59 protein-coding genes, 1 pseudogene and 2 riboswitches (1 of these 62 cut by a window edge) are annotated in these 57,496 nt (G+C 47.6%); of the genes and pseudogenes, 14 read left to right on the top strand and 46 right to left on the bottom strand.

All coding sequences use genetic code 11. From position 1 onward, the window contains the following. Positions 1-210 carry the 3' portion of a class I SAM-dependent methyltransferase gene (locus B4F99_RS10705; RefSeq protein WP_255344364.1) on the top strand. Its footprint begins 387 nt before the window's first position, so only the last 210 of its 597 coding nucleotides appear in the window; the start codon falls outside the window, past its left edge; its stop codon occupies positions 208-210. 50 nt (positions 211-260) lie between these two features. On the opposite strand, the gene B4F99_RS10700 is transcribed toward B4F99_RS10705, so the two are convergent. The 3 genes from B4F99_RS10700 to metK all read right to left on the bottom strand — a co-directional run bounded on the left by B4F99_RS10700 (position 261) and on the right by metK (position 2,878). Then, positions 261-965 carry a serine aminopeptidase domain-containing protein gene (locus tag B4F99_RS10700; protein ID WP_035406117.1) on the bottom strand — a complete coding sequence of 235 codons (705 nt, stop codon included), beginning with the start codon at positions 963-965 and terminating at the stop codon, positions 261-263. 78 nt (positions 966-1,043) lie between these two features. Next, entirely contained in the window at positions 1,044-1,532 is a 489-nt protein-coding gene (locus B4F99_RS10695; RefSeq protein WP_290757722.1) for a GNAT family N-acetyltransferase, read from the bottom strand. Between the two features lie 137 nt (positions 1,533-1,669). Beyond that, the gene (gene metK, locus B4F99_RS10690) at positions 1,670-2,878 is read right to left on the bottom strand and encodes a methionine adenosyltransferase (protein WP_023469108.1); all 1,209 of its coding nucleotides are present in this window, start codon (positions 2,876-2,878) and stop codon (positions 1,670-1,672) included. A gap of 128 nt (positions 2,879-3,006) precedes the next feature. Then, a riboswitch (SAM riboswitch) is annotated at positions 3,007-3,133 on the bottom strand. 234 nt (positions 3,134-3,367) lie between these two features. Between metK and pckA the strand changes: the two genes are divergently transcribed. After that, positions 3,368-4,936: a phosphoenolpyruvate carboxykinase (ATP) gene (gene pckA, locus B4F99_RS10685; protein ID WP_214852712.1), complete on the top strand. Its 1,569-nt coding sequence runs from the start codon at positions 3,368-3,370 to the stop codon at positions 4,934-4,936. A 26-nt stretch (positions 4,937-4,962) separates the two neighbouring features. Here the strand turns inward: pckA and B4F99_RS10680 are convergent, their stop codons facing one another. The 9 genes from B4F99_RS10680 to B4F99_RS10640 form a co-directional block, all read right to left on the bottom strand. Beyond that, positions 4,963-6,216 carry an EAL and HDOD domain-containing protein gene (locus tag B4F99_RS10680; protein ID WP_214852709.1) on the bottom strand — a complete coding sequence of 418 codons (1,254 nt, stop codon included), beginning with the start codon at positions 6,214-6,216 and terminating at the stop codon, positions 4,963-4,965. 166 nt (positions 6,217-6,382) lie between these two features. Then, complete coding sequence (locus B4F99_RS10675) at positions 6,383-7,147, bottom strand: alpha/beta hydrolase family protein (RefSeq protein WP_214852706.1); 765 nt, start codon at positions 7,145-7,147, stop codon at positions 6,383-6,385. Further along, on the bottom strand, positions 7,119-7,592 hold the full coding sequence (ytkD, locus tag B4F99_RS10670) for an RNA deprotection pyrophosphohydrolase (RefSeq protein ID WP_035406108.1): 474 nt from the start codon (positions 7,590-7,592) through the stop codon (positions 7,119-7,121). Before ytkD ends, B4F99_RS10675 begins: the two co-directional genes overlap by 29 nt. A 172-nt stretch (positions 7,593-7,764) precedes the next feature. Beyond that, positions 7,765-9,114, bottom strand: coding sequence for a glucose-6-phosphate isomerase (locus B4F99_RS10665; protein ID WP_035406105.1), 1,350 nt, complete (start codon positions 9,112-9,114; stop codon positions 7,765-7,767). 113 nt (positions 9,115-9,227) lie between these two features. Then, positions 9,228-10,394 carry an iron-containing alcohol dehydrogenase gene (locus B4F99_RS10660; RefSeq protein WP_035406102.1) on the bottom strand — a complete coding sequence of 389 codons (1,167 nt, stop codon included), beginning with the start codon at positions 10,392-10,394 and terminating at the stop codon, positions 9,228-9,230. A 135-nt stretch (positions 10,395-10,529) separates the two neighbouring features. After that, on the bottom strand, positions 10,530-10,922 hold the full coding sequence (yugI, locus tag B4F99_RS10655; RefSeq protein ID WP_012371159.1) for a S1 domain-containing post-transcriptional regulator GSP13: 393 nt from the start codon (positions 10,920-10,922) through the stop codon (positions 10,530-10,532). A gap of 922 nt (positions 10,923-11,844) precedes the next feature. Beyond that, positions 11,845-12,888 carry a ribonucleotide-diphosphate reductase subunit beta gene (locus tag B4F99_RS10650; protein WP_290757713.1) on the bottom strand — a complete coding sequence of 348 codons (1,044 nt, stop codon included), beginning with the start codon at positions 12,886-12,888 and terminating at the stop codon, positions 11,845-11,847. Beyond that, positions 12,857-13,345, bottom strand: a complete 489-nt coding sequence (locus B4F99_RS10645) for a flavodoxin domain-containing protein (RefSeq protein ID WP_035406096.1) — start codon at positions 13,343-13,345, stop codon at positions 12,857-12,859. The genes B4F99_RS10650 and B4F99_RS10645 overlap by 32 nt, the downstream gene beginning before the upstream one ends. Before the next feature lie 18 nt (positions 13,346-13,363). Further along, a complete protein-coding gene (locus B4F99_RS10640) occupies positions 13,364-15,631 on the bottom strand; it encodes a ribonucleoside-diphosphate reductase subunit alpha (protein ID WP_290757710.1) in 2,268 nt (755 codons plus the stop codon). 461 nt (positions 15,632-16,092) lie between these two features. Between B4F99_RS10640 and B4F99_RS10635 the strand changes: the two genes are divergently transcribed. Genes B4F99_RS10635 through B4F99_RS10620 form a run of 4 tightly spaced genes read left to right on the top strand, consistent with a single transcriptional unit; the run spans position 16,093 to position 18,873 of the window. After that, the gene (locus tag B4F99_RS10635; RefSeq protein WP_035406091.1) at positions 16,093-16,332 is read left to right on the top strand and encodes a NifU N-terminal domain-containing protein; all 240 of its coding nucleotides are present in this window, start codon (positions 16,093-16,095) and stop codon (positions 16,330-16,332) included. A gap of 57 nt (positions 16,333-16,389) precedes the next feature. Beyond that, positions 16,390-17,184: a glycosyltransferase family 2 protein gene (locus B4F99_RS10630; RefSeq protein ID WP_214852701.1), complete on the top strand. Its 795-nt coding sequence runs from the start codon at positions 16,390-16,392 to the stop codon at positions 17,182-17,184. Positions 17,185-17,188: 4 nt separating this feature from the next. Beyond that, positions 17,189-17,686 carry an Lrp/AsnC family transcriptional regulator gene (locus B4F99_RS10625; RefSeq protein WP_035406085.1) on the top strand — a complete coding sequence of 166 codons (498 nt, stop codon included), beginning with the start codon at positions 17,189-17,191 and terminating at the stop codon, positions 17,684-17,686. Then, complete coding sequence (locus B4F99_RS10620; protein ID WP_035406082.1) at positions 17,683-18,873, top strand: aminotransferase; 1,191 nt, start codon at positions 17,683-17,685, stop codon at positions 18,871-18,873. The genes B4F99_RS10625 and B4F99_RS10620 overlap by 4 nt, the downstream gene beginning before the upstream one ends. A 39-nt stretch (positions 18,874-18,912) precedes the next feature. Here the strand turns inward: B4F99_RS10620 and B4F99_RS10615 are convergent, their stop codons facing one another. Next, the gene (locus tag B4F99_RS10615) at positions 18,913-19,800 is read right to left on the bottom strand and encodes a MazG nucleotide pyrophosphohydrolase domain-containing protein (protein WP_290757703.1); all 888 of its coding nucleotides are present in this window, start codon (positions 19,798-19,800) and stop codon (positions 18,913-18,915) included. After that, positions 19,766-19,951: a hypothetical protein gene (locus B4F99_RS10610; RefSeq protein ID WP_035406076.1), complete on the bottom strand. Its 186-nt coding sequence runs from the start codon at positions 19,949-19,951 to the stop codon at positions 19,766-19,768. Before B4F99_RS10610 ends, B4F99_RS10615 begins: the two co-directional genes overlap by 35 nt. A gap of 89 nt (positions 19,952-20,040) precedes the next feature. Between B4F99_RS10610 and ytvI the strand changes: the two genes are divergently transcribed. Then, on the top strand, positions 20,041-21,165 hold the full coding sequence (gene ytvI / locus B4F99_RS10605) for a sporulation integral membrane protein YtvI (protein WP_290757697.1): 1,125 nt from the start codon (positions 20,041-20,043) through the stop codon (positions 21,163-21,165). Here the strand turns inward: ytvI and B4F99_RS10600 are convergent. Genes B4F99_RS10600 through B4F99_RS10590 form a run of 3 tightly spaced genes read right to left on the bottom strand, consistent with a single transcriptional unit; the run spans position 21,145 to position 23,373 of the window. Then, positions 21,145-21,813 carry a DUF429 domain-containing protein gene (locus tag B4F99_RS10600; RefSeq protein WP_290757694.1) on the bottom strand — a complete coding sequence of 223 codons (669 nt, stop codon included), beginning with the start codon at positions 21,811-21,813 and terminating at the stop codon, positions 21,145-21,147. The two genes, ytvI and B4F99_RS10600, sit on opposite strands and share 21 nt — an antisense overlap. Further along, positions 21,794-21,964 (bottom strand): hypothetical protein, encoded by a 171-nt coding sequence (locus B4F99_RS10595; protein ID WP_156358998.1) that lies wholly within the window; start codon positions 21,962-21,964, stop codon positions 21,794-21,796. The genes B4F99_RS10600 and B4F99_RS10595 overlap by 20 nt, the downstream gene beginning before the upstream one ends. After that, positions 21,961-23,373: a leucyl aminopeptidase gene (locus tag B4F99_RS10590; RefSeq protein ID WP_214852682.1), complete on the bottom strand. Its 1,413-nt coding sequence runs from the start codon at positions 23,371-23,373 to the stop codon at positions 21,961-21,963. The genes B4F99_RS10595 and B4F99_RS10590 overlap by 4 nt, the downstream gene beginning before the upstream one ends. Positions 23,374-23,725: 352 nt before the next feature. Here B4F99_RS10590 and ptsP point away from each other — a divergent pair, with 352 nt between their 5' ends. Then, positions 23,726-25,450, top strand: a complete 1,725-nt coding sequence (gene ptsP, locus B4F99_RS10585; protein ID WP_290757690.1) for a phosphoenolpyruvate--protein phosphotransferase — start codon at positions 23,726-23,728, stop codon at positions 25,448-25,450. A gap of 107 nt (positions 25,451-25,557) precedes the next feature. Here the strand turns inward: ptsP and B4F99_RS10580 are convergent, their stop codons facing one another. From B4F99_RS10580 to B4F99_RS10555, 6 genes are all read right to left on the bottom strand, one after another. After that, positions 25,558-27,075 (bottom strand): MDR family MFS transporter, encoded by a 1,518-nt coding sequence (locus B4F99_RS10580; RefSeq protein WP_290757687.1) that lies wholly within the window; start codon positions 27,073-27,075, stop codon positions 25,558-25,560. Positions 27,076-27,228: 153 nt separating this feature from the next. Then, a complete protein-coding gene (gene ptsG, locus B4F99_RS10575) occupies positions 27,229-29,340 on the bottom strand; it encodes a glucose-specific PTS transporter subunit IIBC (RefSeq protein ID WP_290757684.1) in 2,112 nt (703 codons plus the stop codon). A 129-nt stretch (positions 29,341-29,469) separates the two neighbouring features. After that, the gene (gene ptsG, locus B4F99_RS10570; RefSeq protein WP_214852671.1) at positions 29,470-30,993 is read right to left on the bottom strand and encodes a glucose-specific PTS transporter subunit IIBC; all 1,524 of its coding nucleotides are present in this window, start codon (positions 30,991-30,993) and stop codon (positions 29,470-29,472) included. A 217-nt stretch (positions 30,994-31,210) separates the two neighbouring features. Beyond that, positions 31,211-32,068 (bottom strand): glucose PTS transporter transcription antiterminator GlcT, encoded by an 858-nt coding sequence (glcT, locus tag B4F99_RS10565; protein WP_214852669.1) that lies wholly within the window; start codon positions 32,066-32,068, stop codon positions 31,211-31,213. Positions 32,069-32,169: 101 nt separating this feature from the next. Continuing rightward, positions 32,170-32,487: a YuiB family protein gene (locus B4F99_RS10560; protein ID WP_290757677.1), complete on the bottom strand. Its 318-nt coding sequence runs from the start codon at positions 32,485-32,487 to the stop codon at positions 32,170-32,172. A gap of 81 nt (positions 32,488-32,568) precedes the next feature. Continuing rightward, positions 32,569-33,780: an NAD(P)/FAD-dependent oxidoreductase gene (locus B4F99_RS10555; RefSeq protein WP_023469134.1), complete on the bottom strand. Its 1,212-nt coding sequence runs from the start codon at positions 33,778-33,780 to the stop codon at positions 32,569-32,571. 243 nt (positions 33,781-34,023) lie between these two features. Between B4F99_RS10555 and B4F99_RS10550 the strand changes: the two genes are divergently transcribed. Next, entirely contained in the window at positions 34,024-35,022 is a 999-nt protein-coding gene (locus tag B4F99_RS10550; RefSeq protein WP_035406045.1) for an NAD(P)/FAD-dependent oxidoreductase, read from the top strand. A 241-nt stretch (positions 35,023-35,263) separates the two neighbouring features. On the opposite strand, the gene B4F99_RS10545 is transcribed toward B4F99_RS10550, so the two are convergent. The 4 genes from B4F99_RS10545 to B4F99_RS10530 form a co-directional block, all read right to left on the bottom strand. Continuing rightward, positions 35,264-35,755: a GNAT family N-acetyltransferase gene (locus B4F99_RS10545; RefSeq protein ID WP_290757672.1), complete on the bottom strand. Its 492-nt coding sequence runs from the start codon at positions 35,753-35,755 to the stop codon at positions 35,264-35,266. Further along, positions 35,752-36,255, bottom strand: coding sequence for a GNAT family N-acetyltransferase (locus B4F99_RS10540; protein ID WP_214852664.1), 504 nt, complete (start codon positions 36,253-36,255; stop codon positions 35,752-35,754). The genes B4F99_RS10545 and B4F99_RS10540 overlap by 4 nt, the downstream gene beginning before the upstream one ends. Next, complete coding sequence (locus B4F99_RS10535) at positions 36,252-37,118, bottom strand: NAD-dependent epimerase/dehydratase family protein (RefSeq protein WP_290757667.1); 867 nt, start codon at positions 37,116-37,118, stop codon at positions 36,252-36,254. The genes B4F99_RS10540 and B4F99_RS10535 overlap by 4 nt, the downstream gene beginning before the upstream one ends. Before the next feature lie 118 nt (positions 37,119-37,236). Then, a complete protein-coding gene (locus B4F99_RS10530; RefSeq protein WP_029342414.1) occupies positions 37,237-37,587 on the bottom strand; it encodes a HesB/IscA family protein in 351 nt (116 codons plus the stop codon). Between the two features lie 111 nt (positions 37,588-37,698). Continuing rightward, positions 37,699-37,841, top strand: a riboswitch (FMN riboswitch). A 155-nt stretch (positions 37,842-37,996) separates the two neighbouring features. On the opposite strand from B4F99_RS10530, the gene B4F99_RS10525 reads away from it, so the two are divergent. Next, positions 37,997-38,563, top strand: a complete 567-nt coding sequence (locus B4F99_RS10525) for an ECF transporter S component (protein WP_029342415.1) — start codon at positions 37,997-37,999, stop codon at positions 38,561-38,563. Between the two features lie 76 nt (positions 38,564-38,639). Here B4F99_RS10525 and B4F99_RS10520 read toward each other — a convergent pair whose 3' ends face one another. Then, entirely contained in the window at positions 38,640-38,873 is a 234-nt protein-coding gene (locus B4F99_RS10520) for a YuzB family protein (RefSeq protein ID WP_023469141.1), read from the bottom strand. Positions 38,874-38,965: 92 nt separating this feature from the next. Between B4F99_RS10520 and B4F99_RS10515 the strand changes: the two genes are divergently transcribed. Continuing rightward, positions 38,966-40,018: an NAD(P)/FAD-dependent oxidoreductase gene (locus B4F99_RS10515; protein WP_290757664.1), complete on the top strand. Its 1,053-nt coding sequence runs from the start codon at positions 38,966-38,968 to the stop codon at positions 40,016-40,018. Positions 40,019-40,059: 41 nt separating this feature from the next. Here the strand turns inward: B4F99_RS10515 and B4F99_RS10510 are convergent, their stop codons facing one another. After that, complete coding sequence (locus B4F99_RS10510; protein WP_035406035.1) at positions 40,060-40,356, bottom strand: DUF1462 family protein; 297 nt, start codon at positions 40,354-40,356, stop codon at positions 40,060-40,062. Positions 40,357-40,466: 110 nt separating this feature from the next. Between B4F99_RS10510 and B4F99_RS10505 the strand changes: the two genes are divergently transcribed. Beyond that, the gene (locus B4F99_RS10505; RefSeq protein WP_012371190.1) at positions 40,467-40,694 is read left to right on the top strand and encodes a NifU family protein; all 228 of its coding nucleotides are present in this window, start codon (positions 40,467-40,469) and stop codon (positions 40,692-40,694) included. 42 nt (positions 40,695-40,736) lie between these two features. Here the strand turns inward: B4F99_RS10505 and B4F99_RS10500 are convergent, their stop codons facing one another. Beyond that, the gene (locus B4F99_RS10500; RefSeq protein WP_290757661.1) at positions 40,737-41,501 is read right to left on the bottom strand and encodes a TIGR01457 family HAD-type hydrolase; all 765 of its coding nucleotides are present in this window, start codon (positions 41,499-41,501) and stop codon (positions 40,737-40,739) included. A gap of 6 nt (positions 41,502-41,507) precedes the next feature. Next, positions 41,508-41,951: a DUF86 domain-containing protein gene (locus B4F99_RS10495; RefSeq protein WP_023469145.1), complete on the bottom strand. Its 444-nt coding sequence runs from the start codon at positions 41,949-41,951 to the stop codon at positions 41,508-41,510. A gap of 151 nt (positions 41,952-42,102) precedes the next feature. Between B4F99_RS10495 and glpX the strand changes: the two genes are divergently transcribed. Together glpX and B4F99_RS10485 are read left to right on the top strand one after the other, a co-directional pair. After that, entirely contained in the window at positions 42,103-43,083 is a 981-nt protein-coding gene (glpX, locus tag B4F99_RS10490) for a class II fructose-bisphosphatase (RefSeq protein WP_290757658.1), read from the top strand. A gap of 35 nt (positions 43,084-43,118) precedes the next feature. Further along, positions 43,119-43,394 (top strand): DUF3055 domain-containing protein, encoded by a 276-nt coding sequence (locus B4F99_RS10485; RefSeq protein ID WP_023469147.1) that lies wholly within the window; start codon positions 43,119-43,121, stop codon positions 43,392-43,394. A 33-nt stretch (positions 43,395-43,427) separates the two neighbouring features. On the opposite strand, the gene B4F99_RS10480 is transcribed toward B4F99_RS10485, so the two are convergent. The 15 genes and pseudogenes from B4F99_RS10480 to B4F99_RS10410 all read right to left on the bottom strand — a co-directional run bounded on the left by B4F99_RS10480 (position 43,428) and on the right by B4F99_RS10410 (position 57,459). Then, entirely contained in the window at positions 43,428-43,874 is a 447-nt protein-coding gene (locus B4F99_RS10480) for a general stress protein (protein ID WP_214727844.1), read from the bottom strand. A gap of 85 nt (positions 43,875-43,959) precedes the next feature. Further along, positions 43,960-44,337 (bottom strand): YutD family protein, encoded by a 378-nt coding sequence (locus B4F99_RS10475; RefSeq protein ID WP_290757653.1) that lies wholly within the window; start codon positions 44,335-44,337, stop codon positions 43,960-43,962. A 95-nt stretch (positions 44,338-44,432) separates the two neighbouring features. After that, on the bottom strand, positions 44,433-45,332 hold the full coding sequence (gene lipA / locus B4F99_RS10470; protein ID WP_023469150.1) for a lipoyl synthase: 900 nt from the start codon (positions 45,330-45,332) through the stop codon (positions 44,433-44,435). A 62-nt stretch (positions 45,333-45,394) separates the two neighbouring features. Continuing rightward, positions 45,395-46,696 carry a bifunctional metallophosphatase/5'-nucleotidase gene (locus B4F99_RS10465; protein ID WP_290757650.1) on the bottom strand — a complete coding sequence of 434 codons (1,302 nt, stop codon included), beginning with the start codon at positions 46,694-46,696 and terminating at the stop codon, positions 45,395-45,397. Between the two features lie 21 nt (positions 46,697-46,717). Continuing rightward, complete coding sequence (locus B4F99_RS10460; protein ID WP_290757647.1) at positions 46,718-47,560, bottom strand: DUF72 domain-containing protein; 843 nt, start codon at positions 47,558-47,560, stop codon at positions 46,718-46,720. Between the two features lie 77 nt (positions 47,561-47,637). Further along, positions 47,638-48,192: a dihydrofolate reductase family protein gene (locus B4F99_RS10455; protein ID WP_214852615.1), complete on the bottom strand. Its 555-nt coding sequence runs from the start codon at positions 48,190-48,192 to the stop codon at positions 47,638-47,640. A gap of 86 nt (positions 48,193-48,278) precedes the next feature. Then, on the bottom strand, positions 48,279-49,676 hold the full coding sequence (sufB, locus tag B4F99_RS10450; RefSeq protein WP_023469154.1) for a Fe-S cluster assembly protein SufB: 1,398 nt from the start codon (positions 49,674-49,676) through the stop codon (positions 48,279-48,281). A 36-nt stretch (positions 49,677-49,712) separates the two neighbouring features. Continuing rightward, positions 49,713-50,147, bottom strand: coding sequence for a Fe-S cluster assembly sulfur transfer protein SufU (gene sufU, locus B4F99_RS10445; protein ID WP_035406013.1), 435 nt, complete (start codon positions 50,145-50,147; stop codon positions 49,713-49,715). Continuing rightward, positions 50,137-51,360 (bottom strand): cysteine desulfurase, encoded by a 1,224-nt coding sequence (locus B4F99_RS10440; RefSeq protein WP_290757642.1) that lies wholly within the window; start codon positions 51,358-51,360, stop codon positions 50,137-50,139. The genes sufU and B4F99_RS10440 overlap by 11 nt, the downstream gene beginning before the upstream one ends. A gap of 1 nt (position 51,361) precedes the next feature. Continuing rightward, positions 51,362-52,641, bottom strand: a pseudogene (gene sufD, locus B4F99_RS10435) (Fe-S cluster assembly protein SufD). An 18-nt stretch (positions 52,642-52,659) separates the two neighbouring features. Continuing rightward, a complete protein-coding gene (gene sufC, locus B4F99_RS10430) occupies positions 52,660-53,445 on the bottom strand; it encodes a Fe-S cluster assembly ATPase SufC (RefSeq protein ID WP_023469158.1) in 786 nt (261 codons plus the stop codon). A gap of 133 nt (positions 53,446-53,578) precedes the next feature. Continuing rightward, positions 53,579-54,829: an MDR family MFS transporter gene (locus B4F99_RS10425; protein WP_290757639.1), complete on the bottom strand. Its 1,251-nt coding sequence runs from the start codon at positions 54,827-54,829 to the stop codon at positions 53,579-53,581. Between the two features lie 79 nt (positions 54,830-54,908). Next, entirely contained in the window at positions 54,909-55,742 is an 834-nt protein-coding gene (locus tag B4F99_RS10420; protein ID WP_290757636.1) for a MetQ/NlpA family ABC transporter substrate-binding protein, read from the bottom strand. Positions 55,743-55,774: 32 nt separating this feature from the next. After that, positions 55,775-56,440 (bottom strand): methionine ABC transporter permease, encoded by a 666-nt coding sequence (locus B4F99_RS10415; RefSeq protein ID WP_214727833.1) that lies wholly within the window; start codon positions 56,438-56,440, stop codon positions 55,775-55,777. Next, the gene (locus B4F99_RS10410; protein ID WP_290757630.1) at positions 56,437-57,459 is read right to left on the bottom strand and encodes a methionine ABC transporter ATP-binding protein; all 1,023 of its coding nucleotides are present in this window, start codon (positions 57,457-57,459) and stop codon (positions 56,437-56,439) included. The genes B4F99_RS10415 and B4F99_RS10410 overlap by 4 nt, the downstream gene beginning before the upstream one ends. Between the last annotated feature and the right edge of the window lie 37 nt (positions 57,460-57,496).

Here is a 57,496-nt window from a genome sequence, read left to right as displayed (position 1 = left end):
CTCGACGCTCTCCTCCCGGTACTTGCACCTGGTGGTCTTGTCGTCCTTGTCGTCTATCACGGTCATCTTGAAGGAAAACGGGAACGCGATGCTGTCCTAGATTACGTCACAGCCCTTGATCAGCAAGGTTATGCCGTTCTTCAGTACCGCTTCTTGAATCAACAGAATCATCCACCGTTCATCATCGCGATCGAGAAAAAAGTGCGCTGACAGTAGAAATAAAGAAGTGATGGCTTCCGCTATGGAAACCATCACTTTTTTCATTCTTCGACTAATTTAAAAAACAACAATAATTTTTCCGCAAACCGTGTATTCAACCGTTCAAAGCTGAAATGCGGGAAACCGTGTAGACGTTGTAAGTAAATCTGATCGCCACCCATTTTCCGACATACTTCGAGTGTCAGTTTGACGTCTGCGAACTGATCGTCTGGTGCATAAAAACAAGCCAAGTTCACACGAGGCAGTTTTTTTCGTTCCTCGTCATGTACGACGATCTCTTCTTCGATTTCCCGGTACTGCGCATACGTCAGTTCACCGATGCGAACGGTATCTTCCGTACTTTGACCAAACGGCAACGTACCGAGTGGCGCATCGGGACGGAAACGATCAAACGCACTCGCGAAGACTTGTTTGACACCTCCGAGTTGTTTCGACGGATGCCAATCAAACAATGGTGAAACGAATGCAAGACTTGCGACTGGTAGTTCATATTCTTGCAATAGACGATTGACGACGAGTGCGCCCATGCTACAGGCGATGATATGAATCGGTAGCTTTCGTTTTCCTGCTTCGCGTAATGCTTCTTTTAACAGTTGACCGTGCTCTTCAAACGAAATGCGACGTGGTGCGTCGACGAGTAACACTTCATACTCTCTTTCGAGTACTCGAATCAAAGCTTCACTCGGACGGGCACGCAGTTGTAACGGATAGACTAATACGATGATTCCTGTTGGTTGTTCAACCACAAACTCACCTCTTCACTTCATAATTCCTTTTCACGATACCTTATTTCAAACGCAAACGAAACCGTCCCGAGACGGATTTCACGAGGCAACATGGCGAAGACGAACGACTGATTCCGCTTGCCCAAACACTTCTTCCGTCATCTCACTAAGTTCTTCAAATCCAAATGAGGTCAGGAATTGACGCGCTTTATAGTTACGTGCTTCCACGTAGACTTCGAGTGGGACGGCTCCTTGTCGTTCGAGTTCACGAATCAGACGTCTTCCGATTCCGTTTTGCTGATATTCCGGCAGGACGTAAAGCCGAATGATCTCCCATGTTCCTTCGACATCAACAGCATGAATGAAACCGACGATTTCCTCGTCGATGATTCCGACATAAAAATACTCTCCCCGTGCTTCTTCCGCTGTCAGGATCGCACGAACGACTTCTTCTTGCGGATACGCCTCCTGCACGAAATGCGCTTTCGAACTTTCGGAATAGATTTCTTCATACGTATCCAACCAAGATGTGATAGCAATGTCATGAATACGTCCTGCATCAGCTGGAATAGCTTCGCGTATTTCCATAATCGGAACCCCCCTTTATACTCATACAAATCGACTCATGTACTTTTACCCTTTTCTAGAAAAAACATTCGTTTCCTGCAAAGTTCCGCGGAAACAAAAAAGCCCGAAAACCCAAGTAGGATTTCCGGACTTTTTGATTATGCGAAACGTTTTGCTTGTTCTTCAAGAACTGCTGCTTTATCTGTTTGCTCCCATGGAAGCTCAACATCTGTACGACCGAAGTGACCGTATGCAGCTGTTTGACGATAGATCGGACGACGGAGATCAAGCATGTTGATGATTCCAGCCGGACGAAGATCGAAGTTTTCAGCAACCAATTCGACGAGTTGTGCTTCAGGAAGTTTTCCTGTGCCGAATGTATCAACCGCGATTGATACTGGGTGTGCGACACCGATTGCGTAAGCGAGTTGAACTTCTGCTTTGTCTGCAAGACCTGCAGCAACGAGGTTCTTCGCGACGTAACGTGCTGCGTATGCAGCTGAACGGTCGACTTTTGTTGGATCTTTACCTGAGAATGCTCCACCGCCGTGGCGTGCGTATCCACCATACGTATCAACGATGATCTTACGACCAGTCAATCCAGCATCTCCTTGTGGTCCGCCAATGACGAAACGACCAGTTGGGTTGATGAAGAATTTCGTTGCTGCGTCGATGTATTCAGCCGGGATGACTGGTGTGATGACGTGTTCTTTTAAATCAGCTTGGATTTGCTCAAGCGTAACTTCTTCCGCATGTTGTGTCGAGATGACGATCGTATCGACACGAACCGGCTCGTTGTTCTCGTTGTATTCGACCGTGACTTGTGTTTTTCCGTCCGGACGAAGGTAGTCGAGTTGACCGTTTTTACGCACTTCTGCCAAACGGCGTGCGAGACGGTGCGAAAGCGAAATTGGAAGTGGCATGAGTTCTGGTGTTTCTTTCGTTGCGTAACCGAACATAAGACCTTGGTCTCCTGCACCGATTGCATCGATTTCTGCATCAGACATGCTACCTTCACGTGCTTCAAGCGCTTGGTCGACACCAAGAGCGATATCTGCTGATTGCTCATCGATCGATGTCAATACAGCACATGTATCCGCATCGAAACCGTATTTCGCGCGTGTGTAGCCGATTTCACGAATCGTTTCACGAACGACTTTTGGAATGTCGACGTAAGTGGATGTCGTGATCTCACCTGCAACGAGAACGAGACCTGTTGTAACAGAAGTTTCTGCCGCAACACGTGCGTTTGGATCCGCTGCAAGAATCGCATCGAGGATTGAATCCGAAATTTGGTCACAGATTTTATCTGGATGACCTTCAGTGACTGACTCCGACGTGAATAGTCGGCGATTAAGGTTTGTCATGTATGACCCTCCCAAAAAAGAATTTGACGGTGTACTCATTTCCCCTAGTTGAGTGGGACGGTAAAATGAAAAAAACCTTTCCAAGTCCAAAAAATGGTCAGGGAAAGGTTGTGCGTTCTTCCTTTACCCTCTTATCGTTCGAAGTGTTTACTTCGCTTCAGGAGAGCACCTTTTCCCTCATTAATATATGAATTAATGTAGGACGGTTGCCGGGTTTCTTCGGGCCTTGTTCCCTCCACCTGCTCAGAATAAGAGTATCCGTTACGAATTACATGATATAAAGTTGTACCTACTCTGTCAAGCAAGGTTTCAAATTCTAGTCGAAACTTTTTAAAAGAGATGTTAAACTATTAATGCTGAAAGCGTTTCCAGATAAATAGAAATCAGCACCAGAAAATGATTGCGCTCTCTTTAGTATGTCATATATAATAAATGTGTCATACTAAATTCAGTGAGCCAAAACCAACGTAGGGGAAAGGTGGGGTCAGGATGCCGATGACGGTCCTGAATATCGAAGAACTACTCAAGAAAGAGCATGTGTTCAAACAACTATCTGTTGCTGAACTTGTCGAACATGCGATTCGAAACGAAGAAGGTGTCCTTACTGAGAACGGCGCACTATCTGTAGAAACGGGGAAATTTACAGGTCGTTCACCAAAAGATAAGTTCATCGTCCGTGATTCTTCCTGCGAGTCTCACATTGATTGGGGTCATGTTAACCAACCGATGGATGGAGACAAATTTGAACAATTGTTACAAAAGGTTCTTCGTTACATGAACGAAGCCGATCAGCTCTACTACACAGAAGCTGCTGCTGGGGCAGATACGCACTTCACCCTTCCGGTTCGTGTGCTCACACAATACGCTTGGCATAACCTGTTTGCCAAACAACTCTTTTTACGCGAGTATCCTGAAGTGGCTGCCTTCGAACCGTTCACGGTCGTCTACGCGCCACATTTCAAAGCAGATCCTACCGTTGACGGAACGAATTCCGAGACATTCATCGCCATGTCGTTTGAACACCGGATCGTCTTGATCGGCGGAACCGAATATGCGGGCGAAATCAAAAAATCGATTTTTTCCGTCATGAACTACCTCTTACCACAAGAAAATGTCCTTTCGATGCACTGTTCAGCAAACGTCGGACACGAAGGCGACGTCGCCTTGTTCTTCGGTCTATCCGGTACTGGTAAGACCACCCTGTCAGCAGACGATAGCCGTCAATTGATCGGTGACGATGAGCATGGTTGGTCGCATGACGGCGTCTTCAACATTGAAGGTGGATGTTATGCGAAGACGGTCAATCTGTCACGCGAAAAAGAACCGCAAATTTTTGATGCGATCCGTTTCGGAACTGTCCTTGAAAACGTCGTGCTCGATGAATCTCGTCATCCTGATTACGATGACACATCGTTGACTGAAAATACACGTGCTGCTTATCCGATCACAGCGATCGATAACATCGCTGTCCCATCACGGGCTGGTCATCCGAAGACGATTGTCTTCTTGACGGCTGATGCGTATGGCGTCTTGCCTCCGATCAGTAAGTTGACGAAAGAACAAGCGATGTATCATTTCCTATCAGGTTATACATCAAAACTTGCTGGAACAGAGCGTGGTATCACGGAACCGGAAGCAACGTTCTCGACATGCTTCGGTTCACCATTTCTTCCACTGATACCTGAAAAGTATGCGACGATGCTCGGAGAACTGATTGATCGTCACGGTGTGACCGTTTATCTCGTCAACACAGGCTGGACAGGCGGTGCTTACGGGACAGGTAGTCGAATGAAGCTATCGTATACACGGACGATGGTCAACGCTGCCGTCAACGGAACACTTGCAACGATTCCAACAGAAGAGCACCCAATCTTCGGACTTCATATGCCACTTGAAGTTCCTGGTGTTCCAAGTGAATTACTCAATCCGGTACGCGTCTGGTCAAATCCTGACGAATACAACACACAAGCGCGTTCGCTTGCTGAGAAATTCCAACATAATTTCCTTCGTTTCGAAAGTGCGACGGATGCGATCAAGTCAGCAGGTCCATGTCTATAAAAAAAAGAGCCTCAGGGCTCTTTTTTTTATAGAATGGCATCTGTCTCTTCTTGAAGATGCATCTCTTTTTGCATAAGCCACTCCTGACTTTCCGTCAGTAACGCATATGCTCGCGGAAGTGATACACCTAACCGTTGACTGAGCAATTCGAACTGTTCGAAATCACCGCGATCTGCGCTGATCGCAAGCACTAGACAATCCCGGAACGGATGGTCTTTTCCTTGGAGGACAATCTTCAAGGATTCCTCGATTGGCAATTGATCGATGATGTCGTCAATATCAACGGACAATAACGCATCGATATGCGATAACAAGCCGATCATATAGGCACTCTCTTGTTGCAGCGTCCTTGTTTCTGTTGCAAACAACTCACAGAGCTTTGCGCAATGTAAGGAAGATCGCAGCAACTCATTCGACCATTCATAAGGACTTGCGAGCTTCATTTCACGTAAGACAATCAACGAAATCCAGCTTTTAAGTTGAGCAAAGCCAAGTAGTGAGATCGCTTGACGAACGGAACTAACCGTATTGCGTAATCCCACTCCCGGAGAATTGATCAGTTGTAATACCTGGATGCTGATATACGGATTGGCTTCGATCTCGTCAATGACTTCATCGTACTTCTCATCCGTATCAAGCCATTTCAGCATCTTTAACAACACCGGCAATTGTGGTGGGACAGCTTTCCCCTTCATCAGCATCGGTTTAGCATAAAAATAGCCTTGGAACCAGTCATACCCCATCTCAAGACAACGTGTATGATCCTCGTGCGTCTCGACACGTTCAGCAAGCATCTTAATATGAGGATAATTACGTCGAACGATATGCAAAATGGCACTTTGCTCGCGAGGGGAAATTGCCTCGATGTCGATTTTAATTAAATCGATCAATGCAAACAATTCCGCTCCGTACTGTCGAAGTAAATCTGTCACAAAATCATCAAGTGCTAATGTGAAGCCTGCTTCTTTCCAAGTATGCAGAACAGACAACATTTCAGTATCAATATCAACTGTCTCTAAAATTTCAATGACGAATCGGTTAGGATCTAAATAATGAATCAGATCACTTTTCAACAAATCTGACGTAAAGTTGACGAAAAGTTTTTTTCCTTCCGCGACATGTTCCACCCCCATATGGACGAGTGTATTCGTCAATACATCCATCGTCGCTAAATCTCCATCAAAAATAGTCATTTGCTTAATCGAACGATACAATAATTCAAATGCGTCAATTGATCCAACTCGATTAACGATGGGTTGACGTGCTAATAAGATATCCATCGTTCTCCTGCCCCCTCCATTGTCCTCAGATGGTTTCTATTATATCAAAGTTTACTTTTTAGGAGATTATTGTTTTTTACAATGTATCAATGGTCTGTTTTTTCAATCTCTATGCTTCATCTTCCAAAATACAAAAAGCAATACGACAAACATCGTATTGCTTAAATCATGTATCATATCGGTTCCAAATGCCTGTCTCGAACCAAGTCAAAATATCACGCGTCACACGTAATTTTTCATGGATCGGGAATTGATGTGCATACGCATAAGTCTGAAGCAGGGTTTGGTCGGGATGACGTGCAGCATAAGCCGTCGCATGTCGTAACTGAACGTTCTCATCATACGCACCGTGAATCAATAATACTTCACCTTGAGGAGCAACATGAAGCGGCGAGCGCACCTTATACGCCTCAGGTACGGTGTCTGGTGTCCCCCCCGTATAGCGACGCAACATCTTTTGCATCGTCTTCTGCTCCTCGTAGGTCCATGTCAACTCGGTCACGCCTGCCCACGACACCGTCCGCGAAACTGGACGATGATGAGCCAGAAGTAATGCCATTTGCCCCCCACGAGAAAATCCGAATGCATGAACATGCGAGACACGTTGTTGCAACCAATCGAAAGCACTGCATGCGTCTTCGACATCCCGATATCCGAAATCTTCTTTTCCTGTTCCGCCTAAGTTTCCCCGATAGAAAGGTGCCATGACGAAAAAACCAGCCTGCGCGAACGCGAGCAGCCGTGTCGGTCGAACCATTCCGATAGATCGTGTGCCACCTCGCAAGTAGAGAATCCCCTGTCCGTTCGCGACTTGCGGAAGTACGATATAGGCACCGACGCGCTCCCCGTCTGCCGTCGTATAGAACATCCGAAACGTCCGAAACGGACCTTGCCGCGGAAGTTCAAACCAATCGGCGTTCGCTAAGTACACGGAGTGTCTCCGGAAGGACGCGGTCCTTCATCATGAAACTGTATTGTCGGTTCGTATCGAGACGATCAGGGAGTTCCTCGAACAGAAAAGCACCATCTGTTTCATCTACAGCCAAATGGGATGACAGCGATTCGATTTGTGCGAAGTAGATATTTTTGATGATCGTATCCCCTTTTCCGGCAACACGATATTGCCCGATATACTTCAAGGAATCGATTTTCCCGCCTGTCTCTTCCATCACTTCACGACGTGCGGCTTCTTCTGCCGTTTCACCCGGTTCAACCTTCCCACCAGGAAATTCATATCCGCGTTGCTTATGATGGGTCAGCAACCATTTCCCTTCGTACACGGCAATGACCCACACATGTAGAGGACGATCCGAGAACGGATGGTCCTCAAAACTTAACTCCACTTGATTTTGATAATAATCCAAGAATGTAATCACGTACGTGCACCTCATTTCTTCTTCTAACTTCACTTTACCTGTTTCACGGGTATTCTAAAAGTGAAAACGCTAGGATTGCCTATAAATCTGGAAAATGATTACTCGTCCTCATCTCGTGAACGTAAAAAAACAGCCGATGTTCCACTAAGGAACAATCGACTGTCGTTTTGTATTATTTCAAACGTGCTTCGAGTTCTGCTTTTTCTGCTTCGAATCCTGGTTTCCCAAGAAGAGCGAACATGTTTTTCTTGTACGCTTCGACGCCTGGCTGATCGAATGGGTTTACTCCAAGGAGGTAACCACTCATCGCACATGCTTTTTCGAAGAAGTAGAACAGGAATCCGAGGTGATACGGTGTCATCTCTGGAAGTTCGACTGTCAGGTTCGGAACTTGTCCGTCCGTGTGTGCAAGCAATGTGCCTTCTGCTGCCTTATCGTTGACGAACTGAATCGACTGTCCTGCGAGGAAGTTCAATCCATCAAGGTCCTGAGCGTCTTCTTCAATCGTCAACGCGTGACGCGCTTGTCCGACTTTAATGACTGTCTCAAACAGATCACGACGACCTTCTTGGACATATTGTCCCATTGAATGAAGATCAGTCGAGAAATCAACTGCTGCTGGGAAAATACCTTTGAAGTCTTTTCCTTCAGATTCGCCGTACAATTGCTTCCACCACTCTGATACGTAATGAAGTGCTGGTTCGTAGTTGACGAGTAGCTCGATCGTTTTCCCTTTCGCATACAATGCATTTCGGACGACTGCGTATTGGTACGCTTCGTTGTCAGCTAGGTTTTCGCTCGCGTAGCGCTCTTGTGCGTCACGTGCCCCTTGCATTAACTCTTCGATCGAAATTCCTGCTGCTGCGATCGGTAATAGACCAACTGGCGTTAACACAGAGAAACGTCCGCCGACATCATCTGGAATAACGAATGTTTCGTATCCTTCAGAATCTGCGAGTGTTTTTAATGCACCGCGGGCTTTGTCCGTTGTTGCGTAAATCCGGTGTTTCGCTTCTGCTTTACCGTACTTTTCTTCCATGAATGCTTTCAAGAGACGGAACGAGATTGCCGGTTCTGTCGTCGTACCTGATTTTGAGATAATGTTGACCGATACATCTTTTCCTTCAAGTACTTCAAATAAATCATGCAGATACGTTGATGAGATATTATGCCCTGCATAGATGATTTGTGGTGCTTTACGCTCGTCTTTTGATAACAAGTTATGGAATGAGTGTCCAAGCATCTCGATTGCCGCACGTGCACCGAGATACGAACCGCCGATTCCGACGACTAGCAACACATCAGAATCCGACTTGATTTTTTCTGCAGACGCTTGGATACGTGCAAACTCCGCTTGATCGTAGTTCGTCGGAAGATCTACCCATCCTAAGAAATCACTTCCTGCACCTGTTCCTGCATGAATCGCATGGTGGAGCGTCTTTACGGTCTCCGTCATGTGTTCTACTTCATGTTGACCTACGAATTGTAGGGCTTTCGAATAATCAAAACGTACTGTTGACATGCCATCGTCCTCCTTATTCATTCGCAACGAAATGCGACCTTCCTTTTCATTAAAACGCAAGAAGGAAGGTCGTTCAAGTCTTTTGTGAAAAGATTAGCAAATGTTACGAGTTGTTATAGGGCAGCTGTCACGATTTGACGAACATCCTCGTTTCCAAGTGATTTGAAGTTTCCGAAGTCACCACGAGTCATTGCTGACTTGACGATTGAATCGACTGTATCTTCTTTGATGTCGTAATCCGCAAGGCGGTTTGGTGCGCCGAGTGATGTCCAGAAAGCACTAATCGCGTCGATTGTCGCATGTGCTGCTTCCATCTCTGATTTACCTTCCGTGTCGACGTTAAAGACGTTCTCACCGAGTGTGACGAAACGATGTGCGTTTGATTCATCGAGTACGTGGCGCATCCAGTTCGGGAAGAGAATGGCGAGTCCACCTGCATGTGGGATGTCATGAACAGCCGAGACAGCATGTTCGATGTTGTGTGATGCCCAGTCGCCGCGTGCTCCCATTTGAAGAACACCGTTGAGCGCCATCGTACCAGCGAAGAGAATCGTTCCACGAAGTTCCACGTTTTCGAGATCGTTAACGAGTTTTGGTGCTGCTTCGACGACTGCTTTCATGACACCTTCTGTCATGCGTTCTTGAACCGGTGCATGTGCAGGATGGAAGTATTGTTCGAGACAGTGACTCATCATATCGACGATACCGTAGATCGTTTGATCTTTCGGTACGCTGACTGTGTATTTTGGATCAAGGATTGAGAATGTTGGGTACGTAAGCGGACTACCCCAACCATATTTCTCTTGTGTTTTCCAGTTCGTGATGACCGATCCTGAGTTCATCTCAGAACCTGTCGCTGCAAGCGTCAAGACTGTTCCGAATGGAATGACTGTTTTTGGTGTCGCTTTACCGATGACGAGATCCCATGCTTCGCCTTCATACGGGATACCTGCTGCGATCAATTTCGTGCAGTCGATGACAGAACCGCCACCAAGTGCAAGTAGTGCGTCAACGCCTGCTTCACGTGCAATTTTAATTCCGCGTTCTGCAGTTTCGATGCGCGGGTTCGGTTCGACACCGTCGCATTCGACGTACTCGATTCCTGCCGCATTGAGTTCACGTGTGACATCATCATAGACGCCGTTACGTTTAATACTTCCGCCGCCAAACACAAGCATGACTTTCTTCGCACCAAGTGATTCGAGTTGTGGTTTCAGTTGGCTGACTTGACCGTCACCAAAAATAAGTCTTGTTGGATTGCGATATTCAAAGTTTTCCATCTGTGTTGCCTCCTCATTAAGTAATGAACACCTTACATTATCCACACATTCCCCTTTCGCATCTAATTTAATGCTTATTGCATGTAACAATCGCAAAAAAAAGAGAACCGACCGATGTCGATTCTCTCATGTGGCTTATTTTTGGAAGTTTGATTTTTCAATCCATTCTTCCAATTTACCTTTAAGAACGTTGAATCCAGGTGCTTCTTCTTGTTTGAAAGCAGGACCTGCATCGCGACGTCCAGCGTTTTTGCGTGGACCTTTCGCGCGTGCTTCACGTTTTGGAGCTTCCTGAGTTGCTTTGATCGAAAGCTTCATTTTTTTGTTAGCTTCGTCGATGTCGAGAACTTTAACAGTTACTTCATCGCCAACTTTTACGTAATCGTTGATGTCTTTTACGTAATCGTGTGAGATTTCTGAAATGTGGACGAGACCTTGTGTTTGCTCGTCAAGTGCTACGAAAGCACCGAAGTTTTGAATACCAGTTACTTTACCAGTAACGACTTGGTCTTTTTCAAAGTTTGCCATAATGTATACACTCCCTAACTAAATTCATCAACTTATAATAACACACTTTTCTTGTATCGTAAAAAATATTTTTGGAATTTGTTTATTTTTTATTTCACAAGGGAACATTTTAGTAGCAAGACTTCAAGTATTCCCCCTGATTCTGCCGAACTTTCCGAGTTCGGCCCTTTTTTTGTTCTTTTACTCAATTGACCTAAGTGACAAAGAAAAGTAATGCTTGAAACGAGAAAGACGAATAACAGATAAGACTATCAAAAAAAACGGACAGTCTCGGTCTGCTCGCTTTCCGCGGACAAGCCCTCATGCCGCTTCAGATGCGTCGCATCTTCCAGGGTCATGATGACTTGTTTTTCCGCAGGAGTCGAGCAGAACCTCACCTGTCCTAGGTTATATGAATTCTCTTTGTGAAGCAATCACAATTTAAGACGGTTGATTAATTACTCAAAAATCAAATCGTAATTGACAATGACCGTTCACAAACGAACCTGAACGAAAGTGTTCTTCAATCCATTTATCGCGACGAAAATGTCCACGTACCAAATGAGCCGCTCGTTGATGCGAAGTAAGGATACACATTTGTAGTTACCTCCTTCCCTTTTAGCAGGGAAGAATGACTCGCAACATCAATCAAATAAAGTTTTACCCGAATACGCATATGTAGTATCGTATAAATTAAGTATTTAAACACTACCTCTATTCATGTTGTATTGGCGTACAGCATGAGTGCAACGCGCAGTTGAAGGTCATTCTTCACTGCCGTACTAAGCAGTTGCGATTTCGCAGCTGCTTTTTTTGTACACTTTTTCGGACCACCTCCTCTGATATCTGAATTTTCGATTATTTCAACCATTAAAAAAAGGACTAACTGAATAGTGTAAACAAAACTTTATCAGTTAGTCCCTTCCACATGTTTTCATTTCACTTACAAATCGTCGAATCCATTCGCATCCGTTACTTTCGCATATGAACGTGATTTTTGTTCGAAGAAGTCCGATTTCGTCGCGTTCATCGAATCATCTGAATATGCCCGAATCCATGGCATGACGTCTTCGTCGTGTCCTTCGTAGAGGTCCGACAAACCGATGACGCGAAGGCGTTTATTCGCAAGATATTTGACATAGTCACGCATTTCACTGACGTCCAGACCGTCTAGATCACGCAAGACATATTCGCTCCATTCTATTTCAAGATCCACGGCACGCTTAAACGTGTCGTAGACGAATTGTGTGAATGAGCCATCTGCATCAATTTCAGGATGCTCCGACAAGACAGCACGTAATAACTGGCTGATGAAGTACGAGTGTTGCAATTCATCACGTTGAATATAGCTGATCATCGTCGATGTTCCGACCATCTTCTGATGGCGTGCTAGGTTATAGAAGAAAGCAAAGCCAGAATAGAAGTTGATCCCTTCAAGAACGATTGAAGCAATGAGTGATTTCGCGAAGTTCTCTGGAGTCCGGTTATTTTGGAAATCTTCGTATAAATCAAGAATGAATGCATTACGCTTCATGACCATGTCATCGTCTTTTGCGATATCGAAAATCCGGTTTTGTTCAGCCAATGGAACTAAGCTGGATAAGACGTAGCTATACGATTGATTATGAACGACTTCCTGTTGCGCGATGATGGCGAGAATCGCATGAACGGATGAGTCTGATGTGAACATCGCTGATTCCAAAATATAACGTGTCTGAACCGAGTCAAGGATCGAGAGTAGCCCAATGATTCGTTTGAATGCATCTTGTTCCCGTTCACTCAATTGATTCCATTGTTGCATGTCTTTTGACATTGAAATCTCATCTGGAATCCAGAAGTTCGATAACAGTTGTTTGTAGATCGAGTAAAACTGTGGATAGGCAATATCATTCCAATTGACGATGGCACTTGTTTCGCCACCGATGATCGCTGTCGCGCGGTTTGGATGACGTGCATCAAGCAGTTTGATTTTTTGTAGCTGTTCCATGTGCTTCGACTCCCTCTTGCTGTAATTGAAGAATGGTCCGTCTTGTCCATTCCTTGACGAGATGCGGGCGATTGCGTGGCGACTGTTCGATTTTCAACAGTTCTCCGGCAAGCGGGATCCCGAATTTCGAGAGGTGATACGCCATCTCATCGACGGCGCGACAATATTTCACGAACATCTTATCCCCTGTTCCAAAAACAGCTGCCTGCGGAATCGCATGCGTGCTCTCCTTCAAAACCGTTCTAAGACAGTCGCGCATATCGTCGGGTAATTGCCCATCTCCCCACGTATACGAACCAAAATAGACGATATCATAAGGCATTAACTGATACGTCGTCACTTCGTCCGCAAACAACATCGTCGGCTCGATTCCCATCTCAGAACACGTCTTCGCGACGAGTTCTGCCACCTCCTCCGTGTTTCCACTCAATGACGCGTATACGATTGCTGCCTTCATGATATCGTCCTCCTTATCTTATGATGAACACGATTCACATTCGTCGATCTCAACCGTCGTCGAACGCGTGTAGTAGATCGTCTTCATCCCAAGTTGCCATGCTTCCATGTGCATCTCGAGTAATTCTTTTGCTTTGACGTTATTTTTCACGTACAGATTGAAGCTGATCGCCTGGTCGATGTGACGCTGGCGCGAAGCATTTTGACGAATGCTCCATAACTGGTCAATCTCAAACGCTGATTTATAGAACCAGTTCGTTTCCGGTGTTAAATCCGGAACGGTAACTGGGATCTTATAATTTTTCTTCTCTTCTGAGTAGACTTTTTTATAGATTGGATCAATCGATGCCGTACTTCCCGCAATGATCGCCGTCGATGAGTTCGGTGCGACTGCCATCAAGTAAGCGTTACGCATCCCGTGCTCCGTGATGTCGGCTTGGAGACGATCCCAATCGAGTTCATCCGTCGTTTTGTAGTGGCGACGTTTGATGTACTCTCCTGTTTGCCATTCTGAACCTTCAAAGAGACGGTACGCGCCTTTCTCTTTCGCAAGTTGCATCGACGCATCGATCGTCAAGTAAGCGATTTTCTCGTAGAGACGGTCTGCGTATTGCACCGCTTCGACCGATTCCCAACGGATACCTTCAAGCGCGAGCAGATGGTGCCAACCGAATGTTCCAAGACCAACGGCACGGTATTTTTGATTCGTCAATTGCGCTTGCGGGACATCGATCGTATTCAGATCGATGACGTTATCAAGCATCCGCATTTGAATTGGAATCAATCGTTCTAAGACGTCAGAGCGAACCGCACGTGCAAGCGCGATCGATGACAAGTTACAGACGACGAAGTCCCCTGGTGTCTTCGTGACGATGATCTTACCATCTTCCGTGTACTCTTCTGTCACGGTCGTCGGGCTCATGTTTTGCATGATTTCCGAGCACAGGTTTGATGAGTAGATCATCCCAGCATGTTTATTCGGATTCGCACGGTTAACGGCGTCACGGAAGAACATGTATGGCGTCCCTGTCTCAAGTTGTGAACGCATATAACGTTTGACGAGATCGATTGCCGGAACTGTTTTTTTGCTGAGACGCGGTTCATTGACACATGCTTCGTATCTTTCCGTGAAGCTACCGCCTTGTTCTGTCTCATCGAAATAATCTTCAAGGCTGAAGCCCATAATCGTCCGAATTTCGTGTGGGTCAAACAGGTGCCAGTCTTCTCGTGCTTCTACAGCACGCATGAAGCGGTCTGGTAAGTTAACGCCCGTGAACAAGTCATGTGTCCGAAGTCGCTCGTCCCCATTGTTGAGCTTCGCATCTAAGAACTCGAGAATGTCTTTATGCCAGATGTCAAGATACACGGCGATTGATCCTTGGCGCATACCGAGCTGATCGACGCTGACTGCCGTGTTGTTCAATTGTTTCATCCATGGGATGACACCACTTGAAACACCTTTAAAGCCTTTGATGTCTGATCCACGTGAGCGAATTTTCCCCATGTAGACACCGATTCCGCCGCCACCCTTAGAAAGTGTCGCTACATCCGTGTTCGAGTCATAGATGCCGCGTAGCGAATCATCGACTGTATCGATGAAGCATGATGAGAGTTGACCATATGATTTACCGGCGTTCGAAAGCGTCGGTGTCGCGACCGTCATGTAGAGGTTCGACAATGCCCAGTATGCTTCTTTGACGAGCTCTAAACGACGTTCCTTCGGTTCGTTCTGCATCAGCGTCATCGCGATGACCATGAATCGTTCTTGCGGTAGCTCGTACAATTTTTTAACGTGATCACGTGCAAGATACCGGTCTGCTAGTGTCCGAAGGCCAATGTATGTGAACAGGTGGTCGCGGGAAGGATCAATCGTTGCCGACAGTTCGTTGATGTCTTCTTTCGAATACGCATCCAGTAAATGTTTCGTGAAGATGCCGATTTCTGTCAGCTTTTCAATCAATGTATACAGCGAACCATATCGTTCTTCCGCTGCATATCCGCGGTTTTCACCCGCTTCTAGATATAACCGATTTAAGTAAGTCGCTGTCGCTACGAATGTCCAGTTCGGCTCTTCTGCCTTTAACATATCGAGTGCGTGCATCGTTAACAGTTCATAGACTTGATCAGCTTGTAGGGATTTTCCTTCAAGCGCTCGGATGGCACGTTCTGTATAGCGGTCGATATCAAGTTCCGGATACGTTTCCGTCGCTTGTCGAATCACGACATATACGTCTTCTATTGTCATTGCACCCTTAAAGATGCGTGCTGTATTCAGTGGAGATGCCACTATGAACCACTCCCATTCTCTATCGTTAAACAGGTTCGCATTACACTATGAAATACGCTAAACTAAAAAAAGACGTCCTACATATAGAAAGAACTCTACAAGTATCACTCTATATATAGACGTTTTAGACGTTTTTAAACCTGTTAATGTACAAGATATAGGTTATCACTGAAATCTAAAAAAATAACCCCTTGCTTTGAAATTCAGGTCAAACAATTTGAAAAAGGCATCATGACGCCTTTTGAGATATATTGAGATAGCGAGTAAAACATATTATAAGTTCACGCGAACTCTTAAAATAAAGATGAGTCATTTCTCCTATCAGAAGAAAAATATTCTCTTCGAATTTTCTGATATACTGAACGTATCGATCTTCCGTTTGGAGGAAGAAGGATTGAATCCAACTATCACGAAAAGATGACATATGGCATATACGTATGTACGTTGAAAGGAGCTTACCTATGCAAGTCGATTACACACCAAACCCGAATTCCGTCAAAATCACGCTCGAGGAACAGCGCTTCGGTGCAAAAAGTACGAGTGTCAAAAAAGAAGATACACCGGAAGATACGTTGCTCGCATCTTTGATCGCTATCGATGGCATTGATAATCTATTCGCTTACGGCGACTTCGTGACGGTCACGAAAGAACCAGAAGCAGAATGGAATGAGCTGCTACCACGTATCGAAGCAAACATGTAAAAAAACAAGAAGACACCTGTTCCTGAACAGGTGTCTTTGTTCAAGGAGCGATCGCTGATGCCAACCGTATCCATCATCATCCCGACATACAATCGTCCTCGCGAACTAGCAGAAGCGCTAGAAGCGTTGACACGTCAACACTATCAGGACTTCGATGTCATCGTTCTAAACAATAATGGCGACGATGTCTCAGCAGTGACCTCTGCCTATCAGGATCGTCTGCAGATCACATATGTCGAGTTACCTGAAAATCATCACGTCCGTGCTCGAAATCACGGTGTCATACTCGCTTCCGGTCGGTATATCTTACTTCATGATGACGATGACCTCTTATTACCGAGTCATCTCGAAGAAGCGGTCGGTGATCTCGAAGCCGGCGCGGATCTAACGTATACGGACGCGGAGCTCTTTACGTATCGCTGGGAAGACGGTCACCGGATTGCACTTCATTCCGAACCGTTCGCGTACCCGTATGATCCGGAGACGATGCGAGAAGACTCGACGTACATTCCATCCGGATCGCTCTACCGTAAATCGCTCCACGATCAACTCGGTCTGTTTGATGAAGACGTCTTCAACTACTGGGACTGGGACTGGATTTTACGCGTCGGTAAGGATCATTTAGTGTTACATCCGGCACGAGCAACCGTCCTGTACGCCTTCAACCCGTCCGGCAATCATGAGTCGGCACGACAAGACGCAACGCGACGCGTCTATTTTGACCGCCTGGTCGAAAAACATCAACTTCCGACACGTGAAATGAAGAACTTCCATATCGTTCAGGAAGAACGACGCGCACGACTGCGACAGACACGTCGTACCTTCAATGGTCAATTGACAGAAAGTGAGTGATTCCATGTACACCGAAAAACAACTCGAATTATTAGCACTATTAACACAAAATGGTCCGATGGACGTAAACTTACTTGCGCAGATGCTCGATTGGGAAGCGTCAGAAGTAGCTGCTTCGATTGAAACATTCAAACGTGACGGTGTCCTACTCGGCTATACCGCCGTCATTGACTGGCAAAAGATTCATGCCCATCACGGCGTGACAGCTTTCATCGATGTCAAGGTCACACCAAAACGGGGACGCGGCTTTGATGAAGTCGCAGAGCGAATCCATCGTTTCCCGGAAGTGACATCTCTGTATCTGATGTCAGGCGCATATGACTTACAAGTCGTACTTGATGGCAAATCGCTACAAGAAGTGTCTCAATTCGTTTCTGAAAAATTATCGACACTCGACTCCGTCATCTCGACGACGACCCATTTCCGCTTAAAGACGTATAAGCACGATGGCGTTCTCTTCAGTCAGGATGATGACGACAAACGATTGAAGGTGTCTCCATGAAATCTTTATCAACACGTGTCGAACAGCTAGCTCCATCCGGCATTCGTCGTTTCTTTGATTTAGCTGGATCGATGGAAGATGTCATCTCACTTGGTGTCGGTGAACCCGATTTCGTCACGCCATGGAACGTCCGAGAAGCAAGCTTTGCAGCACTTGAACAGGGCTACACAGCATACAGCGCTAACGCCGGTTTACTCGAGTTACGTCAGGAAATCGCGCTTTACATGCAAGAAAAGTTCGCCATCTCCTATTCGACGACGGAAGAGATCATCGTCACGACCGGAGCTTCGGAAGGACTTGACCTTGCGTTTCGTAGTTTGATCAATCCGGGAGATGAAGTCATCGTCGTTGAACCGGCGTTCGTTTCATATGCCCCCTTGATCGAACTTGCTGGAGGAATTCCTGTCGCCGCTGCATGTCACGCAGAAGACGGTTTTGCGATTCAACCGGAAACGATCGAACAGTTGCTGACGGACAAAACGAAAGCAATCATTTTCTGTTTCCCATCGAATCCGACAGGCTCGACGATGACACGCGATCAGTTAGCGGACCTCGCGTTACTTGTTCAAAAGCATGATTTATATGTCATCAGTGATGAAATCTATGCGGAGCTATCCTACGAAACAGAAGCGATTTGTTTTGCGACCCTTCCTGGTATGCGGGAGCGGACGATCATCATCAATGGTTTCTCGAAAGCCTTCGCGATGACGGGCTGGCGGCTCGGCTTTACTTGCGCACCACCTGCGATCACGCAATCGATGCTGAAGGTCCACCAATATGGAATGATGTGTGCACCAACACTCGTCCAATTCGCGGGTATCGAAGCGTTACGTTCTCGTCATAAGACAGTCCCTGATATGGTGACAAGTTATCGCCAACGCCGGAATTACTTCGTCAAGGCGTTAAATGATGCGGGTCTTCCGACGCACTTACCAGGCGGTGCCTTTTATGCTTTTCCGTACATTGGTCATACTGGGCTGACGAGCGAGCAGTTCGCCGAGCAATTGTTGCTCGCTGAGCGCGTCGCTGTCGTTCCAGGATCCGTCTTCGGAGCAAGCGGTGAAGGCTATGTCCGGGCAAGTTACGCGAGTTCAATCGAGCAACTGCAAGAAGCTATCGCGCGCATTCAGCGCTTCATGAAAAAATGGCAGACTCAGGATGAGACAACATCGTCTCACTCACACTAAAAATAAGCCGCTTGCTCAAACGAGCAGGCGGCTTATTTTTTAATCGACATAGAAGACAAGAAACATCCGATAGTCGTCTTCCGCATGATACGGTGAGACTGGACCGAGTTGTGGCGCAAAAACTTCTAACCGATACGGTGAGTCCTTGAAATCAAGTGGTGTCCGCTCTTTGATCAAGCGCCCCATTTCATCTGCTAATTCTTTCACTTCGACTAAACTACGCGATCGTTCCATCGGTGCCTCGAAGACGAACGCCTCGATTCCCTCAATCGGCGCACAGCGGAGGAATCGTCGAAGCGACGGGAGGGCCGCCTCCATATTACCCGCTAATGTTTGATCATCCTCATAAATAGGTGCTCCCCAGAGACGTGCCTCACTTCCTGTCGCACTCCGGAAGTGATCAATCGTCTCTTCCGTGATAGGGTCACGTGTCAACGCAAAGCGTGTTTTATCCCGCTTGAGATTCTTTTCATTCGTCCGATCGATTTCCGACAGTAAATCGAGTTGTAGCGGTCGTGCTAAACGAAATAATTCCCGTTGCAGACGTGCGATGGAATGACCGATTGGAACAATTGTATCCTTCGCTTTAGGCGGTTTATCCCCTTCGTACCCATTCATGACGCGTGCGACTTGACCAGCTTCATGCACAAGTCGATAAAAGGAACCGTCCTGATCATCGTTTACCGTTCCGAGTGCCTCATGTTGCACCGCAAGATCCGTCACGTATTGATTGGCAAGACACGTCGAGATCATCAAAACGTCGACAAGTTCTGAACGAAGAGCTTCTTGATCTCTTTGTTCGAGTGCTTCGCCGACTTCACCGATTTCTTCTGTCAAGCGTGCGAGACCAGATAGCGGTCGAAAATAACCTCCGAGTGAACGAATCGTCGCATCAACCTTTTGTTGCAGTATCTTCATCTGTTCCATCTGTCTGATCCTCCATGATTGCTTGACGTACTTGCGCCTCCGTCTCTTGTTTGACACGTTTGGCAAACGCCTGATTTTTCTTCCATTCTCGGATTCCAACGGATGTCGCAGCAATCAATGCAGCAAATAATCCGATTTCTCTTTTACGCATCGCTTTCTCCTCCTTTTGAATGACTCGTTCCCTACCTAAACATGATATGATGATATCAATTCTACATAATCCAGTAAGAGGTGTTGCTTGTGTCGACTGAACGTCTTTGGCAAATGGCCCGGTTCTTGACGGTGATCTTCGCCTTCGTAGCTGTTGGATGGTTACTCATCCGCCTCTCGTCCATTTTGTACCCGTTTGTCTTTGCGTTTCTGCTTGCTCTTTTCAGCCGTCCGCTCGTCGATTTCTTTCAAAAGCGATTACGGATCAATCGTGGATGGGGTGCGTTGTTGTCCATCATTTTGATCAGTGGTTTATTGATCGGTTCGCTTGCCTTGATCATCATGCAGTTGATTCGCGGTCTCGTATTTGTCGCCAATCAATTACCGGCACAAATCCAGGAGTTGAGTCTGTATTTCCAAAAGCTATATAACGAAAAACTGGCACCGATTTGGAACGATGCTTCTGAAGCATTACGTTCATTAGAACCATCCCAACAAAATACGGTCCAAAACAGTATTCAATCGCTCGGTAGTTCGCTTGCGAGTGCGATTGGAGAAGGCTCAAAAAGTGTTGCGATGATGCTTCAATCTGTTCTTGCGACTTTACCATCGATTGCGTTGATTTTCGTCATCGTCTTACTCGCTTGGTTCTTCATCGCAAAGGATTGGCACCAGTACGAAATGCGATTGAAGCGCTACGAGATGCTTCCTTGGTTCGCTCGTGTCGAGTCGGTCTTCTTGAGCTTACGATCTGCCTTATTTGGTTATCTTAAAGCGCAACTCACGTTGATCACGATCACGTTTTTCATCGTCTTGATTGGTTTAATCATCATTGGTGTCGATCATCCATTCGCAGTTGCTTTCATCGCTGCCTTCTTCGACATCTTACCGTATCTCGGTACTGGTTCCGTCTTCCTGCCTTGGATCGCTTACTCGGTGATCACCGGAGATACGACGCTTGCGATTGGACTTGGCATTTTGTATGCCATCGTCATTCTCCAGCGCAACATCATGGAACCGAAGATCGTCGGCGATAACATCGGCATTCAACCGATTACGGCATTGATTGCGTTGTTCGTCGGGATCAAATTCTTCGGCGTCTTCGGGCTAATCCTTGGACCATTGATTGCCGTCATCTTAAAAGCACTCTACAATGCACAGATTTTCCATTATATCTGGGACTTCGTGAAAGGATCACCCACACCATTTCGGTGAGGGTGATTTTTTGGGTACAGCGGCATATAAAGGATACCCTTCCGTGTCCACTGGTTGACTTGCTGGCAAGTAATCGCATGGAAACCGTGCACCGGTCGCAAGCAGACAAGCATCAAGCCAATCATCAATCGCGACGTTCGGCTGACGCTGTTCCCATAACGGGGGACAATCATATTGTTCAAGTAATTCGATTCGTTCCGCGATGCCTTCCCTTGTTTTCTTAGAAAAACGTGCCGGATGACCGGCGAGGCGTGCAAAGCAGACTTCTGGATGTGATTCAATCATTTCAGATCGATGTGCATGACGGACTTCTCGGATTTTCGGTAATAGATACCACGCTTGTTTCGAAAGTCCGATACCAGCATGTTGTTTCGCTAAATTATTTGCTTCCATATAACTTGGTGTTGTCAACGCACTGAGGAACGGTGCATTAAAGACACTACTCGTTCGTCCGGGGCGTAGTGCCTGTCGTAACAGCTGATCTGTTTCGCGTCGTCCTTCCATCAAACCGATCGGCATATCGATCCAAATTCGGTCGGCTGGCGGGATCTGTCCAAGCGTCGGTTCGATTGATCCTGAGTACGTCTCATTTTCGTACCTGACGACGACCCATCCTGCCTTTGCCGCATCAATCCCGATGACGTGCATTCGTCTTCTCCCGGAAAGAACGCAGTAGTGATAAGACCGTGAAGATACCGATAAATGTCGCAAGACCGAGCGATAGACGATCTCGTGCATCCAAGTACCAGACGACGGTAAGAATCGTCAACAAGACGCCGAGTAGATTCCAACGTCTCATTTTTCTTGCTCGACGAATCGATACAGACTACGAACCATGACACCCGTTGCTCCTTTTGGACCAATCTCAGACGCTTGATTCTGTTCCGATGTTCCCGCGATATCGAGGTGCAACCATGGTGTGTCGCCTACAAATTCCCCGACGAACGCACCACCGAAGATCATGTGTCCCATGCGTCCCGGTGAGTTATTCAAATCTGCGACATCTGAGCGGCGGACTTGTTTAATGAACGCATCGACATATGGCATTTGCCATACCATCTCGTTCGTCTCTTTCGTCACCTGTTCAAAGCGTTCGTAAAGTGACGCATCATTCGTCAATGCACCTGTGATTTCTGTTCCAAGGGCGACAAGGACACCACCTGTCAATGTTGCGAGGTCGATGATGGCTTTCGGCTGGTACTCTTTCACGTACGTGACTGCATCTGCGAGGACAAGTCGTCCTTCTGCATCCGTGTTCAAGACTTCAATCGTTTTTCCTGCCATCGACGTGATGACATCATCTGGTTTGAAAGCATCCCCAGAAATCATGTTATCCGTTGCCGGAATGACGCCAATGACGTGAACATCAGGTTTGAGTTGACCGAGTGCTTCAAACAGACCAAGAACTGCTGCTGCGCCTCCCATATCTCCTTTCATCCCGACGATCCCGTCTTTTGGTTTGATCGAATAACCACCTGTATCGAACGTGACACCTTTTCCGACGACAGCAATCGGTGCTTCTACTGAGCCTTTGTATTCAAGGACGATCAACTTCGGCGGGATGACCGATCCTTGATTGACGGCAAGCAAGGCACCCATGCCAAGTGCTTCCATCTCTTCCTTATCGATGATTCGGAGATCATGTCCATGACGCTCCGCGATGAAGCGTGCTTCGTCCGCAAGCGCTGGCGCCGTCAAAAGATTTCCCGGCATCGTTACGAGACGTCGCGCCAAGTTCGTTGCTTCCCCTAAGGCTTTTCCGCGACGCACTGCCTCGTCTTCAGAAGGTAAGACCGTCAGATGAAGCGTGTACGCTTTAGAAGGAGATGTTTTATAATGTTTGACCTCATATGTAGCGAGGGTGAATGTCTCAGCAATCAGTTCGACCGGTTGACCTGGAAACGTCGTCGCGTCGACTGTCACCTGTTCTAAGCGGCGTGCTTTGACATGTTGTGCGGCTTTTCCGAGCAAACGGCGCAAGTTGTCTTGCGAGAGTTGATCGACTTTCCCGAGTCCGACGAACAGCACACGTGCGACGTCTCCTGATAACGTCGGCAACAGACGAAGTTCTCCCCGTTTCGTTGAGATATCACCTTGACGGACCCACTCATCTAGTTTGTCACCATACATTGCTTGTAATCGTTCATCAATCGGTTGATTCCCTGATATCCCGACGATCAGTACGTCTACGGGTTGATTCGTTTGCATAAAAATTCCCCCTTTATCTAATACCTACTAGTATGAAGTGTTTTCAGTCATTTTCCAACTGATAGCCTCTCAGCGGACCGCAAACGCTTACATCATTCTTGTTTGCCAATTTGTCGAAATGCTTGGTTTCAAATAATTGTTGCCCGTTTCACAATATGATAGGATTAAACAGGTGAAAAATTGAGACACTTCAAGAAACGATGCGTTTGCTGTTCCGGGAAATGTCTACGTTTTCATTCAAGGGAGAGTGCGCAGAAGGCTCGTTAAGAGAGAGGCGTTTATGGGTATCTATAGATAGCTAAGAAACGAAGTCGTCGCGTTAAAAAAACTTACTGAAAAGAGGGTAATGCACATGGCACAACACATCAAAGGAATTGGCGCTTCTGCAGGGATCGCGATTGCAAAGGCATTCGTGATGGAAACACCGGTCTTTGAGATTCCATCGCACAAAATCGAGGATACGGCTGCGGAAAAAGAACGTTTCCAAGCAGCGATCGCAAAATCGAAGACGGAACTCGAAGTCATTCGTGAAAATACCTTAAAAGAATTAGGTCCAGATAAAGCGGAGATCTTCTCGGCTCACCTTCTCATCCTAGAAGATCCGGAAATCGTTAGTCAGGTGAACGCAAAAATCGAGGACGAGCAAGCAAATGCTGCGAAAGCACTCGATGAAGTCGCGAACATGATGGTCATGATTTTCGAATCAATGGATAACGAATACATGCGTGAACGTGCAGCGGACGTCCGCGACGTCACGAAACGGACGATGGCTCACCTTCTCGGTATCACGTTCGTCACTCCAGCTCAAATTAACGAAGAAGTCATCATCATCGCGGAAGACTTGACTCCTTCAGATACGGCACAATTGAACCGTAAGTATGCTAAAGGTTTCGCAACGAACATTGGTGGCCGGACATCGCACTCTGCCATTATGTCTCGTTCACTCGAAATCCCAGCAGTCGTCGGAACAAAAGTTGTCTTGACGGACGTTAAACACGGCGATCTTCTCATCCTTGACGGTGCGGAAGGTGACGTCATCGTCAACCCAAGTGAAGAGCAAGTCGCTGAGTATGAAGCAAAACGTGCAGCATACATCGCACAAAAAGAAGAGTGGAAAAAACTTAAGAACGAAAAAACAATGACAGCTGACGGTCACCACGTCGAGCTCGCCGCAAACATCGGTACACCAAACGATGTCAAAGGCGTGCTTGAAAACGGAGCAGAAGCTGTCGGTCTCTACCGGACAGAATTCCTCTACATGGATGCAGAGACATTCCCAACGGAAGACGAGCAATTCACAGCATACAAAACCGTTCTCGAGTCAATGGGCGATAAAAAAGTCGTCATTCGGACGCTCGATATCGGTGGCGACAAAGAATTGTCGTACCTTGATCTCCCACACGAGATGAACCCGTTCCTCGGTTACCGTGCGATCCGTCTCTGTCTCGATCAAACAGACTTGTTCCGTACACAATTACGCGCACTTCTTCGTGCGAGTGCATACGGTAAACTCGCTGTCATGTTCCCAATGATCGCAACAATCGAAGAGTTCCGTGCCGCAAAAGCACTTCTCCTTGAAGAGAAAGCAAACCTCCAAGCTGAAGGTGTTACTGTATCAGAAGACATCGAAGTCGGTATGATGGTCGAGATCCCAGCAACAGCGGTCATGGCTCGTCAGTTTGCAAAAGAAGTCGACTTCTTCTCTGTCGGAACGAACGATTTGATTCAATACACGATGGCGGCAGACCGGATGAACGAAAAAGTATCATACCTGTACCAGCCGTTCAACCCAGCCATCTTGAACCTCTTGAACAACGTCATCACAGAAGCACACAAAGCAGGCAAATGGGTCGGCATGTGTGGTGAGATGGCAGGAGAAGAATTGGCACTTCCAATCCTTCTCGGTCTTGGTCTCGATGAGTTCTCGATGTCAGCATCATCTGTCCTTCGCGCACGTAGCTTGATGACACGCCTCAACAAGTCAGAATGTGAAGCAATCGTCGAGCAAGTGCTTGATATGGATACAGCAGAAGAAGTCGTCGACTTCCTCAGCACGACATTCGATATCAAAAAGTAATTTCTGTTAGACGAATCTGGAGTAATCCAGGTTCGTCTTTTTTTGTGCCGATTAACAAAAAAACAACGCCCCCTCTTAATAAGAAAGAAGACGTTGTTGAAACGTGATTATTGAGCTTGTTTTTTCTTCGCTGGAGTCGCTTGTTCCGATAAAATCGGACGTTCGTTCCCCATCAAGAAGATAAAGATGACACCGAGTACTGCTGGAATCAAGGCCCAGAAATAGACGGTAGAGATGGATTCTGCAAGCGACGTCTTGATTGCTGTCGCGACTTCTGGTGGCATCTTCGCAAAGGCAGCTGCCGTCGGGAACTGCCCACCTGACGGCGCTCCACCTTGCGGCAATCGATCCGCTACAGCCGATGTGAACGTCCGTGATTGAATGATTCCGAGGACCGTGACACCAAGCGTCATCCCGATCGTCCGGAATGTCGATCCCATCGACGTCGCAGCACCACGACGTTGCATCTCGATCCCATTGATGCTTGCTAGGTTCAACAACGAGAAGCTAAATCCAACACCGAACCCAAGAATGATCATATAGATTGTTACTGCTGTACGCGATGTCTCAAGCGTCATTGTACTGAGGAGATACACACCGAGTAGGAAAAAGACAGCCGAGACGATCATGACATTTCGGAAACCAAACTTATTCGGCAACTGGCCACCGAGCTGCGCCGAGATGACTGAGGCAATTAACATCGGCATAAGGATCAGACCGGAGTTCGTCGCACTGCCACCAAAGACACCTTGAACGAAGATTGGAATGAACACACTCGCCGAGATGAAGACGAATCCATAAAAGAACGCAACGCCTTGTGTTGCCGCAAATAAACGACGACGGAACAGACTGAATGTAATGACTGGATCCGCGGCACGTCGTTCAGCGAATGCGAAGGCAACGAACGCGACGAGTGCTGCTCCGAACAGACCAAGAATTTGTGGTGAAGACCATGCATACTCTTTCCCACCCATTTCAAGCGCGAGTAAGAATAAAACCAATCCTGCAACAAGCGTGAAGGCACCGACGTAGTCGATTTTCTGTGTCCGGTGCACCGGTGATTCCTGATAGAAGATTGTCACGAGACCAAGGGCAATCAATCCGAGTGGGATGTTGATATAAAATACCCAGCGCCAGTCGAGGGAATCCGTCAATACGGCACCAAGCAACGGTCCGAAAATACTCGAGATCCCGAAGACCGCTCCGAACAATCCACTGACTTTCCCACGTTTCTCCGGTGGGAAGATATCAAAGATAATCGTAAAGGCGATCGGCATCAACGCACCGCCACCAAGCCCTTGTAAGGCACGATACGCAGACAATTCAATGATTGAGTCTGCCATTCCACACAAGATACTCCCTATCATGAAGATAAGCATCCCAAAGAGGAAGAAGCGTTTTCTTCCATACATGTCACTCAATTTACCGAAGATCGGCATCCCGGCAACGGTTGCGATCATGTAAGCCGACGTGACCCAAGCGTACTGATCAAACCCATTCAGTTCACTGACGATCGTCGGCATCGCCGTCGCAACGATCGTGTTATCCATTGCTGCGACTAAAATCCCAATCAATAGTCCAATGACGACAGGTGTCGTATTCGTTTTTGTTGTAGTCGAAGACATCGACACACCTCATTTCTAAAAAATTAGCTAACTCTTATAATAGCTAGCTCATTGTATCATCATATGTGCAAAATCTCACTATCAAATGTGTTCTACAATATTTTCACACAAAAAAAGACGGACCGTTCGTGACGATCCGTCGCTTTTCTTCCTTTACTCTACACGATACGAAATCGCTTCTCCGGCTTCGACCGTCTGTCCGACATCGACGTCGACTTTTCGATCGCCACTGTTCGTGACGATGATCGGTGTCAGTAACGATGGCACGAGTGGTCGTACTTGCTCGAGATCGACATTGAGAAGTGGTGTCCCCGGTTTGACACGATCTCCAGCTTTCGCTAACGCCTCAAACCCTTTTCCTTCAAGTGACACCGTATCAATACCGATGTGAATCAAGATCTCATCTCCGTTATCCGCAAGAATACCGATCGCGTGTTTCGTCGGGAAGAAGGTTGTAATCTCACCAGAGACGGGAGAGACGACATATCCTTCCGTCGGTTCGATCGCATATCCGTCACCCATCATACGACCGGAGAATACTTGATCCGGTACATCATCCAGAGAACGAATGATACCGCTCAGTGGTGCGACGTATCCATCTTCAGGCACATAAGCACCACCACGATCTCCAGCGAGTGGTCCCGTATCGGTTGTACCCGATCCAGAAGTGCGCGCTTCGTCTCCCGTTGGAACTTGTGGGATCGGATCGGCTTCTGGTGTCTCTTTCGGTTTATAATTTGGATCTTTCATGATATCTGCCATTTCTGACTTGATCCCATCGGATTTCGGTCCAAAGATGGCTTGGACGTTATCTCCGACTTCAAGAACACCAGCAGCACCTAGTTCTTTCAAGCGATCCTTGTTGACGCCTGATTTATCATTGACCGTAATCCGCAGACGCGTGATACAAGCATCTAAATGTTTAATGTTTGATGGACCACCGAATGCTTGTAGAATTTCATACGGTAGATCGCCTGCTTGTGCCGTTGAGGTAGCGGCACCTTCTTTAATCGCTTCGCGTCCTGGAATCTTCAGATCGAATTTCGTGATGACGAAGCGGAATCCGAAGTAATAGATGACGGCGAAGACAAGACCGACTGGAATGACGAGCCACCACGAGGTTCGGTTCGGTAGAATCCCGAATAACGTGTAGTCAATCAATCCACCGGAGAACGTCATCCCGATCTTGACGTTCAGTAAATCCATGATCATGAATGAAAGACCTGCAAAGACAGCGTGAACGGCAAACAAAAGTGGTGCAACGAATACGAAGGAGAACTCGACTGGCTCCGTGATCCCAGTCAGGAAAGAAGTCAACGCAGCTGAGAAATAGAGACCTTCGACGGCTTTACGACGATCCTTTGCGACCGTGTGGTACATCGCAAGACAGGCTGCTGGCAGACCGAACATCATGAATGGATATTTCCCGGTCATATATGTCCCTGCCGTGAACGGTACACCGTCCTTTAATTGTGCAAAGAAGATCCGCTGATCCCCGTTGATGATCGTTCCGGCTTTATCCGTATATTCACCGAACTGGAACCAGAAGCTTGAGTACCAGATATGGTGAAGACCAAACGGAATCAACGAACGTTCGACGAGTCCAAAGATGAAGGCAGACAACGGTTCGTTCGCTTCGATGATCGTTTTGGAGAACGTATTGATGCCTGTCCCGATCGGTGGCCAAATATATGACAAAGCAAAACCTGCGACAAGACTGAACAAGGCCGTTGCAATCGGAACGAAACGTTTCCCTGCAAAAAATCCGAGGAAATCAGGCAGTTTGATTTTGAAGAATTTATTATAACTGTACGCTGCTATCAAACCGGCAATGATCCCTCCGAATACCCCCATTTGCAAGGTCGGTATCCCAAGGACCGTCGCATACGACAAATCACTCGCCTTTTGTGCTTCCGTGATTTTTTCTGGTGTAATCTGCAAGAATGAACTGATGACCTTGTTCATGATCAGGAAACCGACGATGGCTGCGAAACCGGCGACCCCTTCTCCGTTCGCAAGACCAATCGCGACCCCGACGGCGAACAATAATCCGAGGTTCGCAAAGATGATGTCACCCGCATCCTGCATGACTCGCCAGATGACGACAAGCGAATCGTTCTCCAGAAACGGTAAATATTGTGTTAAGTTCGGGTTTTGAAACGCTGTCCCGAACGCAAGCAATAACCCCGCTGCTGGCAAAATCGCTACCGGTAGCATCAGGGCCTTACCGATCCGCTGTAAGACACCAAACACGTTTTTCCACATGCGCATATTCCCTCCTTTTTTAAACAAACTACTTAATTCATACCCTAAAATATTCTAGTGCAAAACGATTCTAAACGATTTCGAAAAAAAAAATGAGCCCTTCCGCAGAAGGACTCATCTAAAAAAACATTAGACTGTTTTTTCTTGTTTACGTGACGTGATGACAGCTTGAATCTCAGACTTGATGTTGTCTGATTTCGGTCCATAGATCGCTTGGACGTTGTTACCAACTTCAAGGACACCAGCAGCACCTAATTTTTTCAACTCATCTTTATTGACTTTCGATTTGTCGAGAACTTCAACACGAAGACGTGTGATACATGCATCCAAGTGTTTGATGTTCGACTCTGAACCGAGTGCATCAAGAATACCTTCAGCGAGTTCAGAACCTTGAGCAGATGAAGTCTCTTGAGCTGCATCTTCACGACCTGGAGTTTTCAGGTTGAACTTGCGGATTGCGAAACGGAATCCAGCATAGTAGATGACAGAAAGTGCAAGACCGACGACGATGACGAGCCACCACTGTGTGCGCCCTGGAAGAACACCGAACAGAAGGAAGTCGATCAAACCACCAGAGAATGTCATACCGATCTTAACGTTCAACAATTGCATTGTCATGAACGAGAGACCTGCGAAGACAGCGTGAACTGCGAACAAGATTGGAGCTACGAACAAGAATGCGAATTCGATTGGCTCTGTGATACCTGTCAAGAATGCTGTAAGTGCTGCTGATCCAAGAAGACCACCAACGACTGCACGACGCTCAGGGCGAGCTTCGTGGTACATTGCGAGTGCTGCTGCTGGAAGACCGAACATCATGAACGGGAATTTACCAGTCATGAACGTACCAGCTGTTAATGTTGCGTTGTCTTTCAATTGTGCGAAGAAGATTGCTTGGTCACCATGAACGACTGTTCCTGCTGCATTCTTGTACGAACCGAATTCGAACCAGAATGGTGCATAGAAGATATGGTGAAGACCGAATGGAATCAACGAACGCTCGATGAGACCGAAGACGAATGCTGCGAGTGTTGGGTTTTTCTCCATCATGAAGTGCGAGAACGAGTTCAAGCCATCTTGCGCAAACGGCCAGACGAATACGAGAACAAGACCTGCAACCAATGAAACAACTGCTGTGACGATTGGAACGAAACGTTTACCAGCAAAGAATCCAAGGAACTGTGGCAATTCGAGATTATGGTACTTCCCGTACGCCCAAGCTGCGATCAAACCGATGATGATACCACCGAATACCCCAGTTTGAAGTGTTGGGATACCGAGTACGTTTGCATATCCTTGACCGTTAGCAACCATTTCTGGTGTAACGCCGAGCCAAACGCTCATTGTTTTGTTCATGATCAAGAATCCGACGATTGCCGCAAGTCCGGCTGCGCCGTCCCCTGCAAGACCAATCGCGACACCGACCGCGAATAAGAGTGCTAAGTTACCGAAGATGATATCCCCAGCTGCTTCCATCAATTTTGCAACCTTGATGATTGCATCATTTTTCAAGAACTCGAGTTTTGACGTCAAGTTCGGATTTTGCATCGCGTTACCGAATCCGAGTAGGATACCGGCAGCTGGCAAAATCGCTACAGGAAGCATCAACGCTTTACCGACACGTTGAAGAACAGCAAAAATCTGTTTGAACATGTGTGTTTCCTCCTTTTCCTGTTAAGAGCGAAGTATGATGAATAATGCCAATGATTGAGACGAAAAAAGTCAGACATCTGACCGATTTTTTACAGAAAAAAATCAGGCACGAGCGGATTGTAGACAATAGACTTATCCCGTTGAATAACGGAAATAAAGCTTCTTGCCCGACATCCCACTCATGCCTGATCGTATCAGTAACACGTAGTCCGTGCGGTCATTTACCTGAATCGTACTGCACTAAGCGTTGCAGATGCATCGTAAGATACGTCGCCTCACCGCGCGGTACCGCTTTCTTCAACTGACGTTCCATGATGGACATCAGCTCCCAAGCAGTATCATAGCATAGCGGATATTCTTCACGCAATAGCTTTTCTACTTTTTCTGGAGCCTCTAGATACTCCCCATTGGAAACCCTTTCAATCGCTGAACGAAGATGCCGAATCAGACGCTTGTAATCAAGCGATTTTCGATCGATTTTAATCTCCAGTCGCTGTTCGATATGACTAGCAATTAAACCGACGAGTTGATGATGGCGGTTAACTTCGAGTACGTCTTTGAAGTTCGTCGCCGAATGAATATGAAGTGCGATGAATCCTGTCTCCGCTGGAGGCAGGTAAAAATTCATCTCGGCACTGATGAACTCGACGATTTCTTCTGCAAGGGCGTACTCTTCCGGATACAAGGCTTCCGTTTCAGCAAGAAACGGATTCGTGACTTCCATTCCTTGTTCTAGTCGCTTGAACGTAAACGTCAAATGATCCGTCAATCCAATATGGATATGTTCATCGACCTTTTTTCCGAAGCGTGTCTCGATCATCGAGACGATCTCGTTCATCAACGCGATGAAGTTCTCATCGAGATGATCGACGAGCGCCTTATATTGATCCTGTTCTTCTTTATCCTTCAACGTGTAGACTTTTTCCAACTTGTCGAGATCTGTCAGTTGATCGCCTGGCTTCCGACCGAAGCCAATCCCTTTCGCGAGGATAATGACTTCCTGATTCGCACCAGTCGAACAAATGACGACATTATTATTCAATACCTTGATAACGTGGTACATTTGTTTATCCATTCGCTCTCAACCCAATCTGCTCTTACACATTTATTTAAAGACATTGTTTTTATTATAACGGTTTTTCAGACACGAAAAAAGCCTACTTACTCAAGTAGACTTTAAAACATTTGGTAACCGCTCTTACGCAAGAAGCGAATCGATAGACCGGCGATGATGATTCCGGCAAGACCAGCCGCGAACATCGTGATATCCGCTGCCTGTAGACCAGCAATCCGGTCCCCGAGATTCGGAATCGCTTCACGAGCGTTCGTGAAGTATTCGAGTGTCGATTGATTGTCGATCATCATGATGATGATGATCGGATAGAGTACGAGCATCACCCATGTACTCCGCAACAACATGTTTAAAATGAATCCGATACTAAAGAACATGACGAGATAAAGCACACTCCCGATCACGGCTTGAATGATATGCATACTGTTCCCCCTTTGAATCTCTTCTAGTATAACCGACAAAAAAGGCAAATGCACGAGTGTACATTTGCCTAAAACGTGAACTTAGAACTTCCCTTTTTTGATCGCAAGACCAAGTTTTTTCAGTTCAAAGAAGTGTTTGTTGTCGATGACTTTTTTCATGAATGATGCGTTACGACCGTAAATCTTCTTGCCGAAGACCATGCCGATACCATCTTTATGACCAAGTGAAGCAACCGTTCCTTTGTTCTCGTACGTGAACGTCGATGTTTGACGACCCGCGATGAGTGCCGCGATGTTCTCAGCGACTTTGTGTGCTTGTTGTGTCGCGATTTGTGCAGTTGGTGGGTACGGACGGTTCGAACTTGGATCCATGACTGCTGAACAGTCACCGATCATGAAGACGTTATCGTGTCCTGGAACACGAAGATCTTCTTCGACGACGACACGGTTACGCATCGCTTCGAAACCAGATGCTGCAACGACAGGGTTACCGCTGACGCCACCTGTCCAGATGATCGTACTTGCTTCGATCGTCTCAGTCGTGTCGCCTTGAAGCGGACCGAATGTGACGCTTCCTGGTCCACATTCCTTGATGCCGTTACCGAGTTTGAACTCGACGCCTTGGCGCTCAAGCCATTTGTGTGCGTAGTTGACGAGATCAGCATCGAATCCTGGAAGGACTGTTGGCGCTGCCTCGATGTTAACGACACGAACGAGTTCGCGTGGGATATCATATTGTTTGCACAGTTCTGGAATACGGTTGACGAGCTCACCCATGAACTCGATTCCTGTGAATCCAGCACCACCGACGACGATTGTCAAGAGTGAACGATCTTGTGATCCTGTTGTTTTGTACTGTGCGAATGAGTAATCGATATGTTCCTTGATTTTACGGACGCTGTTCAACGAGCTGATCGTTAATGCGTGTTCCTTCAATCCTTTGATACCGAATGTTTCAGGAACGCCACCGAGAGCAACGACGACGTAATCGTAAGGAACTGTTCCGCCATCTTGTAAAAGAACTGTTTTAGCAGCCGTGTCGACTTTCTCAACGATACCTTTGACAAGTTTGACGCGTGACGGGTTGATGACATCATTGATGTAGATGCGCGCTTGCTCCGCAGACATCGTACCTGCAGCTGGTTCATGCAACCAAGTTGTTTGGTAATGATAGTCGTGTTTATTAATCAACGTGATGTTCGCTTGATCGACGCCGAGTTTCTTTTGAAGGTTGACTGCTGTGATCAATCCACCGTAGCCCGCTCCAAGAATAACAATGTTAGGTGTGTTCATGTTCTGATACTCCTTACGAATCGTAGTTTTGTTGTGATTTTCTTCACATTCAATTACAGACGAATATTCAAAAACTTTGTTCAAATAATGTTCACATGTCTATAAGCCTATTGAAACACTTTTTAAGAATGATTGCAAAAGAAAAATGTAATTTCCCTTAAAAAAATGTGAGATGTTCCGTACTTGCACCCGAACCCCCTACTTCCTATATAATAGACCTATCCAATGCTAGGAGGGAATCAGATGTACCAACCATATGATGTCACGATCATCGGCGGCGGTCCGGTCGGACTGTTCACCGCGTTTTATTCAGGAATGCGCCAGATGAAGACGAAGGTCATCGAGAGTCTACCTCAATTAGGTGGTCAACTCGCTACGCTTTATCCTGAAAAATATATATACGATATCGCCGGTTTTCCGAAAGTAAAAGCGCAGGAACTAGTCGATCGGCTACTTGAACAAGCAAATGAATTTGATCCGACGTATGTGCTCGGTGAGACAGTAATCGCTTATGAACGGATGGATGACGGAATCATCCGCCTCGTCACGAACAAAGGCGAGCATTATACGAAGACCGTCATCTTGACGGCAGGAAACGGTTCGTTCGCTGCGCGCCCACTCGGAGTGGCAGATGCAGAACGCTTCGAGGAAACGAACTTACACTATTTCGTCAACGACATGGAACGTTTCAAGGATCGCCAAGTCGTCCTGCTTGGTGGTGGCGATTCAGCAGTCGACTGGTCATTGATGCTTGAACCGATCGCAAAATCCGTCACGCTCGTCCACCGTCGCGATAAGTTCCGTGCCCATGAACATTCGGTCGAACTATTACATGACTCATCCGTTAACGTCATGACGCCGTATACGCTCGAATCGGTCACAGGTGAGACGCACATCGAGACGATGACGTTCAAACATGCTGAAAGTGGCGAAGTCGTCGTCGTCGCTGCGGACGATGTCGTCTGCAACTTTGGTTTCGTCTCGTCACTTGGGCCGCTCAAAGAATGGGAAGTCGAGTTCGAACGCAATTCGATTCGCGTCAACTCGAAGATGGAGACTGCGATTCCAGGCGTCTTCGCTTGTGGAGATATTGCGACTTACGAAGGACGCGTCAAATTGATCGCAACAGGCTTCGGTGAAGCACCGATTGCCGTCAACCAGGCGAAACTTCTTGTCGATCCATCGGCTCGTCACCCGCAACACTCAACGAGTCTGTTCGAAAAAGTAACGAATCATTCTTGAGATAAATGAATGGCTGCAAACAAATAAGAGGTCGAATTCCGGATGACATACCGGAGTCCGATCTCTTATTTTGATGGAATCACATCTAGGACGTGACCAAACATCTTTGACTCCTACAGGAAAAGGAAGCACGATGTGTGCTTCCGTCAGGGATAAGGAAGACCCGACAGATCACATGGAATGGGAACTGGCGCGGCTTACATCCCGCCTGAGGAAAGCGAAGATGTTGAAACGTCCGATTTCATACGAATGATCTTTTAACAGGCATCCGATAAACCCGTTGCACGAGTTCGATCCCACCTCGCTCAATCATCGATTCTTCGAAGACCTGACCACCGAATCGCTCGTAAAACTGGCACGCCGGATTATCCCGCAAGACAGAAACCTGCATTGCCTCGTATTCCGCCAAGTCCTCGATGATACGTTGAAACAATGCCTTCCCGAGCCCCTGCCCTTGAGAAGCTCGCAAAACATAAATCGCGTAGAGTTCTCCTTCACGCGCATCCCTTCGATTTGGTCCACCTTGCGCGAAGCCAACGACTTCGTCTTCTAACTCCACAACATACACACGCTGATCGATTAACGCCTGCTCCCATTGTTTCGTCCGTTTCGCGTAAGACAACTGTGCTAAATAAGAATCAGGGATGATCCCTTGATACGTCTCCCGCCAGACATCGATATGAACGCGCGCAATGGTCGACGCATCTTCAAGACGTGCTTCACGAATTCTCATAATGGGATGATGAAGCGACGTGTCTCGCGTCCATTATGAACAGTCGGCTCAATTTCTCGTCCGCCGTTCGCTAAGATGACACGACGTGATGCTACATTATCAACGCCACACGTCAACAGCACTTGATTGAGTCCACGTTGCCGTGCTTCTTCTAGCGCTAAACGAAGCCCGGTCGTCGCATACCCTTTCTGACGCTCGGATGGTCGGATGCCGTATCCGATGTGTCCGCCGTACAACTTCAAGTTCTCCGTCAAATCATGCCGGAAGTTCAACGCGCCGACGATTCGTTGTCCGTCGACCATCCAGTACGTCGAATGGGTGACGAGCCCCGGTCTGACCGTTGTCTCCATTTCCTTCAGTTCCGCAAAATAAGCGCCCAGTGGTTCATACGTATCCCCGACTGCTTCCGGCACGATCGTTTCGCCCGACTTTCGCCAGTCTTCTAAAAAGGCGCGGTATTCTGTCTCCCATGCGAGGGTTGGTTTTATCAACTGCATCATTGGTGATTACGCACCTCCTCTTCAATCAAACGATCGAGCCAGTCATCGACATGTTGGAACAGATAGCCCGCTTGTTTCGCAGCTGTCGTATCCATATAGAAATCGCGTTCTGGCGCAAGTGGCGATTCCTCCTCTCCTTTTGCGACGAGTTGACTCGTCGTTCCTGCGACACGGTCGATTTTATCCATCAAATCTTGAATCGATAAGACACCGTCACTTGCAGCGTTAATCGGTCCCGTCAGTTCCGAGCGACCACACCACTCCAAAAAGGCAGCGGCTTCGTAACTTGAGATATACGCCATCTTCGCGTATGTGTTTTCAGCAACGATCGGACGCCCGTCAAGCGCCCGCTTGATATGAAAGACGAGTCGTTCCGTATAATCATCTGGTCCGAGGACAACTGGGAATCGAACGGCAACGACAGGGAATGTCGCGCGTTGGAAGAAATAACTCTCCGCTTGGCGCTTCCCTTCACCATATCCGTGTTCCTTCTCAAGATCATATTTCCCGGGAAACGGATTGTAGGCGCGTTCCGAAATATTCGCACCACCGTCTTCATAAACAGACATCGTCGACGTCAACACGTAGCGTCCGACTTTCCCTTCAAATGCGTCGATCGCGAGCTTTGCTTGATACGGCGTGAAGCAGATGTTGTCATAGATGACATCCCAGTGCTGTTGGCTTAAATCCTTCATCGTACTACTTGACGTCCGGTCTCCTTTAAAAAATGTCAAGCCCTTCGCGACCGGTGGAGTATGCTCACCCCGTGTGACGATCGTCACATCATCCCCCGAATCGGCTAAACGAATTGCAAGCCGGCGTCCGAAATAGCGTGTTCCCCCGAAGATCAATACTTTTCTCATCCTGAAGCCCTCCCTATTCGTAGTAGCATTCACTCTCTTAAATATTTCGAGTCAATGGAGCAGGTCTCCTGTTTGCAGGCAATAAAAAAATCGTGGACGATGTCCACGATTGGATTCATTAACAGCCACCCGGTGTCCCGGCATTCGTTGCCGTCCGGAACGAAGTCCCGCAACCGCATGTTGCGATGGCATTCGGATTCGTGATCGTGAATCCGCCACCAAGCATTGACTGTTTATAATCGATTTCCAGTCCTTTGACGACCGGGTAATCTTTTTCGTCCACGATGACGGTCACGCCGTGCTGTTCAAAAACGAGATCCGTTTCTTTTTGTTGATCGAATCCCATTCCGTACGACAGACCACTACATCCACCACCTTGGACGAGCATCCGAAGATTTCGTTCATCTGCTGGTGCCTGCGCCATCATGTCCTGGACTTGTAGCGCTGCTGCCTCCGTTAAATGGATCATGTCATCACCTTCCTTTTCTTTAGTATACGCAACTTCTGAGCGAATCGAAACCTAGTTGCTTGAAACTATCTTGAATTCGTTGTATAAATGGTATGTACAATAAAATAATCGTTCCATCTTCAGGGCAGGGTGAAATTCCCGACCGGCGGTAAACAACTCTTCTTAAGTTGAAGCCCGCGAGCGAATAGGGCGCTATTTGCTGATTCTGTGTAATTCAGGAGCCGACAGTACAGTCTGGATGGGAGAAGATGGCGGCATGAGTTTGAATTTGATCGATTTTTGCAACAATCGATTAGGTTTATTTAATGCGGACTTCTCCCCTGTTGATCTCATCAATAGGGGTTTCTTTATGGACGCAGTCATGCCAATACTTCATCGAGAGGAACGAGCAAAAGGAGACAATACTCGTATGAAACGCACACAAAAAATGGTCACTCTGTCAATGTTAGGTTCAATCTCATTTGTTCTTATGCTTATCAATTTTCCACTACCGTTCTTACCGAACTATCTGAAGATCGACTTCAGTGATGTTCCTGCTCTTGTCGCAGCGATCATGTTCTCACCGGTCGCAGGTGTCATCGTCGAAGCATTGAAGAACGTGCTATACTACATCTTCCGCGGAAGTGGTGTTCCGGTCGGAGAATTCGCGAACTTTGCTGCTGGCGTCGCATTCGTGCTTCCTGTCAGCTGGTTCTACCACAAAAAGAAATCAACACAAGGTCTCGCAACTGGTCTCGTCGCTGGTACGATCACGATGGCACTCGGTCTTGCGATCCTCAACTATATCTTGATCCTTCCAGCGTATGCATGGTTCCTCGGTATGGATTACATGGCGGATCCAGCTGTCAAATGGACAGCGATCACAGCCGGTATCTTACCGTTTAACGTCATCAAGGCCTTGTTCATCTCGGCACTCTTCATTCCATTGTTCTTGAAACTACGCCCATGGATGATGCGCCGTCAACAATCTGCCTGATCCGAAAAGCTGCGCCCGCTGACGGACACGAATCCCCTCGTTCAGACGAACGAGGGGATTTTTTGGCTGTCCGTGCTCACAGCTCATTCTCTTCGATTTTCAGGTAAATCTTTTCAAGCAATTCTTCCGGCGTTTCACCTACGACGGTCTCACCATCTACGAGACAAAAATGGTCAAGCGAACAAATCCCGCAATAACCAAGGCAACCGTATTCGACGACGTCAACATTCGGGTCACGTTCAAGTTGCTCCATGACGACCTGTGTACCAGCCGCTAAGTTACTAATACAAAATTCAATAATCGGATTCACTTTTTTTCCTCCTTCAAGCAGGAAACGACCTGCCTCATGTCGTATTATACAAGGTCAGACTGATTTAGGGGAACTAAGGGGGATTTTACGTTATGAAGCAATTGATCGTACTCGGCGGAGGTTATGGTGGAATGCGGATTTGTGAGCGATTCAAGGACGAGGAAGTTGCCGTCACGCTCGTCGACCGTCTACCGTACCACGCACTCAAAACGGAATACTACGCACTCGCAGCAGGTACATTATCAGATCGGGATGTCCGGATTGAATTTCCGGAGGGGAAACATCTTACCTATAAATATGGACATGTCATCAAAATCTCACCAGAGACGAATACAGTCCATCTGCAGGACGGATCAGAATTATTCTATGATGACTTAATCATCGCCCTCGGTTGCGAGGATAAATACCACAACATTCCGGGTGCTCAAGAATTTACATACAGCATCCAGACACTAGAAGAATCACGGAAGACACAACAAGCGATTTATGGTCTGTCACCGGGATCCGTTGTCTCGATCGTCGGTGCTGGTCTATCTGGTGTCGAACTCGCCAGTGAACTACATGAGAGCCGGAAGGATTTGACGATTCGTCTATTCGACCGCGGTCCATCCGTCTTGTCGTTCTTATCCGATAAAGTCTCGTCTTACGTTCAGGAATGGTTCGAGGAACATGACGTTGAAGTCATCAACAACTCGAATGTCACGCTCGTCACAGCGGACGATGTGCGAAACGGCGACGATACGTATCCATCCGACTTAACGATTTGGACAGCTGGTACGCAGCCGGTCAAAGTTGTACGCGATCTCGGCTTTGCTGCGGATAGTGGCGGTCGGATCAAATTGACGGAACATCATCACGTACCGGAATACGATAACGTCTTCGTCATCGGTGATTGTGCAAGTCTACCATATGCACCAAGTGGTCAACTCGCAGAACATCAGGCAGAACAAGTCGTCGATGTCTTACAAGCCAAGTGGCAAGGAAAGAAATTACCGAAGCTGCCAGAAATTAAACTGCGCGGGATGCTCGGTTCACTCGGAAAATCAGACGGTTTCGGAATCGTCATGGGCAAGCAAGCACTGACGGGGAAAGTCCCACGTCTCTTGAAGTCCGGTGTCTTATGGAAACACAAAAAGATTAAATGAGCAAAAGAGGTGTCCCAAGCTTTGGGATACCTCTTTTTCGTTCATCCCGCCTGATTCAGCTTCGCATCGATTGCCGCTGTGATCGTCTTGAGTTTGACGTACCCCTCATCAATCATCTCATCATCGAGCACGATCAGTGGATAAAAATAGACATCCTCTTTCAGCGCTTCCGTCCATTGATCTGATGTTGCTGTCTCGAAATCAACATAGCGAAGCGTCATCGCTTGCTCATATTTCCGCCCGAGGACGGCTTGTAGCCAACTGAATGTCTCTTCCGAGCTAGGTGCCCCGACACAACTCGGACAGGTGACCGCTGTTCCGTAAACCGTGATTTCCATCTTGAAGTCCCCCCTTTTCAATTCACTCCTCTTTAGTATACAAGTTTTCCAGATTGAGAACATTTTTCAACCCTGTTACAATGAAACTATACGAAAGGATGTGTTTACGCATGGAAATGTTTGATCAAGTGAATGAAGTTCTTGAAAAATTGCGTCCGTTCCTTCTTCGTGATGGAGGAGACGTTGAACTCGTAGATGTAGAAGACGGAATCGTAAAACTCCGTTTGATGGGAGCTTGTGGTAGCTGCCCAAGTTCAACAATCACATTGAAGGCCGGTATCGAACGTGCCCTTCTTGAAGAAGTCGCTGGCGTCGTCGAAGTCGAACAAGTCTTCTAATACATGAAATCCCGAACGAATTCTCGTTCGGGATTTTTTGATTCATAGAATCCATTCAGCTAACGTATCAACCATGTATGTCGGTTGACGATCCTGCCCTTGAATGAAGACGGGTGTATGGACGCCAGAATTGACGTGCATCGTCCGGATACCTCCATTGATCCCGAAAAGAATGTCCGTATGGTAGTTGTCTCCGACCATGATGACGTCTTCTTTTGACAGACCAATCATTTCTGTCGCGATATCGACCATGACTGGTTCTGGTTTACCGATGAAGAACGGTTCCTTCTCCGTCGTCACGCGCAGGACGGACGTCAGAGCACCATTACCTGGCAGGAAACCACGTTCGGTCGGAATCGCGATATCACCGTTCGTTGAAATAAACCGGGCACCGGCACGAATCGCAAGTGCACCAACAGCGAGTTTTTCGTACGTGATTTGACGATCGAGACCGATGACGACGTAATCTGCCGCTTCGGTTGCGACGACGTCTAACCCTTCTCGTTCAAGCGCGTCGATCAGTCCTGTTTCTCCGATCGCATAGACGCGCGCTTTTGGTGACAGGTCAGCAATATAACGACCAGTCGCCATCGCACTCGTCAAAACGTGTTTCGCATCGGAATGAACACCCATCCCGCATAGTTTCTCTGCCACAGCTTCTGCCGTCATCGACGCGTTATTCGTCACGAACAAGTACGGAATGCCCTCTGCTTGCAGACGATTGACGAAATCGACCGCTTCTTTTACCGGTTCCGTTCCGTTATACATCGTTCCATCTAAATCAAATAAATAGCCTTTTGCCTTCATCCTGACTCACTCCTCGTTTGGTAAAAATGCAGACACCGGTCCGAGTTCTGTCTCGATATACCGGCGAATCGCTTCCGGGAAACGACGTAGTTCTGCTTCCTCTGTCTCAAGTACCGCCCGAATCTCCGCCATACTCGACTGTGTGAATGACCGGACGATCAACGTACGTAACGCAACGAGCTTCTTCAGACTCGTCGCGAGCGGTCCATCGATGACCTTCTCATCTTCTAAAATGAGAATGATATCTTCATAACTTCCCGGATCCCGCATGATGAATCCATCAATCATACTGTTTCCGATGTCGATGACACTTTCGATGACTAAAAAACCGATCCGTTCCATAGCCAGTGCCGTCGTCACCGGATCCCCCGTAACTTCCTTACTTTGTCGAAGTGCCGTCTCATAACAGACGACCGTCTCTTCGATTTTTTGACGATTGACGAAATACATCTTCATTCCCCCTCACATCCTCCATTTTATCGTTATCCGGCAATCCTGAAAAGCAGAAAGGTCATTTGCATCACATTCCCAAATGTGTTATCCTCAATTTAGATTTTTGCTGAAAATAGTATGTCACATTGGTGACGTGGAGGTTATATACATGGAACGGGAACTCGCACTGGAAATCGTACGCGCTACGGAAGCAGCAGCACTAGCTTCTGCTCAATGGATTGGTCGCGGTAAGAAAAATGAAGCGGATGACGCAGCAACGACTGCGATGCGCGAAGTCTTGAACACGGTCAACATGAACGGAACGGTCGTCATCGGTGAAGGTGAACTTGACGAAGCACCAATGCTCTTCATCGGTGAACGTGTCGGAACAGCGAACGGTCCAATCGTTGATATCGCCGTCGATCCGCTCGAAGGTACGAACATCGTTGCCAAAGGTCTCGGTAATGCGATGGTCGTCATCGCCGTCGCCGATCAAGGTGCCCTGCTCCACGCACCTGATATGTATATGGATAAATTAACAGTCGGACCGAACTTGAAAGGGCACGTCTCACTCGACGATCCACTTGAAGTCATCATCGAAAAAGCAGCTCAATACAACAATAAACGGATTGAGGACGTCACGGTCATCATGCAGGATCGCCCGCGTCACGATCACTTCCGCGAAGCTACGATGCGGATGGGCGCACGCGTCCGTCTGTTTGAAGACGGCGATGTCTCAGCTGGAATCGCACCACTTTCTCCTGCGACAGGAATCGATATCTTCATCGGAACAGGTGGTGCTCCTGAAGGTGTCATCACGGCTGCTGCCGTTAAAGCGATGGGCGGCGACATGCAGGCACGTTTACATCCGATGAATGAAGAAGAAACTGCTCGTGTCATCCGGATGGGACTTGAAGATCCGCTTCAACTCTTGACGCTTGATGACCTGATTAAAAGCGACGACTGTATCTTTGCCGCGACTGGCGTCACGACGGGCGAAATGCTCGATGGCGTTAAGTTCTTGACGGATGATATCGTTGAGACGACATCCCTCGTCATGCGTTCAAAGACACGGACAATCCGAAAAGTGATCGCTGAGCATAGCTTATCGCGTAAACCATACTTGCAAAAAGTCCCCCAAACCCTTTAATCTGAAACAGATGTTAGGGAAATGAGGGAAGCTGAATGATGGAAGAACGTGATTTTTTATATGATGATGTCGAACAAACGAAGACACGCTTCGTCAGTTGGATTGGAGAAGCCAGTCGGTTTGATCTCGCCATCACCCACTCGGAGCATTTTTACGGTAAGATTCTCGTCTTGAATCTCTTATCGAATCGCTATGCGATCATCGGTGCGGACGATTTTGATGAACCGGGCTACATCGCGACAGCGTTTGACGTCGAAGACGATGCGGCAACGGAACTCGAGATGTATCTGCGCGCTTATATCGGTCTATGAAAAAAGCCTTCGTCCGCGGACGAAGGCTTTTTCTTATAAGAGACGATCGTTTCGTTCATTTAGTGTGTTTGGTCCGCTGAAGACGTTCGTATTGTCTGACTCGTCATGGGCACGGCGTTCTGAATGCTGATCCGCTTCATCACCGACGAGTAATACGAATTGACCACTTTCGACCGCATGATTCGCACGATCGACGTCTTCCTTCGTCAAGCCACTTCCGTGGATGGCATCTCCATGAGAGACTGATTCATCTTTTTTGAAGATACTCTTGATTTCCTGCCATAGATTACGATGATCTTCCTGCGACAGACGCGTAGATGTCTGTTGGTTGTTTAGATCCGCTAGTTCCTCGATTTGTTCGAGATCGTATTTGTCGTGTGCTAAGACTTTTAAATCAGTCGAGACGACACCGGCAACACGGAGATCGTGCACGGCACTGACGACTTCTGGTACGGATGAGTAAATTCCAACGATTCGCATGGATGATTCCCCCTATAGGTGCATGATACTTATAGTAATAGCCGAATTCCGTCCACTAGAAACGCTTTTCTGTATGACAGTTTGATTACTCGCTTTCCGTCTTCTCTGGTGCAGGTGCGAACTTCCGTTCCAACTTCAACGTATTGGATGAAGAACCGTCGAAGCGAGGTGGTGCTTCTTCTCCTTCTACCAATCCGACCTTCTTGACGATGAAATAGGCACATCCGAAGTTACAGTATTCGTAGAGATAATCAGCAACATGCGAAATCTTCGTATCGAATGTCGCTTTCTCGTGTTGATCCTCATAGAAGCCACGTAGTCGTAATTGACCGTGCCCCCAGTCGCCCACGATATAATCATATTTTTCAAGGACATCGCTGAAACGACCGATGAAGGCTTCTTCATTAAAGCCTTCCCGTTTCTCTTCGACGACTTCATAACGTTCCCGATTGACTTGTATCATTATTCCCACCTCCTGCTGTTCTTATCATAGCATATTCCATTTCTCCTGACAGACGAAAAACCGTCCGAGTCAGCTGCTCGAACGGTCGTTGATCGTTAATCGATCGGAAGTGCTGTTTTATTCTTTTTCGCTGCGTTGACTTGCTCATCTGCATGATACGATGAACGAACGAGTGGACCTGCCTCACAGTGCGAGAACCCTTTGCTGAGCGCGATTTGCTTCAGTTCAGCGAATTCTTGCGGTGTATAGTACTTGATGACGTCGAGGTGCTTTTTCGTCGGTTGGAGATACTGACCGATCGTCATGATGTCGACGTTATTTGCGCGAAGATCATCCATCGTTTCAAGAATCTCTTCCCATGTCTCACCAAGACCAAGCATCAAGCTCGACTTCGTTGGAATTTCAGGTGCGAGTTCCTTCGAACGACGAAGGAATTCAAGCGTCCGGTCGTAAGTTGCTTTCGCACGAACGGTCGGCGTCAGACGGCGGACCGTCTCGATGTTGTGGTTCATGATGTCTGGTTGTGCATCAATCAGCGTTTTCAATGCCTCAAAGTTCCCACCCATATCTGAAGGTAGGACTTCGATTGATGTCTCTGGGTTCATCCGACGCACTTCACGGACGGTTTCAGCGTAAACGCCTGCTCCGAAATCATTCAGATCGTCGCGTGCGACCGCTGTGATGACCGCGTGCTTCAGGTTCATCAATCGAACGGATTCCGCGACGCGTTTTGGTTCTTCGAGATCGAGTTCGTTCGGACGTCCTGTCGTCACGGCGCAAAAACGGCACGCACGTGTGCAGATACTTCCGAGAATCATGAACGTCGCCGTCCGGCGTACCGCCCAACACTCGTGGATATTCGGACACTTTGCTTCCTCACAGACAGTATGTAGCTTTTTCTCGCGCATCATACTTTTTAATTCTGTGTAAGTTTCATTCGTATTCAGCTTGATTTTCAACCATTCCGGTTTACGTTGGATTTCTCCGCGTCCCATGGTTTCGCTTCCCCCTTCATCCCCAAAAAGTCAATTCATGTCTGCTTTAGTATAACAAACAATCAGGGTTTGCGAACATGCAATTCATTATATTCCGACTTCTCCGATAAGCGTTCAAATAACAAATCACGCAACAATTCAGGCATGAAATATTCTTTGGGCATCTCTTTGATGGCCGGGAATAATGGACCGAACGTAAACATATCCGGCAAGACGACAGAATAATCGCGTGTTAGCTCAAGCGGTTGATGATCCGCCAAACCAGCATAATGCATCCGTCCCATCAACTTTCCTCGGAATCCAAGACCACGAACCTTTAAGTGCTCGAACTGTTCTGTGTTGACTTCATCGAGGAATGTTTGTAATTCCATTCCTGTCATCGTGACTTTACAAGGATTGATCGGATGTGGACAGAGTCGATGTAAATCAAAGACAGAGACGGGACCTGGTGGAAGCGACCCGAGCAGAATACCGGCTGGTACACAAGCGATATCTGCCTCACACCAGTCGCGCATCGTCTCGACGAGCAACTGTGAAAACGGCGACTCACTGAACCAATCATTGGCTAGACCCGCTGTCTCGCCAATCGGTTCCTTCATCTGTTGTTCCGCCAGATATTGTTCTCGATCGAGTAATTTCGCTGTTGCCTCATCCTCAACGTAATCGTGTAGGGAATGAAGTACTGCTTCTTTCTCACCCGTATCCGTATTCATATAAATCTCACCCGCATACTGACCGTGTTTTCCGGCTTGCGTGATTAAGACACCGTTCTTGACGACACCATCATCGAGGACATGATGCGTATGCGCACCGATGATTAAATCAAGTTCTGGAAAGCGCATCGCAAGTTCTTCATCCTGATAAAATCCGAGGTGACTTAAACAAATCAGGACGTCGACTTCCTGGCGCAAACGTTCGATCTCGCGCGCCGCGACGTCAAATGGTTCTTCGATCGTCCAACCGAGTAAACCGTATAGTTCGATATACGGTGCCGTCAGACCAAAAACACCGACTTTTCCCGTCGGTAACTCATGAATGACACCTTGCTTGGCGAATGGTGCTTCTAAATTCGAGACAAGGACTGGAAAGTCTGCTTCCGTATAGAGGTCTGCTAACCAGTCGTGCGGAAACGTAATCCCTTCATTGTTTCCGATCGTCACAGCAGTCGGCATCAACGCGTTCAATAAATGCGTATTAATTTTTCCTTTTGTCGCTTCCGTCGCTGGATCGACACGATCAGCATGATCGCCTAAATCAAAAACAAGCGAATCATACGTCCGGTGTTCCTTGACGAATGACATGTAGCGAGGCCACATGTCGAAGTGTGAGTGCAAATCATTATAGTGAATGATGTGTAACTTCATGCAGAAGCCCCCCTTGATGATTTAAAACAAAGAGATTTGTCGCGGCGCGAGTTCATAGTCGAGATCAAGAATTTCGATTAATCGTTTCGCATTCGGGGCAGCATCTCCTGCTGAGTTGTTATTGAAAAAGACATAGACATCCTTTGCTTCCGCTGCAACGTCGCGGACGTGACTTGCAAGTTCCTGTAGCTCATCTTCCGAGTACCGATAGAGACAGCGGACTTTTCGCCAATCGTCGCTGCTTTGACCCGGTTTCTTTAACCAACCGGCCTTGTTTCGTCCATGTAATCGAATGAATGCCGTCTCCTGCGTCACGACCGGTACGAACGGCACCGAACCATCTTCGGTCTGCGGTTCATCGCAAATCGTATGGATGAACTGATGTTCCCTCAAAAAACGGAGCGTCCGCTCACGATAAGCTTCCGAATACCACGATGGATTTCGGAATTCGATCGCGACTGGCAGTCCAGCAAGCGATTTTCGGATCGTTTGCAAGTATTCCAAATGCAATTTACTGACATCGAACCATGGTGGAAGTTGGACAAGGATTGCCGCAATTTTTCCACTCTTACGCATCGGTTCGATCGACGCGATATATTGTTCAAAAATTGGTCCGAGCGGATTTTTATTTTCCCGGTCGTGCCCACTCATCGCGCGGTGGACCTTAACGATGAAGCGGAACCCGTCCGGTGTCTCAGATGTCCATTTTTCGTAGTTTCGTTCCGGTTGAATCGCATAGAATGTCGAGTCGACCTCAACTGCTGGAAAATGCCCAGCATAGGCAGCTAGTTTTTCTTTTCGATCTTGCGGGGTCAAGTAGAGACTATCATGATCTCCCCAGCCCGTGACACCGATATATATCATGCTCTCTTCCCCCTCGCGTGTTCTATTCTGCCTATTCATCATAGCATAGCAGAATCCGGGATTTCTTCTTCAATGCTTCAATTTAAACGTTCATATTCAAGTATGATACATCCTGATTCGAAGCGTTGTGTTTTGATCATTTTTAAGTGTTGCGGTTGATCAAATACTGGAAACATTCGTTTTCCACCTCCGAGGAGAACCGGGTAAATCACGACATGATAACAGTCGACGAGTCCAAGCTCAATCGCTTCAGCAGCAAGCGTTGCCCCACCGATCGCAATCTGTTTGCCAGGTAAGGCTTTTAGTGCTTGAAGTTCCTCGGCAAGCGACGTGGTCGCTAGACGCGCTTTTCCTTCGACAGCGTCGAGCGTTCGCGAGAAGACGATCTTCTCAAGCGCCTGCCACGTTTTCGCATACTCAACGATGATCGGCTCGTCTTCTTGATCCGCTGTCTCCCAGTACTGCATCATTTCATACAAACGACGTCCATAGACATGGGTATCGAACGCTCTCTCATAATCATTAAAGTATTGATGCAGTTCCGCATCCGGTGAAGCGAAATCGATGCTGCCTGACGCATCCTCGATATAACCGTCAAGTGAGACTTGAAAGGAATAAACGATGTCACGCATAGTAACCCCTCCTTTTTCCCTCCTATACCCGTTTTCCTCCAACCATGAAAAAACTCCCTCATCCGCAGATGAGAGAGTAAGACGAATTATCCGATTGAACCTTCCATCTCGAACTTGATGAGACGGTTCATTTCGACCGCATATTCCATTGGAAGTTCTTTTGTGAACGGCTCGATGAAGCCCATGACGATCATTTCCGTTGCTTCCTCTTGTGAGATCCCGCGGCTCATGAGGTAGAACAATTGCTCTTCCGAGACCTTCGAGACTTTCGCTTCGTGCTCGAGCGAAATGTTATCGTTGAGGATTTCGTTGTACGGAATCGTATCCGACGTCGATTGGTTATCCATGATGAGCGTATCACATTCGATGTTCGAACGTGCACCTGTCGCTTTACGTCCGAAGTGAACGATACCGCGGTACGTGACTTTACCACCGTGTTTTGAGATCGACTTCGAGACGATCGTCGACGATGTGTTCGGTGCTAAGTGAATCATCTTCGCACCCGCATCTTGGTGTTGACCTTTACCTGCGATTGCGATTGACAATGTCATACCACGTGAACCTTCACCTTTGAGGATGACGGCTGGGTATTTCATCGTCAGTTTCGAACCGATGTTACCATCGACCCATTCCATCGTTGCGCCAGCTTCACAGATCGCACGCTTCGTAACGAGGTTGTAGACGTTGTTCGCCCAGTTTTGGATCGTTGTATAACGGCAGTAAGCGTTTTTGTTGATGAAGATCTCAACGACCGCTGAGTGAAGCGAGTTCGTCGTGTAGACCGGTGCTGTACATCCTTCGACGTAATGAACCGATGCTTCGTCATCAACGATGATCAACGTCCGCTCGAATTGACCCATGTTTTCCGAGTTGATCCGGAAGTAGGCTTGAAGCGGCGTGTCGACTTTAACGCCTTTTGGTACGTAGATGAACGATCCACCTGACCAGACCGCTGTGTTCAAGGCTGCGAACTTGTTGTCTGTTGGCGGAATCAATTTTCCGAAGTACTCACGGAAGATATCTTCGTTTTCTTTTAAGGCTGTATCTGTATCTTTGAAGACGACACCGATTTCTTCGAGGTCTTCTTTCATGTTGTGGTAGACAACCTCTGACTCGTACTGAGCCGAGACACCTGCCAAGTATTTTTGCTCTGCTTCTGGGATACCGAGCTTATCAAACGTACGTTTGATTTCTTCCGGTACTTCATCCCACGATTTCTCTGCACGTTCAGACGGCTTGACGTAGTACGTGATATCGTCGAAGTTCAATTCTGAGAGATCGCCACCCCACGCTGGCATTGCTTGTTCGTTGAAGATCTTGAGTGATTTCAAACGGAAATCAAGCATCCATTGTGGTTCTTCCTTCATTTTCGAGATCGTTTCGACGACTTCAGTCGTCAAGCCACGTCCAGAACGGAAGATCGAGATATCGCGATCGTGGAAACCATATTTATAATCGCCAATTTCCGGCATGTTCTTTGCCATGTTCATTTCCTCCTCTTACTTGCTTGTGACCGAAGTTTACTTCCCTTCTTCTACGCCGCGTTCGAGCGCCTTCCAGGCAAGTGTCGCACATTTGATGCGTGCCGGGAATTTCGTGACACCCGAGAGTGCCTCGACGTCCCCGAGGTCGAACGATTCGTCGTCATAGTCTTTTCCTTGGACCATGTCCGAAAAGATATCCGCGAGTCGTAAGGCTTCATCGATAGTCTTACCTTTGACGAGTTGCGTCATCATTGAAGCAGACGCCATGCTGATCGAGCAGCCCTCCCCGTCAAATTTCGCATCACGGACGACATCGTCTTCAATCGCGAGCTGGAGACGAATCGTATCGCCGCACGTCGGATTGTTCATGTCGATCGTGACGCCCCCCTCGATCGCACCGCGATTTCGGGGAGTTTTATAATGATCCATGATCACTTGACGATACAAGTGATCGAGATTGTTAAAATCCATGACTGAAATACTCCTTCGTTTGGCGAAGTCCTGTCACGAGTGCGTCAACCTCTTCTTTCGTGTTGTAGAGATAGAAGCTAGCGCGAGCCGTCGAGCTCGCTCCGAGCCAACGCATCAGGGGCTGTGCACAGTGATGACCGGCGCGAACCGCGATTCCCTGCATATCAAGGACGGTTGCGACGTCATGTGCATGGACATCACCGAGATTGAACGTGACGAGCCCAACGCGTTCTTCCGGACCGTAAATCGTTAGTCCGTCGATGTCACGCATTTGTGCCATCGCGTACTGCGCGAGTTCACGTTCGTGTGCTTCGACGTTCTCTAGACCAATCTCTTCTAAGAAATCAATCGCTGCTGATAGACCAACAGCACCTGCGATGATTGGTGTACCGGCTTCGAAACGGTATGGAGACGGTTTGAACGTCGACTCTTCAAGACCGACGTAATCAATCATTTCGCCACCGAATTCGACAGGTTCCATCGCATTGAGTAATGCCTTTTTCCCGTAAAGGACACCGACGCCTGTCGGACCACACATCTTGTGTGCAGAGAAGGCGAGGAAGTCACAGTCGAGATCCGAAACATTAATCCGTTGGTGCGGTGCACTTTGCGCGGCATCGACGACCATGACGGCTCCTCGAGCGTGCGCAAGACGTGCGACTTCTTTGATCGGATTGATCGTACCGAGGACGTTCGAGACATGTGCCATCGCGACGATTTTCGTCCGGTCGGACAGTTGTGCTTCGACCGCTTCGACCGTCACGCGACCATCCGCTGTCAAATCAACGTATTTCAACTTCGCTTTTTTGCGTTTAGCGACTTGTTGCCACGGAATGAGATTCGCATGGTGTTCGAGGTACGTGACGACGATCTCGTCGCCTTCTTCGACATGCTCCATCCCGTAGCTTGACGCGACGATGTTGATCGCCGTCGTCGTGCCGCGGGTAAAGATAATTTCTTCATGGTGTTGCGCCTGGATGAAACGACGAACGTTCTCACGCGCACCTTCGTACGCATCCGTCGCTCGTGTTCCGAGCGTATGGACGCCACGGTGCACATTCGAATGAATCGTCTTATAGTAGTCGTCAATCGCATTGATGACGACGAGCGGCTTCTGCGAAGAGGCCGCACTATCGAGATAGACGAGTTTCCGGTCGTTGACCTGTTGGTCGAGGATCGGAAACTGATTGCGGATGGATGCATCGATTCCCATATTAGTTTACTTTCCCTTCGATGACTTGAACGAGACGTTCTTTCACCGAGTCAATCGCAAGTTCCGAGACGACCGGCTGGAGGAATCCGTGAACGACGAGGCGTTCTGCTTCCTTCCGTGAAAGGCCACGGCTCATCAAGTAGTAGAGTTGTAGTTCATCGACACGACCGACAGATGCCGCGTGTCCTGCCATGACGTCATCCTCATCGATCAAGAGGATTGGGTTCGCATCACCACGTGCCTTTTCAGACAACATGAGGACACGTTCCGTTTGAACGCCGTTTGATTTCGAAGCGCCGTGATGGATCATCGACGTTCCGTTGAAGATCGATGTTGCTGCGTCTTTTTGGACACCGTGGATCAAGATGAAACCTTCTGATCCTTTACCGAAATGATCCGTACGGACGTTGAAGTTTTGTTTTTGCTCTCCACGACCGACCGTAACGGCTTTCGTATCTGAGAACGAATCGTTTCCGATNNCAGGTGTGTTTTTGTTTCTGTAACCGTGTGACCGTCATTCATGTGACCGAGTGCCCATTCGAGCTTTGCGCCTTGTTTGACGACACCGCGACGGTTCATATACGTGATGGCACCTTTAGATAGTGTATCTACACCACCAAAGAGAACTTTTGCGTTGTCTTCGACGAATACTTCTGTGACGACGTTGACGTTATGCGCTTCGTCACCGTAAGAGACGAAGTTTTCGATATACGTCAATTCGCTGTCAGCATCTGCGACAATGATTGCGTGATGGTAAAGGGCAGCGCCTGATTGCTCAAGCGTGTAGATCGCTTGCATTGGTACAGACAGCTTGACGCCTTTTGGTACATAAAGGAACGTACCGCCGTTACGAAGTGCTGCGTTTAATGCCGCAAGACGATCTTCGTTGACTTGAACACCTTCCGTCATGAAGTACTTCTCGACGAGTTCCGGGTGTTGTTTTAATGCGTCTTCGAGCGTCGTGAAGATGACGCCGTTCGACGCTTCACTGTTTTGCGCGTGGACAAGTTGTCCGTTACGTGTGACGAGCATGTGATCACGGTTTTCGCCGATCAATGCTTCGATATCTGAAGAAAGACCAGTGACGGTTTCAAGTTCCGTCGTACCTTCTGTGAAGTTCCAGCCTTCGATCTTGATTTTTTCTACTTTTGGCAATGCGAGCGTTGGGGCAAGATCAAGCGCGTCTTGACGCTTTGCGACCATCCAAGATGGTTCCCCTAAGCGAGTCGCACGTTCTGCCACTGCCTCGCGATTTACTGCAAGATTCAGTTCTACAGTCATCATGCTTCCTCCCTCGTCTTACGCTTTTGTTTCGATTTCGACGTCTTCGATGCCGAGTTCTTTTTTAACCCAGTCATAACCCTCTGCTTCGAGACGGTGTGCGAGTTCTTTACCACCAGACATGACGATTTTTCCGCCCATCATGATGTGGATGAAGTCTGGCTCGATATAGTTCAAGAGACGTTGATAGTGTGTGATGATCAAGCAGCCGAATTCAGGTGAACGCATTTCGTTGACACCTTTCGCAACGACTTTAAGTGCATCGATATCAAGACCTGAATCGATTTCATCGAGAATCGCGATTGCTGGTTTAAGCATCATCATCTGAAGAATTTCGTTACGTTTCTTTTCTCCACCAGAGAAACCTTCGTTGAGGTAACGGTGTGCCATTTCTGAAGGCATCTCGAGAAGTCCCATTTGTGAATCAAGTTCACGGATGAATTTCATGAGTGAGATTTCATCGCCTTCTTCACGACGCGAGTTGATCGCTGAACGAAGGAAGTCTGAGTTCGTAACACCACTGATTTCGCTTGGGTACTGCATTGCGAGGAACATACCTGCTTGTGCGCGTTCATCGACTTCCATGTCGAGGACGTCTTCGCCGTCGAGTGTGACTGAACCAGATGTCACTTCGTACGATGGGTGACCCATCAATGCTGATGCGAGTGTTGATTTACCTGTCCCGTTTGGTCCCATGACCGCGTGGATTTCCCCGCCTTTGATTTCCAAGTTGACGCCTTTCAAGATTTCCTTGCCGTCGATCGCGACGTGTAGATCTTCAATCTTCAAGTGTGAAGCCTTCATGTTAGAATCCCTCCATCTATTCATTTCGTGACTGACGATTCAGAACACGAGCGTTACTAATTTAGTATCATTCTAATCTTAAAGAAACATCGCGTATTATTCAAGCGTCATCGCTCGTTGATTTTTCTCAAAATCATGCGTTTTGTTGAGAATCATTCGAAAGTTTCACCGGTTCCTCGAGTTCCTCGATCGTCGAAGCCCGATGAATCCGTTGTGACAGTAAGAGCAGTGGTATTCCGAATAATGTCAAGCCCGCTAATATCCCGAAAATCGGTAACGGACGGTCCGCTCCATATAAACTTAACAAATGTCCGCCGGCGATCGGACCGATTGATTGTCCGATCGACGTCAAGCCCATCGCCCCGAAATAACTGCCCCGTAATTCTGGTTTTGCGAACCGATCGGTCAAGATATCAGTCATCGTGAACATCATGACTTCGCCGCACGTGAAAATGAACATCGCGACGATCATCAACCAGATCGCGTTCGCATTTCCCATGATGAACAATCCGATCGCAACAGTCGCAATCCCGGTCGTGATCGAGACGAGTGGTGACGTCTTGACACCAAACTTCATGATCGGATACTGCACGATCAAGACGGTGATCGCATTGATCGTGATCAAGATCGCATAAAGTGTCTTCCCGCCTTCAAGGAGTGACGTCTCCGTCAAGAACTGTGGCAAGGTCGAGTTGAACTGGCTGTAGCCAAAGACGCCGAAGATGATGCCGGCAAGTGCCAGTGTAAAGGCGATATCCGTTCGCAACAGACGAACCGTTGCTCCAAACGACACCTTTTTCCCACCATGAGTCTCGGTGATCGGATGGCGTTTGAATAAGATACCAATCATCACCCCGTACACGATATAGACGAACGCCGTGATGTAAAACGTCGCGGACGTGTTCCCTGCACTCAGCAGTAAAGCGATTCCCGGTCCGATCGCTGCTGCGATGTTGATCATCGCGTAACGGATATTGAAGACGAACAACCGGTTCGCTTCATCCGTCGTATCACTGATCAAGGCACGGGCGGACGGTTCAAAAATTGAGCGACAGACCCCGTTCAAGGCACTGAGCGTAAAGAATGCCCAGAACGTCTCGACTTGTGCCAGCGCAATGAAGACGATCGCGAATCCGATCGTTCCGGCAAGCATCATCGCCCGGCGACCATACCGATCCGACAAGGTACCACCGATGAAACTCATAATGAGGCTGGCGATCGCTGAGATACTGAGGACCCAGCCGACATCGACCGGATCAAACTTCAGGACGGTCGTCATGTAGATGGCGAAGAACGGCATCGTGATGAACGTTCCGAGACGCGAGAAAAACGTCCCGAACAAGACCCCGAGTGTCAACGGATGCAGTTGACGAATGCGTTGCATATGATTCCCCCTAACCCCTGTTTCAGACAAATGAAAAGCATCCTTCCATTATATAGGAAGGATGCCGGATTCGGTGAACTTATTTGCTGACTGGAACGACTGCACCTTTGTACTTGTCGAGGATCCAATCTTGGTTTTTCTTTTCGTGCAAGACATCGAGAAGTGTCGTGACACGCTTGTCTTTCTCATCGCCGTCACGTGTGACGATGATGTTGACGTATGGTGAAGACTCATCTTCTGAAGCGATCGCGTCTTTTAACGGGTTCAGACCGTTATCGATCGCATAGTTCGTGTTGATGAGGACGGCGTCGCCTTCATTGTTTTTGTAAGCTTGCGGAAGAAGCGATGCTTCGATGTTCGTTTTGAACTTAAGTTTCTTCGGGTTCTCCGCGATATCGCCGAGTTGTGCATCTGTCGTTTTACCGTCTTTGAGTTTGATCAACCCTTCGTTTTGAAGGAACGTCAAGACACGACCGCGTTCCGCGACGTTTGAGCTCGTTAAGATCGTTGCACCGTTTGGCAACTTATCGAGTGACTTGTATTTCTTCGAGTAGATACCGAGTGGTTCAACATGGACGCCACCTGCGTTCGCGAACTTATACGATTTGTTTTCTTTCTCTTGTTGCTCAAGATACGGTACGTGCTGGAAGTAGTTCGCATCGATTTCTTTTGAAGCGAGCGCTTTGTTCGGAAGTACGTAATCTTGGAACTTCTTGATTTCAAGCTTGTAACCTTTTGCTTCGTATTCTTTTTTAACGTGCTGAAGAATCTCAGCGTGCGGTACGTTTGAAGCACCGATGACAAGTGTTTTGTCGTCGCTGTCTGATCCTGATGATTTTTCGCCACATGCAGCAAGACTAATAGCTAAGACGGATACAGCAGCAGTACCTACGAATTTTTTCCAAGTTTTCATGAATGATTCCTCCAATATGATTAAGTTTCGAATTAACGTTTATCGATCGCACGGATCAGCAAATCACCAATGATTTGGATGACGAAGACGATCGCTAAGATTAAGAGTGTCGCAATGACGATGACATCGTTTTGAGAACGCTGGAATCCTTCGATAAAGGCCATGTCCCCAAGTCCACCTCCGCCGACTACTCCGGCCATTGCCGTATAACCGACAAGTGAGACGAGTGTGACCGTGATACCAGAAACGATGGCAGGCAATGCTTCCGGGATTAAGACTTTATAGATGATTTGGAACTTCGTCGCCCCCATCGATTCAGCTGCCTCGATGACACCTTTATCGACTTCACGTAACGCGAGTTCAACCATCCGACCGTAAAATGGTGCAGCACCGAAAATCAGTGCCGGTAATGCTGCCGTTGGTCCGAGGAACGAACCGACGATCGCTGTCGTAAATGGAATCAATAAGATCAGTAAGATGATGAACGGAATCGAACGGAAGACGTTGACGATCAAGCTCAACACTGAATAGAACGCCCGATTCTTGAACAATAACTCTTCGTTTGTCGCATACAATAGTAAACCAATGATCAAACCGAGAACGAATGTCGAAAACCCAGCGATTGCCGTCATATAGACGGTACTGCCTGTCGCTTCCCACACCATGTCCCAATCTAGGTTGTCAAAGAATGATATCATCGGTGATCCACCTCCACTTCAACATCACTGGCTTGAAGCTTCGTGATGACCGCTTGTGTTGCTTCTGTTTCCCCGATCAACTGAATGAACAGTGTACCGAGTGCCCCTTCCTGTGATTGACCGACGTTTCCGCCGATGATGTTGAACAGGACCGGTGAATCCTTCATGACTTCCGCGAGGATCGGGCTTTCCGCTGTTGATCCGACGAACGTCAACTGAACGATTTTTCCGGTTGGGTACCGTTCGCGTAGTTTCGCGAACGTCAACTCATTTTCCGAAGGCGACGTCAATTGTTTGACGAACTCCTTCGTCATCGCTTGCTTCGGATGACGGAAGACCTCTGTGACCGGTCCTTGCTCGACGATTTTACCGGCTTCCATGACGGCGACCCGGTGACAGATTTTTTGAATGACGTGCATCTCGTGTGTGATCAAGACGATCGTCAGTTTCAGTTTTTCATTGATGTCAACGAGTAACTCAAGGATTGAGTCCGTCGTCTTCGGGTCGAGTGCACTTGTTGCCTCGTCACATAAGAGAACGTCCGGGTTCGATGCCAGTGCCCGAGCGATACCGACACGTTGTTTTTGACCACCCGATAATTGTGACGGATAAGCTTTTTCGCGTCCGTCCAAACCAACGAGTTGGATCAGTTCCGCTACCCGTTCCTTGCGGTGTGCTTTCGGGAAGCCACCGAGCTCGAGTGGGAACATGATGTTCTCTTCAACTGTTCGTGACCAGAGTAAGTTGAAATGCTGGAAGACCATCGAGACATTCTTACGGACGCCTCGTAATTCCTTTGGTTTTAGTGATGTCATCTCAACACCATCGATTTGGATCGAACCACTCGTTGGTGCTTCAAGCATATTCAGCAATCGGATCAAGGTCGATTTCCCTGCTCCGGAATAACCGATTATTCCAAAAATTTCACCGCGCTCGATTGTCAGATCGACATTCGCGACGGCTTCGACCGCTCCGCGCTTTGAGCGATAAATCTTTCCTACGTCTTGTAAACGAATCACAACTGTCCCTCCTAAATAAAAAAGTGCGCGCGTTTTA

It is taken from the genome of Exiguobacterium sp. UBA3491 (assembly GCF_002377745.1).
Classification (GTDB): Bacteria; Bacillota; Bacilli; order Exiguobacteriales; family Exiguobacteriaceae; genus Exiguobacterium_A.
This window is presented reverse-complemented; position numbering and strand designations above follow the sequence as displayed.

Excerpts from the sequence above, each read along its gene's own strand:
- B4F99_RS10695 (WP_290757722.1), bottom strand. The coding sequence starts at position 1,532 with ATGGAAATACGCGAAGCTATTCCAGCTGATGCAGGACGTATTCATGAC.
- metK (WP_023469108.1), bottom strand. The coding sequence starts at position 2,878 with ATGACAAACCTTAATCGCCGACTATTCACGTCGGAGTCAGTCACTGAA.
- pckA (WP_214852712.1), top strand. The coding sequence starts at position 3,368 with ATGCCGATGACGGTCCTGAATATCGAAGAACTACTCAAGAAAGAGCAT.
- B4F99_RS10680 (WP_214852709.1), bottom strand. The coding sequence starts at position 6,216 with ATGGATATCTTATTAGCACGTCAACCCATCGTTAATCGAGTTGGATCA.
- B4F99_RS10665 (WP_035406105.1), bottom strand. The coding sequence starts at position 9,114 with ATGTCAACAGTACGTTTTGATTATTCGAAAGCCCTACAATTCGTAGGT.
- B4F99_RS10660 (WP_035406102.1), bottom strand. The coding sequence starts at position 10,394 with ATGGAAAACTTTGAATATCGCAATCCAACAAGACTTATTTTTGGTGAC.
- yugI (WP_012371159.1), bottom strand. The coding sequence starts at position 10,922 with ATGGCAAACTTTGAAAAAGACCAAGTCGTTACTGGTAAAGTAACTGGT.
- B4F99_RS10650 (WP_290757713.1), bottom strand. The coding sequence starts at position 12,888 with ATGGAACAGCTACAAAAAATCAAACTGCTTGATGCACGTCATCCAAAC.
- B4F99_RS10645 (WP_035406096.1), bottom strand. The coding sequence starts at position 13,345 with ATGAAGGCAGCAATCGTATACGCGTCATTGAGTGGAAACACGGAGGAG.
- B4F99_RS10635 (WP_035406091.1), top strand. The coding sequence starts at position 16,093 with ATGCAAGTCGATTACACACCAAACCCGAATTCCGTCAAAATCACGCTC.
- B4F99_RS10630 (WP_214852701.1), top strand. The coding sequence starts at position 16,390 with ATGCCAACCGTATCCATCATCATCCCGACATACAATCGTCCTCGCGAA.
- B4F99_RS10625 (WP_035406085.1), top strand. The coding sequence starts at position 17,189 with ATGTACACCGAAAAACAACTCGAATTATTAGCACTATTAACACAAAAT.
- B4F99_RS10620 (WP_035406082.1), top strand. The coding sequence starts at position 17,683 with ATGAAATCTTTATCAACACGTGTCGAACAGCTAGCTCCATCCGGCATT.
- B4F99_RS10615 (WP_290757703.1), bottom strand. The coding sequence starts at position 19,800 with ATGGAACAGATGAAGATACTGCAACAAAAGGTTGATGCGACGATTCGT.
- B4F99_RS10610 (WP_035406076.1), bottom strand. The coding sequence starts at position 19,951 with ATGCGTAAAAGAGAAATCGGATTATTTGCTGCATTGATTGCTGCGACA.
- B4F99_RS10600 (WP_290757694.1), bottom strand. The coding sequence starts at position 21,813 with ATGCACGTCATCGGGATTGATGCGGCAAAGGCAGGATGGGTCGTCGTC.
- B4F99_RS10595 (WP_156358998.1), bottom strand. The coding sequence starts at position 21,964 with ATGAGACGTTGGAATCTACTCGGCGTCTTGTTGACGATTCTTACCGTC.
- B4F99_RS10590 (WP_214852682.1), bottom strand. The coding sequence starts at position 23,373 with ATGCAAACGAATCAACCCGTAGACGTACTGATCGTCGGGATATCAGGG.
- ptsP (WP_290757690.1), top strand. The coding sequence starts at position 23,726 with ATGGCACAACACATCAAAGGAATTGGCGCTTCTGCAGGGATCGCGATT.
- B4F99_RS10580 (WP_290757687.1), bottom strand. The coding sequence starts at position 27,075 with ATGTCTTCGACTACAACAAAAACGAATACGACACCTGTCGTCATTGGA.
- ptsG (WP_290757684.1), bottom strand. The coding sequence starts at position 29,340 with ATGTGGAAAAACGTGTTTGGTGTCTTACAGCGGATCGGTAAGGCCCTG.
- ptsG (WP_214852671.1), bottom strand. The coding sequence starts at position 30,993 with ATGTTCAAACAGATTTTTGCTGTTCTTCAACGTGTCGGTAAAGCGTTG.
- glcT (WP_214852669.1), bottom strand. The coding sequence starts at position 32,068 with ATGGATAAACAAATGTACCACGTTATCAAGGTATTGAATAATAATGTC.
- B4F99_RS10560 (WP_290757677.1), bottom strand. The coding sequence starts at position 32,487 with ATGCATATCATTCAAGCCGTGATCGGGAGTGTGCTTTATCTCGTCATG.
- B4F99_RS10555 (WP_023469134.1), bottom strand. The coding sequence starts at position 33,780 with ATGAACACACCTAACATTGTTATTCTTGGAGCGGGCTACGGTGGATTG.
- B4F99_RS10550 (WP_035406045.1), top strand. The coding sequence starts at position 34,024 with ATGTACCAACCATATGATGTCACGATCATCGGCGGCGGTCCGGTCGGA.
- B4F99_RS10545 (WP_290757672.1), bottom strand. The coding sequence starts at position 35,755 with ATGAGAATTCGTGAAGCACGTCTTGAAGATGCGTCGACCATTGCGCGC.
- B4F99_RS10540 (WP_214852664.1), bottom strand. The coding sequence starts at position 36,255 with ATGATGCAGTTGATAAAACCAACCCTCGCATGGGAGACAGAATACCGC.
- B4F99_RS10535 (WP_290757667.1), bottom strand. The coding sequence starts at position 37,118 with ATGAGAAAAGTATTGATCTTCGGGGGAACACGCTATTTCGGACGCCGG.
- B4F99_RS10530 (WP_029342414.1), bottom strand. The coding sequence starts at position 37,587 with ATGATCCATTTAACGGAGGCAGCAGCGCTACAAGTCCAGGACATGATG.
- B4F99_RS10525 (WP_029342415.1), top strand. The coding sequence starts at position 37,997 with ATGAAACGCACACAAAAAATGGTCACTCTGTCAATGTTAGGTTCAATC.
- B4F99_RS10515 (WP_290757664.1), top strand. The coding sequence starts at position 38,966 with ATGAAGCAATTGATCGTACTCGGCGGAGGTTATGGTGGAATGCGGATT.
- B4F99_RS10510 (WP_035406035.1), bottom strand. The coding sequence starts at position 40,356 with ATGGAAATCACGGTTTACGGAACAGCGGTCACCTGTCCGAGTTGTGTC.
- B4F99_RS10505 (WP_012371190.1), top strand. The coding sequence starts at position 40,467 with ATGGAAATGTTTGATCAAGTGAATGAAGTTCTTGAAAAATTGCGTCCG.
- B4F99_RS10500 (WP_290757661.1), bottom strand. The coding sequence starts at position 41,501 with ATGAAGGCAAAAGGCTATTTATTTGATTTAGATGGAACGATGTATAAC.
- B4F99_RS10495 (WP_023469145.1), bottom strand. The coding sequence starts at position 41,951 with ATGTATTTCGTCAATCGTCAAAAAATCGAAGAGACGGTCGTCTGTTAT.
- glpX (WP_290757658.1), top strand. The coding sequence starts at position 42,103 with ATGGAACGGGAACTCGCACTGGAAATCGTACGCGCTACGGAAGCAGCA.
- B4F99_RS10485 (WP_023469147.1), top strand. The coding sequence starts at position 43,119 with ATGATGGAAGAACGTGATTTTTTATATGATGATGTCGAACAAACGAAG.
- B4F99_RS10480 (WP_214727844.1), bottom strand. The coding sequence starts at position 43,874 with ATGCGAATCGTTGGAATTTACTCATCCGTACCAGAAGTCGTCAGTGCC.
- B4F99_RS10475 (WP_290757653.1), bottom strand. The coding sequence starts at position 44,337 with ATGATACAAGTCAATCGGGAACGTTATGAAGTCGTCGAAGAGAAACGG.
- lipA (WP_023469150.1), bottom strand. The coding sequence starts at position 45,332 with ATGGGACGCGGAGAAATCCAACGTAAACCGGAATGGTTGAAAATCAAG.
- B4F99_RS10465 (WP_290757650.1), bottom strand. The coding sequence starts at position 46,696 with ATGAAGTTACACATCATTCACTATAATGATTTGCACTCACACTTCGAC.
- B4F99_RS10460 (WP_290757647.1), bottom strand. The coding sequence starts at position 47,560 with ATGATATATATCGGTGTCACGGGCTGGGGAGATCATGATAGTCTCTAC.
- B4F99_RS10455 (WP_214852615.1), bottom strand. The coding sequence starts at position 48,192 with ATGCGTGACATCGTTTATTCCTTTCAAGTCTCACTTGACGGTTATATC.
- sufB (WP_023469154.1), bottom strand. The coding sequence starts at position 49,676 with ATGGCAAAGAACATGCCGGAAATTGGCGATTATAAATATGGTTTCCAC.
- sufU (WP_035406013.1), bottom strand. The coding sequence starts at position 50,147 with ATGGATTTTAACAATCTCGATCACTTGTATCGTCAAGTGATCATGGAT.
- B4F99_RS10440 (WP_290757642.1), bottom strand. The coding sequence starts at position 51,360 with ATGGGAATCGATGCATCCATCCGCAATCAGTTTCCGATCCTCGACCAA.
- sufC (WP_023469158.1), bottom strand. The coding sequence starts at position 53,445 with ATGAAGGCTTCACACTTGAAGATTGAAGATCTACACGTCGCGATCGAC.
- B4F99_RS10425 (WP_290757639.1), bottom strand. The coding sequence starts at position 54,829 with ATGCAACGCATTCGTCAACTGCATCCGTTGACACTCGGGGTCTTGTTC.
- B4F99_RS10420 (WP_290757636.1), bottom strand. The coding sequence starts at position 55,742 with ATGAAAACTTGGAAAAAATTCGTAGGTACTGCTGCTGTATCCGTCTTA.
- B4F99_RS10415 (WP_214727833.1), bottom strand. The coding sequence starts at position 56,440 with ATGATATCATTCTTTGACAACCTAGATTGGGACATGGTGTGGGAAGCG.